This is a genomic window from Methanolobus sp., from assembly GCF_016278385.1.
Taxonomy (GTDB): domain Archaea; phylum Halobacteriota; class Methanosarcinia; order Methanosarcinales; family Methanosarcinaceae; genus Methanolobus.
Genome location: NZ_JADQBY010000001.1, coordinates 1 through 57336, shown reverse-complemented (window position 1 = coordinate 57336; position 57336 = coordinate 1). Strand labels below are relative to the sequence as shown.

General features: G+C 39.3%; 65 protein-coding genes, 2 tRNA genes and 1 pseudogene (1 of these 68 only partly in view). 45 read left to right on the top strand and 23 right to left on the bottom strand.

Annotation, left to right across the window (positions count from 1 at the left end; all coding sequences use genetic code 11):
- Window positions 1–231: part of a right-handed parallel beta-helix repeat-containing protein coding region (locus QZZ23_RS00330; RefSeq protein ID WP_292466204.1), annotated on the bottom strand (this coding region is incomplete at its 3' end). The annotated region extends 619 nt beyond the left edge of the window; the window shows 231 of its 850 annotated nt.
- Window positions 232–967: 736 nt separating this feature from the next.
- Between QZZ23_RS00330 and QZZ23_RS14635 the strand changes: the two genes are divergently transcribed.
- Both QZZ23_RS14635 and QZZ23_RS00325 read left to right on the top strand, forming a co-directional pair.
- Entirely contained in the window at window positions 968–1135 is a 168-nt protein-coding gene (locus QZZ23_RS14635; protein WP_366931279.1) for a hypothetical protein, read from the top strand.
- The gene (locus QZZ23_RS00325) at window positions 1104–1544 is read left to right on the top strand and encodes a beta-ketoacyl synthase N-terminal-like domain-containing protein (RefSeq protein ID WP_292466203.1); all 441 of its coding nucleotides are present in this window, start codon (window positions 1104–1106) and stop codon (window positions 1542–1544) included. Before QZZ23_RS14635 ends, QZZ23_RS00325 begins: the two co-directional genes overlap by 32 nt.
- Window positions 1545–1832: 288 nt before the next feature.
- Here QZZ23_RS00325 and QZZ23_RS00320 read toward each other — a convergent pair whose 3' ends face one another.
- Window positions 1833–2744, bottom strand: coding sequence for a hypothetical protein (locus QZZ23_RS00320; RefSeq protein ID WP_292466202.1), 912 nt, complete (start codon window positions 2742–2744; stop codon window positions 1833–1835).
- Between the two features lie 115 nt (window positions 2745–2859).
- On the opposite strand from QZZ23_RS00320, the gene ala reads away from it, so the two are divergent.
- Entirely contained in the window at window positions 2860–3840 is a 981-nt protein-coding gene (gene ala, locus QZZ23_RS00315) for an alanine dehydrogenase (protein WP_292466201.1), read from the top strand.
- Window positions 3841–3932: 92 nt separating this feature from the next.
- On the opposite strand, the gene QZZ23_RS00310 is transcribed toward ala, so the two are convergent.
- Window positions 3933–4121, bottom strand: coding sequence for a hypothetical protein (locus tag QZZ23_RS00310; RefSeq protein ID WP_292466200.1), 189 nt, complete (start codon window positions 4119–4121; stop codon window positions 3933–3935).
- Between the two features lie 518 nt (window positions 4122–4639).
- Between QZZ23_RS00310 and QZZ23_RS00305 the strand changes: the two genes are divergently transcribed.
- From QZZ23_RS00305 to QZZ23_RS00295, 3 genes are all read left to right on the top strand, one after another.
- Window positions 4640–5134, top strand: a complete 495-nt coding sequence (locus QZZ23_RS00305; RefSeq protein WP_292466199.1) for a PepSY domain-containing protein — start codon at window positions 4640–4642, stop codon at window positions 5132–5134.
- Window positions 5135–5243: 109 nt separating this feature from the next.
- The gene (locus tag QZZ23_RS00300) at window positions 5244–5456 is read left to right on the top strand and encodes a hypothetical protein (RefSeq protein ID WP_292466198.1); all 213 of its coding nucleotides are present in this window, start codon (window positions 5244–5246) and stop codon (window positions 5454–5456) included.
- Between the two features lie 52 nt (window positions 5457–5508).
- Entirely contained in the window at window positions 5509–5814 is a 306-nt protein-coding gene (locus QZZ23_RS00295; protein WP_292466197.1) for a winged helix-turn-helix domain-containing protein, read from the top strand.
- Here QZZ23_RS00295 and QZZ23_RS00290 read toward each other — a convergent pair.
- From QZZ23_RS00290 to QZZ23_RS00255, 8 genes are all read right to left on the bottom strand, one after another.
- A complete protein-coding gene (locus tag QZZ23_RS00290; protein WP_292466196.1) occupies window positions 5804–6418 on the bottom strand; it encodes a methyltransferase domain-containing protein in 615 nt (204 codons plus the stop codon). The two genes, QZZ23_RS00295 and QZZ23_RS00290, sit on opposite strands and share 11 nt — an antisense overlap.
- An 85-nt stretch (window positions 6419–6503) precedes the next feature.
- Window positions 6504–7019, bottom strand: a complete 516-nt coding sequence (locus QZZ23_RS00285; RefSeq protein WP_292466195.1) for a winged helix-turn-helix transcriptional regulator — start codon at window positions 7017–7019, stop codon at window positions 6504–6506.
- Window positions 7009–7296 (bottom strand): hypothetical protein, encoded by a 288-nt coding sequence (locus QZZ23_RS00280; RefSeq protein WP_292466194.1) that lies wholly within the window; start codon window positions 7294–7296, stop codon window positions 7009–7011. The genes QZZ23_RS00285 and QZZ23_RS00280 overlap by 11 nt, the downstream gene beginning before the upstream one ends.
- 280 nt (window positions 7297–7576) lie before the next feature.
- Window positions 7577–8545 carry an ABC transporter permease subunit gene (locus QZZ23_RS00275; RefSeq protein WP_292466207.1) on the bottom strand — a complete coding sequence of 323 codons (969 nt, stop codon included), beginning with the start codon at window positions 8543–8545 and terminating at the stop codon, window positions 7577–7579.
- Window positions 8538–9470 (bottom strand): ABC transporter permease subunit, encoded by a 933-nt coding sequence (locus tag QZZ23_RS00270; protein ID WP_292466193.1) that lies wholly within the window; start codon window positions 9468–9470, stop codon window positions 8538–8540. Before QZZ23_RS00270 ends, QZZ23_RS00275 begins: the two co-directional genes overlap by 8 nt.
- 2 nt (window positions 9471–9472) lie before the next feature.
- The gene (locus QZZ23_RS00265; RefSeq protein ID WP_292466192.1) at window positions 9473–10273 is read right to left on the bottom strand and encodes an ABC transporter ATP-binding protein; all 801 of its coding nucleotides are present in this window, start codon (window positions 10271–10273) and stop codon (window positions 9473–9475) included.
- A gap of 15 nt (window positions 10274–10288) precedes the next feature.
- Window positions 10289–10927 carry a hypothetical protein gene (locus tag QZZ23_RS00260; protein ID WP_292466191.1) on the bottom strand — a complete coding sequence of 213 codons (639 nt, stop codon included), beginning with the start codon at window positions 10925–10927 and terminating at the stop codon, window positions 10289–10291.
- A 201-nt stretch (window positions 10928–11128) separates the two neighbouring features.
- Complete coding sequence (locus QZZ23_RS00255; RefSeq protein WP_292466190.1) at window positions 11129–11479, bottom strand: PepSY domain-containing protein; 351 nt, start codon at window positions 11477–11479, stop codon at window positions 11129–11131.
- 469 nt (window positions 11480–11948) lie between these two features.
- Here QZZ23_RS00255 and QZZ23_RS00250 point away from each other — a divergent pair, with 469 nt between their 5' ends.
- From QZZ23_RS00250 to QZZ23_RS00205, 10 genes are all read left to right on the top strand, one after another.
- Window positions 11949–12377, top strand: coding sequence for a hypothetical protein (locus QZZ23_RS00250; RefSeq protein ID WP_292466189.1), 429 nt, complete (start codon window positions 11949–11951; stop codon window positions 12375–12377).
- An 88-nt stretch (window positions 12378–12465) separates the two neighbouring features.
- Window positions 12466–13512, top strand: coding sequence for a metal-dependent hydrolase (locus tag QZZ23_RS00245; RefSeq protein WP_292466188.1), 1047 nt, complete (start codon window positions 12466–12468; stop codon window positions 13510–13512).
- Window positions 13513–13648: 136 nt separating this feature from the next.
- Complete coding sequence (locus QZZ23_RS00240) at window positions 13649–13996, top strand: hypothetical protein (protein WP_292466187.1); 348 nt, start codon at window positions 13649–13651, stop codon at window positions 13994–13996.
- A gap of 225 nt (window positions 13997–14221) precedes the next feature.
- Entirely contained in the window at window positions 14222–14515 is a 294-nt protein-coding gene (locus QZZ23_RS00235; protein ID WP_292466186.1) for a hypothetical protein, read from the top strand.
- Window positions 14516–14533: 18 nt separating this feature from the next.
- Window positions 14534–15208 carry a molybdopterin-dependent oxidoreductase gene (locus tag QZZ23_RS00230; protein ID WP_292466185.1) on the top strand — a complete coding sequence of 225 codons (675 nt, stop codon included), beginning with the start codon at window positions 14534–14536 and terminating at the stop codon, window positions 15206–15208.
- Between the two features lie 162 nt (window positions 15209–15370).
- The gene (locus QZZ23_RS00225) at window positions 15371–16114 is read left to right on the top strand and encodes an ABC transporter ATP-binding protein (RefSeq protein WP_292466184.1); all 744 of its coding nucleotides are present in this window, start codon (window positions 15371–15373) and stop codon (window positions 16112–16114) included.
- A 19-nt stretch (window positions 16115–16133) separates the two neighbouring features.
- Window positions 16134–16808, top strand: a complete 675-nt coding sequence (locus QZZ23_RS00220) for a heme exporter protein CcmB (protein WP_292466183.1) — start codon at window positions 16134–16136, stop codon at window positions 16806–16808.
- Between the two features lie 16 nt (window positions 16809–16824).
- Entirely contained in the window at window positions 16825–17169 is a 345-nt protein-coding gene (locus QZZ23_RS00215; protein ID WP_292466182.1) for a hypothetical protein, read from the top strand.
- 134 nt (window positions 17170–17303) lie between these two features.
- Complete coding sequence (locus QZZ23_RS00210) at window positions 17304–18014, top strand: cytochrome c biogenesis protein (protein WP_292466181.1); 711 nt, start codon at window positions 17304–17306, stop codon at window positions 18012–18014.
- Between the two features lie 42 nt (window positions 18015–18056).
- Window positions 18057–19145 carry an NADH:flavin oxidoreductase gene (locus QZZ23_RS00205; protein ID WP_292466180.1) on the top strand — a complete coding sequence of 363 codons (1089 nt, stop codon included), beginning with the start codon at window positions 18057–18059 and terminating at the stop codon, window positions 19143–19145.
- On the opposite strand, the gene QZZ23_RS00200 is transcribed toward QZZ23_RS00205, so the two are convergent.
- The gene (locus tag QZZ23_RS00200; protein ID WP_292466179.1) at window positions 19130–19825 is read right to left on the bottom strand and encodes an HAD family phosphatase; all 696 of its coding nucleotides are present in this window, start codon (window positions 19823–19825) and stop codon (window positions 19130–19132) included. The genes QZZ23_RS00205 and QZZ23_RS00200 overlap by 16 nt on opposite strands.
- Before the next feature lie 11 nt (window positions 19826–19836).
- Window positions 19837–20757, bottom strand: a complete 921-nt coding sequence (locus QZZ23_RS00195) for a bile acid:sodium symporter family protein (protein ID WP_292466178.1) — start codon at window positions 20755–20757, stop codon at window positions 19837–19839.
- 96 nt (window positions 20758–20853) lie between these two features.
- Here QZZ23_RS00195 and QZZ23_RS00190 point away from each other — a divergent pair, with 96 nt between their 5' ends.
- Entirely contained in the window at window positions 20854–21528 is a 675-nt protein-coding gene (locus QZZ23_RS00190) for an SAM-dependent methyltransferase (RefSeq protein ID WP_292466177.1), read from the top strand.
- Window positions 21529–21551: 23 nt separating this feature from the next.
- Window positions 21552–22148: a DUF2119 domain-containing protein gene (locus tag QZZ23_RS00185; RefSeq protein WP_292466176.1), complete on the top strand. Its 597-nt coding sequence runs from the start codon at window positions 21552–21554 to the stop codon at window positions 22146–22148.
- 1297 nt (window positions 22149–23445) lie between these two features.
- Here the strand turns inward: QZZ23_RS00185 and thsA are convergent.
- Window positions 23446–25065 carry a thermosome subunit alpha gene (gene thsA / locus QZZ23_RS00180; RefSeq protein WP_292466175.1) on the bottom strand — a complete coding sequence of 540 codons (1620 nt, stop codon included), beginning with the start codon at window positions 25063–25065 and terminating at the stop codon, window positions 23446–23448.
- 164 nt (window positions 25066–25229) lie between these two features.
- Between thsA and dph5 the strand changes: the two genes are divergently transcribed.
- The 14 genes from dph5 to QZZ23_RS00110 all read left to right on the top strand — a co-directional run bounded on the left by dph5 (window position 25230) and on the right by QZZ23_RS00110 (window position 39037).
- The gene (dph5, locus tag QZZ23_RS00175; protein ID WP_292466174.1) at window positions 25230–26033 is read left to right on the top strand and encodes a diphthine synthase; all 804 of its coding nucleotides are present in this window, start codon (window positions 25230–25232) and stop codon (window positions 26031–26033) included.
- A gap of 62 nt (window positions 26034–26095) precedes the next feature.
- Window positions 26096–27871, top strand: a complete 1776-nt coding sequence (locus QZZ23_RS00170; RefSeq protein WP_292466173.1) for an ATP-binding protein — start codon at window positions 26096–26098, stop codon at window positions 27869–27871.
- Between the two features lie 31 nt (window positions 27872–27902).
- Complete coding sequence (locus tag QZZ23_RS00165; protein WP_292466206.1) at window positions 27903–28184, top strand: DUF357 domain-containing protein; 282 nt, start codon at window positions 27903–27905, stop codon at window positions 28182–28184.
- Between the two features lie 64 nt (window positions 28185–28248).
- Window positions 28249–28590, top strand: a complete 342-nt coding sequence (locus QZZ23_RS00160; RefSeq protein ID WP_292466172.1) for a DUF555 domain-containing protein — start codon at window positions 28249–28251, stop codon at window positions 28588–28590.
- A 14-nt stretch (window positions 28591–28604) separates the two neighbouring features.
- Window positions 28605–29504 carry a carbohydrate kinase family protein gene (locus QZZ23_RS00155; RefSeq protein WP_292466171.1) on the top strand — a complete coding sequence of 300 codons (900 nt, stop codon included), beginning with the start codon at window positions 28605–28607 and terminating at the stop codon, window positions 29502–29504.
- 137 nt (window positions 29505–29641) lie between these two features.
- Window positions 29642–31333, top strand: a complete 1692-nt coding sequence (locus QZZ23_RS00150; protein ID WP_292466170.1) for a type II/IV secretion system ATPase subunit — start codon at window positions 29642–29644, stop codon at window positions 31331–31333.
- An 11-nt stretch (window positions 31334–31344) separates the two neighbouring features.
- Entirely contained in the window at window positions 31345–33291 is a 1947-nt protein-coding gene (locus tag QZZ23_RS00145) for a type II secretion system F family protein (RefSeq protein ID WP_292466169.1), read from the top strand.
- 7 nt (window positions 33292–33298) lie between these two features.
- A complete protein-coding gene (locus QZZ23_RS00140; RefSeq protein WP_292466168.1) occupies window positions 33299–35065 on the top strand; it encodes a LamG-like jellyroll fold domain-containing protein in 1767 nt (588 codons plus the stop codon).
- Window positions 35066–35096: 31 nt separating this feature from the next.
- The gene (locus QZZ23_RS00135; protein WP_292466167.1) at window positions 35097–35987 is read left to right on the top strand and encodes a hypothetical protein; all 891 of its coding nucleotides are present in this window, start codon (window positions 35097–35099) and stop codon (window positions 35985–35987) included.
- Between the two features lie 87 nt (window positions 35988–36074).
- Window positions 36075–37091: an AmmeMemoRadiSam system radical SAM enzyme gene (gene amrS / locus QZZ23_RS00130; RefSeq protein WP_292466166.1), complete on the top strand. Its 1017-nt coding sequence runs from the start codon at window positions 36075–36077 to the stop codon at window positions 37089–37091.
- Window positions 37092–37356: 265 nt separating this feature from the next.
- A tRNA-Asn gene (locus QZZ23_RS00125) sits at window positions 37357–37429 on the top strand.
- Window positions 37430–37447: 18 nt separating this feature from the next.
- Window positions 37448–37522 (top strand) — tRNA-Ile (locus QZZ23_RS00120).
- A 944-nt stretch (window positions 37523–38466) separates the two neighbouring features.
- Window positions 38467–38697, top strand: coding sequence for a cytochrome b5 domain-containing protein (locus tag QZZ23_RS00115; RefSeq protein WP_292466165.1), 231 nt, complete (start codon window positions 38467–38469; stop codon window positions 38695–38697).
- A gap of 109 nt (window positions 38698–38806) precedes the next feature.
- Window positions 38807–39037 (top strand): ferredoxin, encoded by a 231-nt coding sequence (locus tag QZZ23_RS00110; protein ID WP_292466164.1) that lies wholly within the window; start codon window positions 38807–38809, stop codon window positions 39035–39037.
- A 190-nt stretch (window positions 39038–39227) separates the two neighbouring features.
- On the opposite strand, the pseudogene QZZ23_RS00105 reads toward QZZ23_RS00110, so the two are convergent.
- Both QZZ23_RS00105 and QZZ23_RS00100 read right to left on the bottom strand, forming a co-directional pair.
- Window positions 39228–39702: pseudogene (locus QZZ23_RS00105) on the bottom strand (hydroxylamine reductase); the annotation flags it as partial.
- Window positions 39703–39755: 53 nt separating this feature from the next.
- Window positions 39756–42665 (bottom strand): DEAD/DEAH box helicase, encoded by a 2910-nt coding sequence (locus QZZ23_RS00100; protein WP_292466163.1) that lies wholly within the window; start codon window positions 42663–42665, stop codon window positions 39756–39758.
- A gap of 323 nt (window positions 42666–42988) precedes the next feature.
- Between QZZ23_RS00100 and QZZ23_RS00095 the strand changes: the two genes are divergently transcribed.
- The 5 genes from QZZ23_RS00095 (at window position 42989) to QZZ23_RS00075 (ending at window position 46970) form a co-directional block, all read left to right on the top strand.
- Window positions 42989–43531 (top strand): arginine decarboxylase, pyruvoyl-dependent, encoded by a 543-nt coding sequence (locus QZZ23_RS00095; protein ID WP_292466162.1) that lies wholly within the window; start codon window positions 42989–42991, stop codon window positions 43529–43531.
- 297 nt (window positions 43532–43828) lie between these two features.
- On the top strand, window positions 43829–44284 hold the full coding sequence (locus QZZ23_RS00090; protein ID WP_292466161.1) for a hypothetical protein: 456 nt from the start codon (window positions 43829–43831) through the stop codon (window positions 44282–44284).
- Window positions 44285–44608: 324 nt separating this feature from the next.
- Window positions 44609–45406, top strand: coding sequence for a basic amino acid ABC transporter substrate-binding protein (locus QZZ23_RS00085; RefSeq protein ID WP_292466160.1), 798 nt, complete (start codon window positions 44609–44611; stop codon window positions 45404–45406).
- A 204-nt stretch (window positions 45407–45610) separates the two neighbouring features.
- Entirely contained in the window at window positions 45611–46261 is a 651-nt protein-coding gene (locus tag QZZ23_RS00080) for an amino acid ABC transporter permease (RefSeq protein ID WP_292466159.1), read from the top strand.
- Entirely contained in the window at window positions 46248–46970 is a 723-nt protein-coding gene (locus QZZ23_RS00075; RefSeq protein ID WP_366931282.1) for an amino acid ABC transporter ATP-binding protein, read from the top strand. Before QZZ23_RS00080 ends, QZZ23_RS00075 begins: the two co-directional genes overlap by 14 nt.
- 63 nt (window positions 46971–47033) lie before the next feature.
- Here QZZ23_RS00075 and QZZ23_RS00070 read toward each other — a convergent pair whose 3' ends face one another.
- The gene (locus QZZ23_RS00070; protein WP_292466157.1) at window positions 47034–47534 is read right to left on the bottom strand and encodes a GNAT family N-acetyltransferase; all 501 of its coding nucleotides are present in this window, start codon (window positions 47532–47534) and stop codon (window positions 47034–47036) included.
- A 137-nt stretch (window positions 47535–47671) separates the two neighbouring features.
- Between QZZ23_RS00070 and QZZ23_RS00065 the strand changes: the two genes are divergently transcribed.
- The 8 genes from QZZ23_RS00065 to QZZ23_RS00035 all read left to right on the top strand — a co-directional run bounded on the left by QZZ23_RS00065 (window position 47672) and on the right by QZZ23_RS00035 (window position 52654).
- Complete coding sequence (locus QZZ23_RS00065; RefSeq protein ID WP_292466156.1) at window positions 47672–47845, top strand: hypothetical protein; 174 nt, start codon at window positions 47672–47674, stop codon at window positions 47843–47845.
- Between the two features lie 22 nt (window positions 47846–47867).
- Window positions 47868–48665 (top strand): DUF1638 domain-containing protein, encoded by a 798-nt coding sequence (locus QZZ23_RS00060; RefSeq protein ID WP_292466155.1) that lies wholly within the window; start codon window positions 47868–47870, stop codon window positions 48663–48665.
- Window positions 48666–48877: 212 nt separating this feature from the next.
- Window positions 48878–49390, top strand: coding sequence for a peptide-methionine (S)-S-oxide reductase MsrA (gene msrA, locus QZZ23_RS00055; protein WP_292466154.1), 513 nt, complete (start codon window positions 48878–48880; stop codon window positions 49388–49390).
- A gap of 296 nt (window positions 49391–49686) precedes the next feature.
- Window positions 49687–50760 (top strand): PAS domain S-box protein, encoded by a 1074-nt coding sequence (locus tag QZZ23_RS00050; RefSeq protein ID WP_292466153.1) that lies wholly within the window; start codon window positions 49687–49689, stop codon window positions 50758–50760.
- A complete protein-coding gene (locus tag QZZ23_RS00045) occupies window positions 50733–51119 on the top strand; it encodes a histidine kinase dimerization/phospho-acceptor domain-containing protein (RefSeq protein ID WP_366931281.1) in 387 nt (128 codons plus the stop codon). The genes QZZ23_RS00050 and QZZ23_RS00045 overlap by 28 nt, the downstream gene beginning before the upstream one ends.
- Before the next feature lie 307 nt (window positions 51120–51426).
- Complete coding sequence (locus tag QZZ23_RS14630) at window positions 51427–51588, top strand: ATP-binding protein (protein ID WP_366931280.1); 162 nt, start codon at window positions 51427–51429, stop codon at window positions 51586–51588.
- Between the two features lie 124 nt (window positions 51589–51712).
- On the top strand, window positions 51713–51949 hold the full coding sequence (locus QZZ23_RS00040) for a cytochrome b5 domain-containing protein (RefSeq protein ID WP_292466152.1): 237 nt from the start codon (window positions 51713–51715) through the stop codon (window positions 51947–51949).
- A gap of 252 nt (window positions 51950–52201) precedes the next feature.
- The gene (locus QZZ23_RS00035; protein ID WP_292466151.1) at window positions 52202–52654 is read left to right on the top strand and encodes an FAD synthase; all 453 of its coding nucleotides are present in this window, start codon (window positions 52202–52204) and stop codon (window positions 52652–52654) included.
- Between the two features lie 55 nt (window positions 52655–52709).
- Here QZZ23_RS00035 and QZZ23_RS00030 read toward each other — a convergent pair whose 3' ends face one another.
- The 6 genes from QZZ23_RS00030 to QZZ23_RS00005 all read right to left on the bottom strand — a co-directional run.
- Complete coding sequence (locus QZZ23_RS00030) at window positions 52710–53852, bottom strand: pyridoxal phosphate-dependent aminotransferase (protein ID WP_292466150.1); 1143 nt, start codon at window positions 53850–53852, stop codon at window positions 52710–52712.
- Between the two features lie 40 nt (window positions 53853–53892).
- A complete protein-coding gene (gene ribH / locus QZZ23_RS00025; RefSeq protein ID WP_292466149.1) occupies window positions 53893–54297 on the bottom strand; it encodes a 6,7-dimethyl-8-ribityllumazine synthase in 405 nt (134 codons plus the stop codon).
- A 57-nt stretch (window positions 54298–54354) separates the two neighbouring features.
- Window positions 54355–54819, bottom strand: coding sequence for a riboflavin synthase (gene ribC, locus QZZ23_RS00020; protein ID WP_292466148.1), 465 nt, complete (start codon window positions 54817–54819; stop codon window positions 54355–54357).
- A gap of 16 nt (window positions 54820–54835) precedes the next feature.
- Window positions 54836–55987, bottom strand: a complete 1152-nt coding sequence (locus QZZ23_RS00015) for an alanine--glyoxylate aminotransferase family protein (protein WP_292466147.1) — start codon at window positions 55985–55987, stop codon at window positions 54836–54838.
- Window positions 55988–56154: 167 nt separating this feature from the next.
- Entirely contained in the window at window positions 56155–56712 is a 558-nt protein-coding gene (locus QZZ23_RS00010; protein WP_292466146.1) for a CBS domain-containing protein, read from the bottom strand.
- 100 nt (window positions 56713–56812) lie between these two features.
- Window positions 56813–57336, bottom strand: a 524-nt coding sequence (locus QZZ23_RS00005) for a hypothetical protein (RefSeq protein ID WP_292466145.1), incomplete at its 5' end; no start/stop codon positions are given.

The window sequence follows — 57336 nt, the reverse complement described above, 5'->3', positions numbered from 1 at the left end:
GGAATCTCCTGCACTGTAAGTACCTGATTTCAGATAGACGGTTCCACCGCCGATTGAATGAATATACGAAAGTGCCTTGTTGATCTGTACGTGATCATCTTTTCCGTCACAGTTGTAATCACCACTGCCGTCGGTAGCAACATATACAGTAGTCGCACTACTAACAGATGCATGGAATACAAGCAAACAAATAAATATGCTAAAAATGTACAGAACTCGTTTTATAGTCATCAAAAACCCTTCATATGTAACTCATACATAACATTTAAGACCTAAATAGTAAGTTACTTATATTTAATTATTTTGGCTCTATAAAAAACATCAGTTGAATAACAAATATAATTGACACACTTATCATAAATTATATACGAACCCATTTTAAAATGATTCTTGAACCTTTTTCCAACACATCATAAAACATACAATATCTAGAAGTCTTTTGAAAACCACGTTAAACCTTTCATCTCTATTTGTTATTTTTCTAACTCTCATATTCAACCATGCAAAGGATTGTTCTATTGTCCTTCTTTTATGATATGATTCATGCACAAATCTTGTAGACCTTCCTTTTTTTGGCTTTTTCAGATTCCTGATATTTAACAGGAATATTACTTTTGATCACTCTGTGTCTCAATTATTTCCTGATGACTCCATCATCATAAGCAGAATCTGCGAGTACTTCTAGATACTGTCGGAAAAGTCTACTACGATTAATAAAAATTTACAATGATAAGAATGTAACAAATTATTCGTAAGTGAATAATCAGTGTCAATAGGTGTATTTGTATTTATTTAGGACAATTATTTATAAATATTTTGATTAACCTATGAGATAAATGTATTCTGTATCTAATTCTAAGCAAACAACATTCGTATATGGGCCTGAAATATACGAAAAACTGATACTAAAGGACCACTTGCTTTATATGATCAATGAAAAGGTGGGCTTGTAATAAATACTCCCGAGATGATGCTTAGTTATGCAGTAGTCCAATACCTGTATGATTATTCCGATAGGCAGATGGAGTATGAAGCACAGGTGAACATAATAGTAAGTGTTTATCGGACTAAATTTGGTATTTTGTCAAACTCATTGATAGAATTTGCATACGAGGCTATATATAATTATCAATGATAGTTCTCTAAATATGGCTGATATTGATGCCATATATGTTTCTAATTTTTTTGGTGGTCCACTTGATGGTCAGTTGCATCTAAACTCAGCTATCACATCTTTAATTCCTGATATGAATATTCCTATTGTAAGAGTTGAAACTGCCTGTGCTTCCAGTAGTGTCGCTTTTAATCAGGCAATTCAAAGCCTGAATCAGTTCTCAAATGTTATGATCATTGGTGTGGAGAATATGCCGGATTCCACATATCTGGATCCCACTGATGCTATTGCTATGGCAGCGGACAATGCTATCGATTATCAGAATGGATTGATATTCCCTGCTTCCTATGCATTGATCACTCAACAATATATGCTTAAATATGGGATTGGTTATAATGTTCTTGAAAAAGTCTCATATCGAAACCATTAAAATTCAAGCTTGAATCCATTAGCTCATTTTTTTATATAAGCACGTAAGTATGGAAATGATAAAACAATCTCCAATTGTTACATCTCCTCTTAATCTATTTGATTGCAGTCCTATTTAAGATGGTGCTGATGCAGCTGTTATTTCTAAAAACAGACATTCATATAGGGATATTGAGATAATGAGTTCCCATATATCCACAGACTCTATCTCGCTTAGCCAAAAAAAGGATTTGACTTCTTCATCTATGACAATCTACAGATTCCGGTGCAATTTCCGTTCTCAATTAAGTCATTTTGCCATAAATTCAATCATCTCGAGAAGTAATTTTGCTATCTCTTCTATCCTGTACTTCTCTATATTCTCCCGTGTTGGAATAGTAAGGAATGAATGGGATGCAGGTTTTGTTTTTGGTTCCATTATCTCGATCATTTCAATAAGGTGGTCAAGTGCTTCCGGGTTAATATCAAAATCATCTTTTCTTTCTTTGATGACTCCTGAAAGTGCTCTTATCTCCTTGTGACTATTGTTCTGCAGGTCATAATAGAGAGATACGTTTTCAGCAGATGTAGGAGGGAACCTTTTTCTTAACATGTCCAACAGGAGATTTCGGATAAGTTCTCTTGAGAGCAAATAAGCTGAAATAGTGAACCCACGTTTAAAACTTGAATTAATCTCTGTCCTTATTGAATTATAGTGTTCATCAGGAAAGTCAATGTCTACGAATTTTTCCTGTTTCGATATTGAATATGAGGGCTGTGAGCGAATAGGATTTATTTTGACGAATTTTTCCATCTCAAAAGAAAAGTCGTTTGTTCTTGGAAGCGCATTTTGTAAAATTATATTTTGTTCCTTCAGTCTTTTGAGGGCAATACTGTCAGTATAACTTTTCGGCTTATCCTTGAAGTATATTCCATGTATATAATCCTGTATAGTATAGGTATATTCATTTGTGCCAGAGCGTTTAGTAGTATGATGTAAACTCTCAAACCTAATAGCTCCATCAGGAATCATGCTTCTTATAATAGGCAAACAACGAGCATACCACTTATTATACTCTGCAATAAACATGTTACGTTTCTTCTGATATTCACGTTCACTGGATACGGCATTATCTTCAAGTAGATCAAGAAGCTCATTCCCTATTCTTGTAAGGTCAGCTATTTCCTTTTTTACGCTATCACTGTTATTTTCTCCGGTCACAAAATTATATTATGCGTGTTATTATATATAATATTGTATATTCGGGGTGCATTCGATAAATAGAGTTTTATCCTATCAGTTTAAACATATTTTATCTTTAAAGGAGTGTGTTTAAATGGATGTTCTCTGGCTTGAACAAGCAGATGTTAAAACTGTTATAAATATGCCTTTAACTTTATCTGCAGTAGAAAATGGTTTCAGGGAGCATGGCATGAAGAAAGTGCAGATGCCCCCTAAATCATATCTTTATTTTGATAAACACAATGGAGATCTGCGCACAATGCCATCGTTTATGGAAGAGCAGGATATTGCAGGTGTTAAGATAGTTAATGTGCATCCTGATAACAGGGAAAAAGGTTTTCCAACTGTGATGGCTGTTATTGTACTCAATTCTACGGAAACCGGTGCTCCACTTGCTATAATGGATGGTACTCATATCACAGATATGAGGACCGGTGCGGCTGGTGGGATTGCTGCAAAATATCTTGCACGCCCGGATTCTCATGTTGTAGGTATGGTTGGTACAGGGGGTCAGGCCCGTACCCAGTTGCTTGCACTCGCTGAAGTTATGGATATCGAGGAAGTGAAGATCACCTGTAGGAATACTGCTCACTGTGCTTCATTTGAAACAGATATGAAGCGGTTTATGTCCTGTGATTTTACAAGGAAGGATGCTATAAAGGATGTATGTGATTGTGATGTTCTGGTGACGACCACTCCTGTAAGGGAACCTGTTGTCATGTCAGAGTGGGTCAATGAAGGCACTCATATCAATGCCATAGGCGCCGATGCCACGGGTAAACAGGAACTTGATTCCACTTTGCTCAAAAGGTCAAAGATAATTGTTGATGATATTGTTCAGGCATCGCATTCAGGAGAGATCAATATCCCTCTGTCAAAAGGAGTGATTTCACAATCCGATATTCATGCTGAACTTGGAGAGGTTGTTGCTGGAATAAAACATGGAAGGCAGTCAGATGAGGATATAACTATATTTGATTCCACAGGGCTTGCTGTTCAGGATCTGGTGACTGCCAATATAGTCTATACAAAGGCAGCTGAGATGGGTATTGGAAAGAAGATAAAGTTGTTCTGAGATTTCATGGGGATAAATTCACCGGTTTAATCCGCAATTAATCCGATTTTTGATGATCAGATTTTTTCGTAGACCTCTCCTGTATTGATTTTTTATATATGCGAAGCTTTCATTATCATTCCTAAGATGCCTATTTTTCCGCCATGGTCCATTTTGCCGTTTCTTCTGAGCATATCATTTCTGAGCACAGGGCAAATGCCGGAATAAAGTACAACAAGCCTGTGATTATTATGTTCTACTGAAAAGATGCTAACGTATTTGTTAGTAAGCCATCCAAACACAATAATAAAAGTTATTCCTAAAAAGGATGTTAATCTGTTGACGATGTTTGAGTCTGTGACTGCTTAGGCTTCAATTGCCTCTTCTTCATTTATTATTCGTGACGTCCTGATGGTATATTTTGCGTAACGAAAAGCAATCAAATACATCTGTAATAATATTTGTTATTGTGCATCATTTTGTTCAGTAGATGCATCATTTATTTTTATAGTGTCTGCATTTAGAATTTCTGGACGTTTTCAAATGTAAACAATAATTTTGATGCATTAGTCTGAAAACAACAATTCATATCCTTGAGATTGATGCAATCTTTTACCTGCTGGTATTTGAAAGCAGAAGATGCATCATGATACTGTCTTTTCTGATATAATCTGGTAAAACGCATTTTTCATGACTGCTAAAAACCAGCCATAATCAGAAGTTCAACGTAATCCTTATATATCCTGCATGCATACATATGGAGTGTTAAGACTACATATGCAGGATGCAACATTTCCTGTGATGCAGGAAGGTGTAAAAAATGAAAAGAACAACGTCAATACTCCTTGCTGGTATGCTCATTGCAGCCATTGCAGGGATAGGTATAGTAAGTGCAGCAGTCGATGAAACCGACGATTCTACATTCTTTGGTCAGATGGCCGGATTGGCAGGGCATGGTATGAGATATGCCAGTCAATATGGATATGCTAATTGTCCAGTTTACGGATCATATGCATCTGATGGAACAACAGTTGAACTTGAAGTCGAAACCATTGATGAGGCAATAGATGTCGCAGAAGAAGCAACTGGACAGGACATAGCAGAATCAGATGTTTATCAGATGGGTAGATGGTGGGTATTCAGCTACACTGAAGATGACACTATCAAGCAGGGTCGTATCGATGCATACACAGGCGATGTCATTGAGGACTTCTATGCAGGTTCCACATACCAGGGTCAGTACACTCAGGGTGGACGTGGCATGATGCGTGGAAGCGGCTATGGCGGATGCGGTGGAGCTGGCTATAGATTCTAATTATTGTCTGTCTGATACAATAAACGAGTATGGAAGGTAGAAAAGTAATAATACTTATCTTCCCATATACTCTTTATTAAAAATATAGCTTTTAAGGGTGAATACAAAAATGATGGGCAGCAGCATGTATGGTTATGGAATATGGGGCCTTCTTTTGAACATACTACTTGTTCTGGTTATAGTCTGGGTAACAGTCACACTTCTTAATAGATCCAGTTCCGGAAGCTCTGGAGACAATGAACGCTTGGCAAGGGTTGAGAAGGATGTGGAAGATATCAAAAAGATGGTAGAGGATATCAAAGAAAAACTTGATGAAATTTAAATCGGGCGTTACCTGAAACTGAAAAACAGAACTAAAAACAGCAGGTTCTCAAATGACAAAGACACTTCAACAGATAATCACTATCGGCGAAGCTATTTCCCATCCAGTTAGATTAAAACTCCTGTATCTGCTTTCGGAAAGAGAGAGATATATATATGATCTGGCCAAGGATCTTAATCTTTCCCGACAGGTTGTCCAGCTGCACCTGAAAAGGCTGGAAAATGCGGGATTTGTTGAAAGTGACCTGAGGCTTGAAGACAATGATAACCGGGCAAAGAAATTCTTCAGGCTGAAGGAATTCGATGTTGAACTGGGAATTGATGAGCTGACTGAAATATTTGAAGAAATCAAGGCTTAGACCGTATCATCCTGAAAACGTCCCATAGGGCCACATTCTTTACATCAATAATATTAAGGCCTGCTTTTTTAACATTCTCGACTGTCTCACGGTTTATATTCACGCCAGTTAATGCTGTTGTGATGGGATTGAAAAGATTTTCCATAAAAGCAATGATACCGATTTCACTTTTCATGTGCTCAAGGTTTATGACGATACCTTCAGGTTTGCAGACACGTTTCATCTCTTCAAGCGCAATAACGGGTCTCGGAATGGAACATAGCACAAAGGTTGTGACTACATAATCAAAACGACCATCCTTAAATCCCAAATTTTCTGCATCCATCTGAAACAGAGATACTTTTTTATTTTTCCGTGATCTTTTCTTTGCATATGAGAGCATTTTATTGCTGATATCCATCCCGACAACCTCGCAGGATTTTGGATAGTACCTTATATTTTTGCCAGTTCCGATACCCACCTCAAGTACTCTCCCGGATAAACCGGAAAACATCTTTTTTCTCCATTTACGGTACCATAAAAACTCAATAGGGATTTCCATGAGATCATACACATAGGAGAAACGATTGTATTTGGAAATTATTGACATAATATTTCTTTTCATACTACTTGCTTAAACAATTATGGTATCTGCGAATCAAATAATAATCTCAAAGTTGAATTGAAGCCACTTTATTTAGTAGTATGGATTATCCGATTTCCCACATTTCAATGAAATTATCCAGCAGATTATCAAGAAACCCCTCTCTATAGAATATTAGTAATTCTGCAACAATTTCAGGATTTACAATGGTGAAGTTACTAATTCTTCCAGCTTTTTCTTTTTTGATAATATCTGCTTTAACAAGCTTGTTCAAGTTCCATGAAACAGTTGAAGGAGAAAGCTTGATAGCAGTTGAGAGTTCTTTATTGTTCAGGCTGGTGTGCTGAAGAAGATTAATGAGAATATGTCTGCATGCTTTCCTCCTCAAAAAAGACAGAATATTTCTCTCGTTTGCTTCTAATTTCCTGTCCTTCACGAAATAACGTACATAATCTTCATCTTTAATGGAATATATCAGGTTCTTCTTCTCCATATAATGAAGGTTATACTGTAAACTGCCTATTACTATATTCAGACGTCTTTTAAGTTCTCTTAGGTGGACTCCAGGCGAATCTCTGATTACTTCATAGATCCGTTTTCTTGTTTCCAGTTCAAATTCCATCTTCAATCTGCTCTTTAGTTAATAAAGCGAGGGAAAACAAAAGTAAAACTATAAAATTGAGGAAACTACCCCATAACTCTAAATAATCACCTGCTCCGGGTAAAAAAAGATCAGAAGCATTCAAAAATCCCATAACTGCATAGAAAAAAAATGCAGCAGACACAAAAAACATCTTTTTTCTACGATCTCGAAGATACGCTAGAAATGAGATCACAAAAAGAAGCAGTGCCAGCAGACTAGATATTAATCTTATAACTTGGTCAGGTTCAGAGATCATATTTTCACATTGGTTTAATAATATATAAAGCACTTATTGAACGATTCTTTGTTTTTGGAGATGATGTTCCATATGTCAATTTTTGATAGGCATCTCCATGAATTATGTTGTCAAATTTATAGCAAGTTATTAATTCTGTAGTAATACTTACACTTGAAGATTCATAGCTAGTGAAACAAATATCATAAATTATAGATGCACAGATAAAACCGCTTATCTGCGTTCATCTGTGTGATCTTTTGTACTCACTAATATAGGTTCTAACCTTTCGACATTTATATCAACTTGATATGAATTGCTTGTCTTTGTATAGTATATACACATCTGAAAAGATGCCAATTATGAACAAAGTGAACAAAAATACGATATCAAACCATTTCTCTTTCAGAATCTCTAAAAGCATCATATCATTATATGTCTTCTTAATTCCAAACAGAGCAAATCCTGTTCTTTCATAATGTTTTGTTACCGAGAGTTGTTCAATGTGATCTCGTGTAGTTTCATAATTGCTGAATTTTGCCATTACTGCTTCTTCCTGTGGTTTGTCAAAACCCATACTTTTAAAAAATCCTCCTGGAACCTGATTGTCTGGATCCATTGTATCTCCTATCTGAGGAAGGACCAAGACAAAGACAAGCCATATGACAAAACATATCGTTAAAGCATTGGACAGGCTTTTTTGTTGTACTGAAAGGAAGAACGATAACGTAAAGAAAACCATAATGTAAAGGATGGATAGCATCACAAATATTGCTAATTTATAATATTCTACTGTAGTTAGCGTGATTCCGCCGATGGCCAGAAAGCTTGCAAGAATAATTGCAGCCACAGACAATATCATTATGCTGACAAACAGAAAATGACCCATTATTTTTCCAATGGTTATATCCATTTTTGTTATTGGTCTTGATAATAGCAATTTTAGAGTTTTTGTCTTCTTCTCTTTCGCAATACTTAAATAACCTAACAATATACCAATTATTGCTCCAATTATCTCTATATAATCAACAACGCCCCGCAAAAGATTTAGGGGGAATAGTTGTGGTGCTGCTTCAGTTGGCATTTTACCAATTGATTGTAGCAATGCCAGTGAACTTTCATATTGGCTCACTTGACTTTTAAAGATAAATGTCGAGACTAGAATGGATGTTGCAGTCAAAGTCAATAATAGTACCAATATAGTGCTAAATATTTTACTGCGAAAAATATCCTGAAATTCTTTTTTAGCAATGATTAAACGATTATTCATATACATCGCCTCGGGAGATATCAAACTTAGACATTGCATAAATTGAAACTGCAAGTGTGAGGATCAACCAAATTGTTAGTATAAACATATTCATGATGGGTGAATATGTAACCGAAACAACACTTTCTGTTCCCTGTAAAGCTAGTATTGCTGAAGAAAGTAGTTTATAATGTTCTGATATTGAAAATGGGTACAGGATATTGTGAATGGTTGATAATACAGGGCTATCCAGAATATTTGTTTGAGGCAAGATCGGATTCAATGAACTTGTCGGATAAAGAGCAGAACCCATTTCAGGCAAAGCAAAAGTTATTACGATCCAGATGATGACCGGAATAAGGAGTGCTGTCGCACTCTCACGTTTCATCAATCCAAAAGCCAACCCCAATAATCCGAACCCCAGTATATAGAGGAATGAGATTCCATAGAAACCAATCAATTGCAAGAACATAGCGGAATGTATCTCTGATAACATTGCTATAGATGCAATGCTTATACCTAAAGAAACTATCATGATTGCAAAGAGAACCAACATTAAGGAAGTTACCTTACCAATCAGTACATCTTTTTTAGTTACTGGCTTTGAGAACAGTATTCTTACGACCCCTGCTTTTTGATCTTTTGTTCCAATACTATGACCTACAGTAATCGCCAGAAGGGATCCTATAAGGACTATGTATATTATCATGTTCTTGACAATATCCAATGTTGGAAGATTACTGAATGGAGATGGAGGTACATTTTGTCCGGCTGCTGTTAACAGTATCGCAGATTCCTGATACACACTTTCAATAGTGTGCTGGGATGACCAGCCAATATAAGTTGAAGCAAGTGTTATCAATATGAATACGGAAAGAATTAGAAAGAATGTCCTTTCCCTCAAGAGGTGTCTAATCTCATTTTTTGCTATAGAAAAAGAAAGCATCTTTATTCCTCTTCGTTGTTTTCAATGTTGAGGTAGATATCTTCTAGGGAGCCTTCATCTTTGAATCTCTTCATGGTGTTTGAAAGTGAGTCCAGATATATCAGACTTCCATGGTTCAGGACCCCAATAGTTGAACAGGTTTTTGTTACTTCCTGCAACAGATGGGTATTCATAAAGATGGTAATTCCTTTTTGTGAATTCAGGCGCAATATAATATCTCTTAGTTGTTTGACCCCGAACGGGTCAAGGCCTGTTGTCGGTTCATCAAGGAACAGTATCTCAGGCTCGTGGATAATTGCCTGTGCAATACCAATCCTTTGTCGCATACCTTTTGAGAGAGCACTTATTTTTTTATCAGCATAGCTCCGAGCATCAAGGAAATCTAACACTTCCCATATTTGACTGTCTGGCTTTTTTATTCCTGACAATTTTGCAAAATACTCTAGATTCTCATAAGCTGTCATCGAATCATAGAACTGGACATTTTCGGGCAAATAACCGATTCTTCTCCGAACTTCCAGAGATTCGTTGATAATATCATACCCTGCAACTTTTCCGGATCCTGAACTTGGTTCAAGAAGAGTTGTCAGCATGTTGATGGTTGTGGTTTTTCCTGCCCCGTTATGTCCCAGAAAACCAAATATCTCTCCTTTTTTTACCTGGAGGGTCAAATCATTGACTGCTGCAAAATCACCGTATCTTTTTGCAAGATTGCGGACATCAACAACAAAAGAAGAAAAAGAAGTTTCCTCCTTTGAAGGACTTTCTTTCATAATCTCGTTCATACTTGCTTTTTCTATCATGCTGCCAGATCCCATTCAATCAGCTAATTCTTCTCCGCCTGCATCTTTTATTACGCTTGACGTCTGGCTCTGATAAGCAGGTGTACTCACCATTACATTGAATTCTAACTCATTCATAGATTTATAATAGAGACTGTTAGGATTTGCACGGTAATGATTCAAACCTTGTTCAATATCGATATGTACTGCTTTTGTTTCACCCAGTTGTAAATTAAAACCATCCAGCGGAAGTTCATATGACTGCTTAGCACTTGCATTAATATCAGTGATTGTGTAATAAACCGTGAAATTATTTATTTCAGTGTCAGCAAGATTCTCAAGAGAAATTTCCAGATGGTCAGAAGCATCTTTCTTAGCTATTTCATCGTAATTATTCTCGACTAAGACTTCTTTTATAGCAAAGCCTTTCGGACCGGATAATGCCTCAGGAATAGTATATACCAGATTGGGATTGCTGTCTTCTTTATCGTAAATCCCATCGCCATCAGTATCTGGATTTAATGGGTCTGTTCCCAATAAGCCTTCAGCGTTATCTGGAATACCGTCGCCATCGGAATCAACATTCTGATTTATTGAATTTTGCTCATTATTCGCTACAGGGGCGGAATCCGGTGATGTACTGCTTGTGCACCCCGAAATTGCTACGATTGACATTAGCAGTAATCCTATTATCAATATAGTATATTTTTTCATATCCTCACTCCATACTTTCAATTCAATCCATCAATTTTAATCATCAAAGAATACACTTTGACAAATATTCAAATAAACTTAGACTAATTTGGCCAATTAATCTGAAATCTTTGCATAAAACAAAATGTGGTCGTTGATACCACATTTAAGCAACATAGTAACTTAACTGTCTTCGAATTCGACATCATCAGAATCTATTTCATCTGTTTCATCCTGATCGTCATTTTCTATGAAAAGTACATTTCCGTTCCCTGCATCTACTTTTACATCTTTGACTCCTTCTGAAGTTGCGATCTCTACAGAGTACACCAGATTTCCATTTTCGTTATCCAGTTCAACTTCACCAAGCTCACCTGTAACTTCGTTAAGTGCAGCGGTTTCAGCTACTGTTTGTGAAATTACTGGATACTTTGTCAAGTCCTGTGTTTCCTGTGCTTCGTCCGATGAATCATCTGGAACAACAACAGATGAAGTGTAGGCTGGTTCTTGAATATCCTGTCCATCATCTCCCAAATTGGAATTTTGTTCATCAAAATTATTCAGATTAAATGCACCAGCTGTTCCAATTGCTCCAATAATAAGGGATACTGAAAGTAATGCACAAAAGATTAAAGTCCATTTTTTGTGGTTTTGCTCTATTTTTTCACCTCCTTTACATTGGACATATAAGATTGTGGCTTATAATATCAATTCTGGTACAGTACTCGAATATTAATACAGTATTCGAATTATCAAAATATCGTTCTTTTCTTCAAGCTTGATGGCCGGTTTTTTGGAATGATTTATATCATTCCAGTAAACTCACTAAAAAAAGGTGAATGGACGATAATTCATCAAAGTCTTGATATTTTTGTTTTGTATCATTGTCCCTATAAATGCTTTAGGACTGCTCACAAATTTGATTTTTACGTCCGTATTTTTAAAAGCCCTCATATATGATGAGATATTAATTTCCTTAAGGAAGTGCAAAAGGAAGGATATCATGGTCTTAAAACAGGAAGAATTCTGGGAAAGAGATAATTTCCTGGTTGTGACAGATGGCACAAAACCTGCCATAAAATGGACAATAAATGAACTCCGGAAAAGAGGAAAAGCACTTACTGTGCTTGACTACTCAGATAAACCGTTTGAAGGCTCAATTCAGGACATATCATCTGTGCCGGATAGTTTAAGGAATGTTGTGATAGGTATCACAAAAAAAGAACCTGCCAGAATCATTGAAAATTTGGCTGAAAGAGGCATAAGTGATTTCTGGGTTCATTGGAAGACCGACACATGTGATGTCAATCATCTTGAATATAAACCCGGACTGAACATAATCACCGGAAGATGTCCTATGATGTATCTGGGCAGTGGTGCAAGCATGCATGGTTTTCACAGGCTTGTTTCAAAGGTCTTTGGAAAATACTGATAATTAACTTACAGCTAGCTGCATTTCGCATCCTGCAAAAATATAATAAGAATGATAACATCCTTTCTAATGGTGTGAGGATGAAGGAATGGTAAACACCCTGTCTCATTTGGGAATTGGGTTACTGATAGCGTCGGTTGTGGGTTTAAGCAACAGGCAGATCAAGATAGTTGCTTTGATGGCAATACTTCCAGATCTTGATTTCACATTAAATGTTTTGCTGCTGGCAATTGACCAGAATCTGAGTCATCAGACATACAATAATATGTATTATTTGATGGGTCATCGGGAGTTCATGCATTCCATTATTTTTGTATCTCTTGTTGTTGTATATATATGGTTCAAAGAGAGAAACAGAGTATTAACCATAGCTTCGGGTGCAGCAATATTCAGTCACATATATCTTGACTATGTTACAAGCTGGAAGATGAGGCCTTTTTTTCCTTTTATAACAGATGCTTCAACAATAGGTGCCCTTGATTTCTTTGACCCGGTGGTTACTGTCATCTCTTTTGTACCCATTTTCTATATTTTAGCAGGACGTGCAAAAAATAATGGGGTCGAAAAAGACAGAAATAACTGGTTCCAGTCCCTCACAACAGGCAGACATGAGAAATTGTACCGGCACCTTCTCATAGTTATTACTATATGGTGCCTGCTTAATCCTGTTACAAAAGTATTTCTTGTGGCTAATATTGAGGAAACAGAAGGCCATAATATAAGTTATCAGGATTCTTATCCTATAGCGCCTGGCAGATTCCTGTCTGCATACATATACAATGATACTCATTACAGGATATTCACTTCAAGTTACTTGTCAGGAATCGAAAAAAGCAGACTTGTGCGGATATATCCGAATAATGAAAGTACATCTATATCCTACATGACAAGAGCAAAGACGCTGTATGATTCAAGTCTACCGGGAGAAGTGGACTATCCTGTATACAATATATCCGTTTCTAATACAAATGTGACGGTAACAATAAGTGATGCCAGGAATCCTTATGTTGATTATTGGGCTTACTTTAAGGCCGAATATGTTTTTGTATTTGATACTGAAACTGAAAATTATCAGGTTTACCTTAAAAGGAATGATCAATTTGGTAAATCGCTACCTGTGAGCCATTTTGAGTGAATCTGTGGCCACAGTACTCCATATTAAGTACATGTTAATTTGATTCATGTACATCTTTCTAAAAATACCTACAAACTGCTTTTATACGAGTTCATGCAAACTATGGATTGTAGTCAATTGCAAGGAGATTGTGATTTTGAGGGAAAATGAAAGTAATATGGTTATGGATATTAAAGTTCATGAATTTGTTAACAAGGATACATGGCATCTGCATCTTGCACTTCACGTAAACGACGTTCTGCTTGGTGTAGCAGCTGCAAACCTTGGTAGCACAGAGTGCGATAATGAAACCGTGGTAGCTGCAATGCAGAGCCTGAAAAACGAATATTACGATGCTATTGGTTCTCCGATGAGATATAAGGATGGAAAACTAATATTTCTGCCTGCAGACCAGGGTTTATTAGCTAAAAAGTCACAAAAGACTTCTGTATTGGGGATACAACATGTTTCCAACGCAGAAAAAAGAGTGGCTATATCACATTAATATAAATGCTGGCGCCAATGATTCCCTCAGATAATGCACCCATTTGCATTAATAATTTGTTTGCTTTCAACAAAATGCCAGCATTTATATTTCTTAAAACAAAGCAAACATCTGAATTATCTTCGTTTCTATTTATTGTTTATATACTTGTTTTACCCTACAGTTTAATCTGGCACAATGCTTATTATAAGATACCTCATAGTTGTTTTCAGGAGGAGTAGGAAAATGCTGGATGATAATCTGGATGATTTGCTAGATGCAAGACCATCTGAAAGAGAACGCGTAAAAGTAGAGCATGAGGTAATACATAAAGCAGCTTCTCATCCGGTTAGAAGGCAGCTTCTCAGGGAAATCGATGCTTTTGGAGCCACAAAGGCTGAACTTCTCGAAAAAACGGAACTCGACGAGAACGTGTTCAAGTACCATACTGAATTCCTTATCAACGGGGATTTTTTAGATATAAGTGAAGGCAGGTATTTCCTGAGCGATAAAGGGCTTGATCTTCTGGCTAATATCTGATAGGCAGGGTTTTTGTAAATGATCAATAGAAAGCAGGACAGGATTGTATTTATTGCAGTCATTTCTATTTTCCTCTTATTGGTGCTTATATCCGGTTGTGTGGAGGACTCGCAGGAGAAAACCAATACTTCCGGAGAAGCAACTGTATTTGAGGGACATCAGCTCACACCTATCTCAAAACAACGTAACAATGCTATCCAGGGTACTCAGTACATCGATAAGAATACCTACGAACTTCATGTCTATGGACTGGTCGATAATCCCGTTAACCTGAGTTATGAACAGATCCTTGCCTACCCATCGGTAACAAGATTCGTGCGTCTGGATTGTGTTGAAGGCTGGGGTTTTGATGGAAAATGGACAGGTGTAAGTCTGAATACGATATTCAATGAAACAGGTATCAACAGTAGCGCAACCACCGTTATATTTCATTCTGCTGATGGCTATTCCACAGCACTTGAACTTGATTACCTTGTGGAGAACGATATCATGCTTGCCTATGAGATCAACGATGTAACATTGCCTGCAGACAGGGGATTTCCCCTTCAGCTTGTTGCAGAAGTAAAATATGGTTACAAGTGGGCCAAATGGATTACTTCAATAGAGGTCACCGATGAATCTTATAAAGGATACTGGGAAAGCGTAGGTTACAGCAATAATGCAGATGTTGGCGGACCTGCTTTTGAGAGATGATTATTGTACTTTTTGATTTTATCATGTCTTTTTTACTCTGGAGAGATCGTATCTGAAAATTAGTAATAGAGGTAGAATGCTTCAATGCAATACTCTACATTAGAATCTACTTTCAAGACAAAACGTTAATTTATATATTCTGAAAATGTAAATATAGCTTCAATGGACAGTATCATCTCAGTAAGAAGTCTTTCTAAGAGCTTCGGGCGCAGGAATGCATTGAACAACATCGACCTTGAAATTAAAAAAGGTGAGATCGTTGCTATATTCGGTCCAAACGGAGCCGGAAAGACCACGCTTCTTAAGATTATGTCCACGATCATCAATCCTTCCAAGGGAACTGTACTTGTAAACGGAATTGCCGCCAAAGAACACCCCGAAAAAATAAGGGGCATGATAGGTGCAATCTCCCACGAGACATACCTTTATGACGAGTTAACAGCAAGGGAGAACCTTGTTTTTTTTGCACGCATGTATGGAATTGAGAATGATATCGATAAAAGGGTTGATTCCATACTCAAAAGTGTCAATCTCCTCAAGCGTGCAGATGAGCGTGCCATTTCATTTTCAAGAGGAATGAAGCAGCGGCTTTCAATTGCAAGGGCGTTGCTGCACCAGCCTGAGATACTTCTTATGGATGAACCCTATACAGGACTTGATCAGCATGCTGCTGCTAATTTCGAGCGTGTGCTCATGAGTACCGGAGATTCTGATGTTACAAGGATCATGATAACCCATAACATTGAGCGTGCTTTTGAAATATGCGACCGTATGCTCATTATGGACAGGGGAGAAATACGCTTCGATAAACTAAAAACTGAAATTGAAAGCGTGGAACATTTCAGGGAACAGTACCTTTCCATAGTGGAAAAGGATACGGATGCAGAGGGTATAAGTAACTTCTAAGTTGCATGGCGGTGAGATTATGAAGAAAAGCCTCTACATTGCAGCAAAGGATCTGAAATCGGAGTTCCGCACAAAACAGATGCTCAATTCCATGCTCATCTTCTCGCTTATCGTCATAGTTATTTTCAGCATCTCATTTGGTGATCTGCTTGGCCAGCCCGACATGATGGCAAAACTTGCTCCGGGTGTGCTTTGGGTGGCTTTCACCTTTGCGGGAACCCTGGGACTTTCACGCTCATTTGCAGGTGAGATGGAGAATGGCTGTCTTGAAGGCCTGAAGCTCTCACCTATCGACAGAAGCTCTATCTATATCGGGAAGACCATATCCAACGCAGTACTGATGTTCATCGTGGAACTGCTCACGATTCCTATCTTCATTGTACTATTCAACTACAACATCAGTAACATTCCCGGAATTGCACTAGTCATCTTTCTGGGAACATTCGGTTTTGTCAGTGTTGGAACTCTGCTTTCAGCACTTTCGGCCAGCACAAGGGCAAGGGAGATCATGCTTCCGGTGCTTTTGCTTCCGCTGATAATTCCTGTGATAATTCCAGCTGTCATGGCAACCGGAACGATACTCACAGATGGTGGAATTGGCAGCATTTCCTCAGAAATCAGGTTGCTGATTGTGTATGACCTGATTTTCTTCGTAGTGGGACAACTTGTGTTTGAATATACTGTGATGGATTAAGAGTCATTGAGGAAATATGGAAAACTATCTGATATATTCCGATAAGCTTTTAGACGTAGACGATAAAGGCATACGTATTAAGAACTACTATTTTCCCTTAGGACAGGCAAAGTTCGTGAAGTTCCAGGACATTTTTAAGATGGAGAAAAGACAACCAACTTTAACAACCGGTAAATGGCGAATTTGGGGCTCCAGCAATCTTATAACATGGTTTCCTCTGGACTGGAGCAGGCCAAAGAGAGAATTCATATTCTTTATCCAGATGGCAACTCAAAGTACACGAATTGGTTTTACTGTGGAGGATTCAAAGGCTTTTATCGAAGCCATTGATTCAAAGGGTATAAGGATAGAAAATTCATAACAACTTAATCCTTCAGACAGTCAGTGGTGCTGTTCTCATATTCTTTCTGAGTGTTTTTTGTAAATTGAAGTACCTGGAATTTGATGTATGAAAAGCATTTAAACAAGGAGTTTTAATAAGGCAGAAGAACAATCATGCTCATTGACAGGAAAAAAGAAAGGATACTTGCAATCGTCACGGCTCCTGTTATGCTAATTGCTATTGGGATGATACTTTTCTACGTGCCCCAGATGAAAGGCAATGCCGGTGAGGTACTTGACAGCAGCTTTAAGATATTCTATTTCCACCTGCCGATTGCAATGGTCTCATATCTGGCGTTCATCGTTGTTTTTATCGCAAGTATCATGCAGCTGAAAGGAAACAGCAGTAAATGGGACATCGTTGCTCATTCTGCTGCTGAGGTTGGAGTCATCTTTGCATTCCTCGTACTTGTTACAGGGTCAATATGGGCAAAAGCAACATGGGGATGGTACTGGATATGGGAGCCAAGGCTTACTACATCCCTTGCACTTTTCCTTGTCTATCTTGCCTACCTGATGCTACGTCAGGCACTTGAAGAACCTGAGAAGAGAGCACGGATTGCGGCCGTCTTTGGAATTGTTGGATTTATGTCGGTTCCGCTGAGTTTCTTATCCATCAGGCTGTGGCGCTCAGCCCACCCGCTGATGTTCGGAAGTTCTTCATACGGAAGCAGTGGCGGTGGACTTGAAGGTAGTTCACTTCAGTTGACACTTGCTGTCAATATGCTGGCTTTTGCATTGCTTTTTGTTTCAATGCTTATTTACAGAATTAACAACGAAATTCTGAAGGAAGAACTGGAAGAAGCGAAGTATAACTGTGCATGATGCTAAGAAAAGCATATAAGCCACTGGTATCAATATTCCTGTATGTTGTTCGAACCGATAGCATTTGGGAACATGAAGGTTCCAAACCGTTTTGTACGCTCGGCCACCCATGAGTGGATGGCAGAGCCTGATGGCACACCAACCGACAGGATAGGTGACATGTACGAAGAGCTTGCACGTGGTGAAGTGGGGCTTATCATCACCGGATATGCATGCGTCAATCCGAACGGAAAAAGTGACAATCTTCAGCAGGGTATCTACGATGATAAATTCATAGACCCTTACAGGAAGATCGTTTCCAGAGTTCATGAACACGGTAGCAGGATCGTTGTCCAGATTGTCCACGGTGGCAGGCAGACCATGATGACCGCTGAGAATCCTATATTGCTTGCACCTTCTGCTGTGACAAATAAAAGGAACGGAGTTACGCCTGAGGAAATGACCGAAGAAGAGGTGCTTCAGATAATCGAGGACTTTGCCAACGCTGCCAGAAGGGCAAAAGAAGCGGGTTTTGATGGTGTTCAGCTCCATGTTGCCCATGGTTTTCTGTTAAGCAACTTCATTTCCCCATATACCAACAGGCGAAAGGACAGATGGGGTGGTTCAACTGAGAAGAGGGCTCAGATCATTCTTGATATCATTGAAAGGATACATGAGATGATCGGAGACGGGTTCCCGATACTTGTCAAGCTCAATGCCACCGATGGGTTCCCTGAAGGCACGAAGAACACCCTTGATGCGCCGGAGTGTGTTGAGATCGCAAAGATACTTGCTGCAAATAGTGTCTGTGCAATAGAGGTCAGCGGTGGAATTGTTGAGGCCGGACAGGAGATGTTCAGAAGCAAAATAAAGACTGCTGATGATGAGGCATATTACAGGGATTATTCTAAAATGATAAAGGAAGCAGTGGATGTGCCTGTCATACTGGTAGGTGGCATACGCTCAAAGGCTGTTATGGAACAGATGCTTGAGGGAGGATATGCTGATATGATATCCCTGTGCAGGCCGCTCATATGTGAACCTGATCTTGTGGAAAAGATAAGAAAAGGTGAGACAGAGGTCGCAAAATGTGTCTCATGTAATTTGTGTTCCGATGAGAGTGGAATCAAGTGCAATTACGATTTTGACTGAGGACAGTCGTAGGAAGGTTCGAGCTTCATCAGGAATTCAACAAGCTGTATGTGGTCTTTCATAACCATGTCTGCCTGATGGAACTTTCCGGGGTCAAGGTAGGTCGGGACTGCAACACAGCAGAGACCTGCCCTTTTTGCAGCCTCAACACCCATAGGAGCATTCTCTATTACAATACCTTCATGTTTTTTGATCCCGAGCATTTTCATAGCTTGAAGGTATGGGTCAGGTTCAGGCTTACCGCGCTGCACATCATCTGCGGTAACGAGTTCCCTGAATACTCCGGGATACTGAGAATTAATTATATAATTGACGATCGGCCTGTCAGAACCCGATACAACAGCAAGGTCAAATCTTTCCTTCAGGACGTTCAGGCACTCCTGCATCCCATCAAAGACCTTCATTTCAGCTATCCGGTTAAATTCAGCAATGTATCTCTCAACAATATCTGATATGTCGTATTCCGATGCATTTTCTGTACCTTTCTCAAGCAGGAACTCAACGATATCCACTGTTCTCTCCCCTTCCCGCTCGAAGATGTCCTGTTTGTCCATATCAACACCTATCTCATCAAATATGTGCTGGACCGCTTCTGCATGATATGACATTGAATCAACAAGCACACCGTCCATATCAAATATTACTGCCTTTAACAAATCATCACCATTAGGAGGAAGCATCAGTCAGCATTCTATAAACCTGTTTTGTCATCATCGGATGACCAGTATGCTGCAAGGGCAGAGCCCATTATGTTATGCCAGATACTGAACAGGGCACCCGGCAGGGCTGCAAGGGGTGAGAAGTACTTCACTGCGAGGGCAACGCTTAAACCTGAATTCTGCATGCCGACTTCAATTGCAATTGTTCTTGCATCCTTCTCATTAAGTCCTAGTGTCTTTGACAGAAAATAACCACTGGTAAATCCAAGACCGTTGTGCAGGATGACCGCAACTATCACCAGTTTTCCGGCAACAAGGATGTTCTCCCTGTTCAGAGCAATGATTATGGCGATGATAAATACAATGGTGGCTACGGATAGCGCAGGGAATGCGTGCCTGAACCGTTCAATGTGTTTATCAAAGAGTGTGTTCATTATTATTCCAAGAGCTACCGGCACAAGTACGATTTTCATGATGCTCAACATCATGCTACTTACTTCCACCGGCACTGCCTGCCCTATGTAAAACCAGGTAAGTGCAGGAGTAAGGATAAAGGCCATAATTGTGGAAACTGATGTAAGTGTAATGGAAAGTGCCACGTCTCCCTTTGCAAGGTAGCATATGACGTTTGAAGCAGTTCCACCGGGGCAGGCTCCCAGCAGTACCATTCCTGCCATAATCTCTACAGGAAGATTAAGGGCATAAGACAGGATAAAGGCAATGAGTGGCATTAGTATGTATTGCAGTGCTGTCCCAATGACAATAACTCCCGGTCTTTTGAGCACAAGCAGGAAATCGCTTGCTGTAAGGGTTATCCCCATGCCGAACATTACAACTCCCAGTAAGGGGGTAATTGCATCTTTATATGGGGAAAAAGTAGAAGGGTACGCGAAGGCTATGATGGAGAATAAGATTGCCCAGAGGGGAAAAAGTGAGGTTAATTTCTTAATCATTTTCTGTTCCTGGAAGCCAGTTTTGAAATAACTGCAACTTTTCCATATAGTTTGGAACTGATAATATAAATAGTACAGTTCCTTATTATCTGAATCATGAGATTGGATGCATACCTTGTTGAAATGGATTATTTCAAGTCAAGAGGGAGGGCAAAGACAGCCATACTTAATGGCAATGTCAAAGTTGACGGTACCATTGTCAAAAAGCCTTCCAAAGATGTCAGTGGAGATGTTGAAGTTGATGTTGAAGAGGGACTTGATATGCCCAGAGGCTATTTCAAACTCAAGAATATACAGGATTCAACAGGTATCATCGCTGAAAACGACAGAGTCCTTGACCTCGGTTCAAGCGCAGGTGGATTCCTGATGCTGGCATCTGAGATCGCTTCTGATGTAAAAGGTGTGGAGTATAGCAGAGATTTCAGGACTGAACTTGGGAAGGTAGTTCATGAGAAGGAAAATGTATCCGTCATGTTTGGCAATGTATTCCAGATACCATTAAAGGAAATGTCTCCAGAGCAAGTTGATGTGATACTCAGTGATATGACACTTGAGCCTATGGATTCTCTCTCAGCTCTAGAGAGGGTGTTACCATTACTGCGGGATAACGGCAAATTGCTTCAGGTAATCAAGATTGAGAAACAAGAGAATCGCAAACCCATTCTTGCAAAGGTTGAATCTATGGGTATGAGGATCCTGGAGGTTATGGAATCTGAAAAGCAGGAGATATATATCATTGCACAGAAAGTTGTTTCAGATGATTCTAATTAACAATTCTAGTAATTAAGATTAGCATGTCGTACAGGATACTTGGAGAGGGAAATCCCATCAGGTTGTTTGTAGCAGGCCTGCATGGCGATGAATGGAGGGATACTTCAGACATCCTTGAGAATATAGAAGCTCCTCTTAAGGGAACTCTTGCAGTTATTCCTCTTGTGAGCAGAGGTCATTATATTTCAACTCTTGATGACAGTTATTTTACAGAAATAGGGGCATCTATTATAGAGGCTGTGGAAGAACTGAACCCTGACGTTTATATTGAAATTCATTCATATTCTGTGGAAAACCTTGAAAAGCTGACCGGTGCCGAAAGACTTAATCGTATAGGTGTGCCGGCATTCAGCAAACTTGATCATGATGTGCTTCTGGGATCAGTGGCACCATATATTCGCAGGAAGTATTTTTCACAGGCTGCACTCTGCCTGACGTTTGAGATACAGAAAGAGAATGTTCTTTCAAAAGAGTATGCAACAAAGCTCATCAACAAAATGAAGGAGTTTACTTCAAGGGATGAGTTTCTTAGCTGTATGCTTGAAAAGTATCCAAAACAGGCCAGAAAGGCAATTGAAGATTACAAGAATTTCTACGGCTTGTCGGACGATGAACTCTGATTATATATGCATTTGAGATAGAGAACAGGAAAAAGCAGGATTGTGGGTAAAGAATAATTAAAATTGTTTCATGGCAGATAATATATCATGTCATAATCGAATAAAATACCAACATTGTAGTAGCAAGTGCAGTCAGCATTTGGGCAAATTTACTAAGATCTATGATGTTCTTATAGTATTGTTCTGTCATGATTTATCGTGATATACAATACATCAATAGTATATAACCGGTTTGTACATTTATCATGATTAATCATTTGTAATAACTTCTCTTCTTTTACTCTAGAAGGGATTCAAATTGAGGTCAAAGACCGAACGGTCTTCAAGTCTCTTTGTGTACCTATCTAATAAAAAGAAAAGTCTTGTGACTATTCAGAACGAATTGCAGAGAATAAATTACAGAAAAAAGCAGGATTGGAAGAAAAAGAATAATAATTAAAATAGTCTCATGGCAGATAACAAATCATGCCATGATCGAATGGAATACCATCGTGGCAGCAGCAAGGGCAGTCAATATTCCGGCAAATTTACTGAGATCTATGTTGTTGTTGTAGTAATGTTCTGTCATGATTTATCATGATATACAAGTAATACATACTATATATACATTTTGTTTATTTATCATGATTAATCATCGTGTATATGGTATATTATGGATGATGATTTCTCCGCATATTTAATCACTTTTATGTTATCAGGGCAAAATACAAATTACAAGTACAAATGTGAAAAAACTAATTAGAGCAAATGTAAAAAATACAAAAAAGAAGTGATTAAAGAGGTTTAATACTCTTTGAAGATATTCGAAGCAGGCTTGAAAAGCTATTGACGACTATAAGAACTTCTATGGCTTATCAGATGGTGAACTCTGATGATTTAAATAATCTCAAAAATAAAAAATAGTAGTATGATTGGAGGAAAAGAACAATTAAAAACTTCTCATGGCAGAGTTTCAGATCATGCCATGAGGGAGTAATATACCATCGTGGCAGCAGTAAGGACAGTCAACATTCCGGCAAATTTACTGAGATCTATGTTATTGTTGTAGTAGTGTTCTGTCATGATTTATCATGATATAAAAGTAACACATACTATATATACGTTTTGTTTATTTGTCATGATTAATCATCTTAAACATGTGCATATCTATAAACTAGGCTCATGTTAGAATATAACCTCACAAATTAGACTATCAGAATCAATGATCCACTTAAGTCATGCTTTGAAAACAGCAATTCAAATAAATGATTATTAAAAAAAAAGAAATGATAAAGAGGATCTAACCTCTTTACATCATTTAGTCCACATCGTAATTGTTGGGGTTGTACTCGGGCTTTACGTCCATCATGGACTGTTCCCTTGCACGAAGCATATCGTCAACACGAAGAACTACAACCGCTGCTTCTGATGCCGATTTGATTGCCTGTGTCTTGACTATGAGAGGGTCAACAATACCTCTTTCAAGCATGTCTACGATATCTCCCGTCTCAACATCTAGGCCTGCATTCTTTACAGTTCCGTGTTTTGCACGCAGGTTAATAATTGTGTCAATTGTATCGAAACCGCAGTTTCCGGCAATAGCTTTTGGAAGCTCTTCAATAGCTTCTGCAAATGCAATAATTGCGAGCTGTTCACGGCCTTCAACTGATGACGCATAGTTTCTCAGTTCCTGTGAAACTTCTATCTCGGATGCCCCGCCTCCTGGCACTATTTTTCCATCTTCGAAGACTGATTTTACAACATGAAGTGCATCATCGAAAACACGTTCAATATTATCGGTGACATGCTCTGACCCGCCCTTTATTATGATGGTCATGGTTTTTGCACTCTTGAAGCCCTTAATATAGGTCTTCTCTTCATGTTCATCTTCCTGCTCTACAAGTTCTGCATATCCGAGGTCACTAGCTGTAATCTCGTTTACATTTCTTACAAGAGCTGCACCAGTAGAGTATGAAAGGACTTCCATGTCCTCATCTTTGACACGTCTTGTAGCATACATGTTTGCTTCTTTGAAGAAATGGAGTGCATAGTCATCTATTTTCTTGGAACAGAATACTACATTAGCGCCTGTATCAATTATCTTCTGGATGGCTTTCCTGAAGTTTGCTTTCTCTTGCTCTTTAAAGTCAGCCAATTGTTCCGCGCGGTCGACATGAAGCTTGGATTTTGTGCTTGTCTGGGCGAAAGTAAGCTCTGTGTCGATAAGTGCTATCTTTGCATTCTCGATACGGCGTGGCATTTCATTGTGAAGTGCTTCCTTTCTGATAGAGATACCGTTTATAAGTTCAGTATCATGAATAGTTCCGCCTACTTCCTTTGCCAGTACGATGTCTTTGTCAACGTCAACCTGTCCCTCATGTTCAATTCCGTATATTGCATCCACACAGATCTTTGCAAGCTGTTCCCCTGCCATTTCTGATGCTTTTCCGGTGATGGAGGTGTTTGCAATATTTTCAAGCATTTTCCTGTCGGTCTTGTCCACAGTGACTGCATAATCGTTGAGAACTTTCAGAGCTTTCTCTGTTGCCATCGTGTAGCCTTTTACAAGGACAGTTGGATGAATACCATTTTCTATGAGTTTTTGTGCTTTCTCAAGCAATGCACCTGCTAAAACCACTGCGCTGGTTGTTCCGTCACCTGCAATCTTTTCCTGGGTTTTAGCAATCTCTACAATCATTCTTGCAGTGGGGTGTTCAATATCCATTTCATCAAGAATTGTTGCACCGTCATTTGTAAGGGTTATGTCTCCCATGATGTTAACAAGCATCTTGTCCATACCTTTTGGACCAAGGGTTGTTTTCACAATACCTGCAACTGCTTGTGCAGAAGCTATATTCATTGACAATGCATCTTTTCCTGTAGTGCGCTGTTTGCTTGGATCAACGATGATTAAGGGTTGATTACCATATCCTGCCATGACTTTGAACCTCCAATAGTATAGTAATGTAATTTATCAGTATAATATATGAGTGAAACTAACTGTGTGTGGTTCTATAAAAACATTACGAGTCTGATCTCCTCTTAGTATCACACTGTTTTCATTCTCAAAGCATTTAAGCCATAAAGACATATGTGCGGATTATGCTCACTTTCATAGGACTTGGCCTTTTCGATGAGAATGATATCTCTTTGAAAGGACTTGAAGCTATAAAAAATGCTGATATGGTATTTGCTGAATTCTACACATCCAGATTGATGGGTAGTACTGTAGAAGAACTTGAAAAGCTCTATGGCAAAACAGTTCATATACTTTCCAGGGAATATGTAGAAATATCTCCCGACTGGCTTGCTGAGGCAAAGGAAAAAAATGTAGCTTTCCTGACAGGCGGAGACACCATGGTTTCCACAACCCATGTTGACCTTCGACTTCGTGCAAAAGACCTAGGCATTGAAACAAAGCTCATACACGGGGCTTCCATTGCTTCAGCCATCTGTGGACTTTCAGGACTTCAGAACTATCGTTTTGGAAAAGCATCAACTGTTCCCCACCCTTACACCAGCAGTCGTGGGAATACTATAATCTCCGAAACACCTTATGATACTATTAAGCTTAACAAGGAACACAATATGCATACCCTTATTTTCTTGGACATCGACAAGGAAAAGGGATACATGACCGTTAACCAAGCACTCCGTCTCCTTCTGGAGATTGAGGACCGGCGGGGAGAAGGTATCATGGACAATGCCATTGTTGTAGGGATTGCCAGGGCGGGGTCGGATGAACCTGTGGTAAAAGCCGGGTATGCACATATTTTGCTGGAAGAGAATTTTGGTGAACCTTTACACATACTGGTGGTTCCGGCAACATTACATTTTATTGAAGCAGAGGCTCTTGTCAAGTTGTTAGGTGCGCCTCAGCAAATTCTTGATGAACTTGATGACTGAGGGAAGATATAATAATACATAATAAACATAATACTAAAGAATATGTATTTGAGGGATGAAAAATGGTAAGAGGTTCAGTAGGTGTAATTTTTGGAGAAACAGGAACCTTTGAATTTAAGGTAATGGTTTTTGATAGTTCCAAAGTGTATAGGGGTGCATATGTCAAAGTCTGGCATGATGCGTCCACAGAAGAAAAAGATCACACATGGGTTCTTGGCCAGGTAATGGCAATTAAGAGGTACAGCGATTCGTTTTCCATTGAAGAAGCGATGAAAGGTCAACGTGTTGATAAAAGTGATGATAAGATAGTTGCCGAGATTATGATAATTGGTTCAAGGGATGAAATCGGAATGCTCAGGGCACCTGTTATCCCGTTCAGTCCGGGAAGTCCTATATTTGCAGCGGATGAAGGACTAATAAGGACAGTACTTGGACTTACAGGCAACGAAATGAACATCGGTCTGCTTGAAGGTACGGGTATTAAAGTACAGCTCAGTGTTAACAGTCTTGTGCAGAAGCACTGCAGTATACTTGCAAAGACAGGTAGTGGTAAATCTTATACAGCTTCTGTTCTGCTTGAAGAATTGCTTGATCAGAATATTCCACTTCTTATTATAGACCCACATAGTGAGTACTCATCTTTAAAAGTTGAAGGAGAGGGAAGTGCAGAAGATTTCTCACGTTTCGGAGTAAAAGCAAAAGGTTATGGGGCCAGTGTAAAGGTCTACACACCTGCAAGCAAGTCACTAAATCCGGATGCAGATGAACTTTTCAGATTGAATGGAATGAATCTCACGGTTAAGGATCTGACATCTATTTTCCCTGATAACTTCTCTACAACACATACCGGAATATTGTACGAGGCTATACAGAAAGTGCGTACTGAGATGGAGACATACACCATCGAGGACATAATATTTGAAGTCGGTAACGATAAAAGCAAAGCCAAATGGAATGTGATCAATGTCCTTGAACAGATAAGGGATACAGGTATTCTGTCTCCAAATCCTACATCCATCGAGGAATTGTTCCAGAAAGGAAAGGCATCTGTAATTGATTTTAAAGGAGTGGCACCTGATCTGCAAAGTATGATCGTTGCAAGCCTGTGTTCAAGTCTTTTTGAGGCACGTAAGCTTAACCGCATTCCTCCGGGTATGCTGGTTGTAGAAGAGGCCCACAACTATGCACCAGAAAAAGGATTCAGTAAGACCACAAGTACTGATATTCTCAGGACCATAGCATCTGAAGGGAGAAAGTTCGGTCTTGGTATGATGGTGATTTCCCAGAGACCTGCAAGGATAGATAAGAACGTACTTTCACAATGTGGCACTCAGGTCATCATGAAAGTCACAAATCCAAATGACCTTAAGGCTATAAGCAAGGGTCTTGAAGGCGTGACGTCCTATGTGGAAGAGGAGCTCATGCGCCTTCCACCTGGTGTTGCAATGCTGGTAAGCAATGAAATTGAAAGGCCAGTACTTGTAGATGTCAGGGTAAGAAAGTCCAAACACGGCGGTGAATCTGTGAATGTTCTTAAAGCTGCAAGGACCGTAACAGTTCCACCACCACCTGTGATGGTGACCGAGGAGCATGAACCATCAGTTCCTATTCCTGTTCGAAGGGAAGTGCCACTGGTTATTGCGTCTGATATTGTTCAGGAACACGATGTCATGGTAGATGTACCAGTTATGGATGTACCAGTTATGGATGTACCCGGTGCTGGCCCAGGTCTTACTCCTCCTCCAAAGAGAAAACCTTCAAGAGTACCTCGAAATGAAGGTGAAAGTGAAGGTGGCGGTAAGCTTTTCAAGAAGTTATTTGGTAGAACAAACGATTAAGCATGTGTACTTTGAGGTAAATGAGGGTATTATGGCTGCTGACCTGAATGAAAAAGTTAAGAGATATGAGCGACTATTAAGAGAAGCCCTCGAAAAAGCTAAATATGCTCCTATCCCTCAATCACATATGTACACAGTCGCCGGTGACTATCATAATATGGCAAGTTCGTACTATAATGATGGTCTTCACTTCATTGAAACGGATGATCCTGTCAATGCACTTGTCTGTTTCAGTTACGGACATGCGTGGCTTGATGCAGGAGCAAGACTTGGCCTTTTTGATGTTGATGACGATGTGTTATTTACTATATAGGCAGACTATAGACAAATTCACTTAAAAATTGAAGAAGAAATGAAGTATAAATCGGAGAGATCTAATGTCAAATTATCATGTTACACTTGAAGCCGCCTGGTTGGTAAGAGACGTAAAAACAGCAGATGACGCAATAGGCGTTGCAATTTCAGAGGCTGGAAAGCGCCTCAATCCCAAACTCGATTACGTTGAAGTTGATGTAGGATCAACATTCTGTCCTGCATGTGAAGAACCTTTCAGCAGTGTATTCATTGCTGCAAACACTGCAATTGTAGGTCTTGTCCTTGAGATGAAGGTATTTGATGCAGAAAGTTCGGAACATGCAGCCAGAATTGCAAAATCCGTAATTGGAAGAGCATTAAGGGATGTTCCTCTTGCTGTTGTAGATGTTGATGAATTCGAGTAAAGGATGTATCGGACATGGATAGGACGATCACTGTTGTAGGACATGCCGCTATAGACCTGCTCTTTGATGTGGAGAATATTGCGGTTCACAATGAGTCGCACCCTATTATCGACTATAACCAGTATTACGGGGGGGGAGCTGCAAATATTGCCATTGCTATTGCCATACTTGGCGGCAATGCCCAGCTTATATCGGCGGTAGGTGGAGATTTTGCCTCATCAGGTTATGAGGCAGAACTTGAAAAGTACAGTGTAGACCTTTCCTTGCTTTACAGTTTCTCTGGGGAGAAGAGTACCAGAGCCTTTGTGTTCACTGATAGGGACCACCAGCAGAGTACCTATTTTCACTGGGGTGCATCTGCAAAGTTAAAGGAACTGGAACCTCCAGAAGTGGATTTTGTGCATCTTGCAACTTCAGACTCAACTTATAATGCAAGAATAGCTAAAAAGGCAAAATTCGTTTCTTTTGATCCAGGACAAGATCTTGTGACATACTCTAAGGAAAACCTTGAGAGCATCCTTGAGAACACCAATATTCTTTTTACAAACAAACATGAGATACAGCGTGTTTGTGACATGACAGGTAAGTCACTCGATGATATACTGGATATGATCGAGACAGTTGTTGTTACATATGATGCCAGTGGCAGCAAGGTTTACAACAATGGAAATGAGATTATGATCCCTGTGGTTCCTGTAAAAGCACTCGATCCTACAGGTGCGGGTGATGCTTACAGAGCAGGTTTCCTGCTAGCATACACACGCAATTATCCTCTGGATGCCTGTGGTAAAATAGGATCTACAGTTGCATCATTTGCTGTTCAGAACATTGGTTGTCAGACAGATCTTCCTGTCTGGGATGTTATGATGGCAAGGTATGAAAAGAATTTTGGTAAGTTTCCTGTGATCGGCTGATTTTGGGATTCTGCTTTCTCATTCTTATTTTTTTGATTATTTTAATTTCAGACAATGATTATCGGTGTCTGGTTATTGTTTATTATAATAATGTAATATCAAAGGTTTTTTATATACATAGGATTATATATTAGTCGATGATGGAATCTGGTTCAGTTATTAAAAATGCAGAAAAAACAACAACTAGTGAACTATCTGCTAATGATGGCAAAGAGCTATCAAAATTATCTGTCCTTATTGATAGTATCAAACACGGAATTCACCACATAAGGCATCCACGTACAAAGCTTCCTGAGTATGATCTGGAGTTACATGGTCCTCTTGTTGAATTTGAAATTCCTGAAGGTTTCAGGGAAGTCGAGCGTTATTGGGTAAATGAGCCTTATTCATTTATTTCCATCCTTGAGAGAGGTAATATATACCAATATTATGTTGCTGAACCGATGCTAACACTATATGAGAAAGATATTCTTGAAAGAGTATATGATGATCTGCAGGATATACTGAGCCTTGGTGGTGTGACTACAACAAGGGATAAGGAAATAGTCCTGATGGAAAATGCACTTACGCTTTTTAACAGGTATCATGCAAGTCTTGAAATGCCTTCCACTTTCCGTATTCTTTATTACCTGAAGCGCAATTACCTGGGGCATGATCGTATTAATTCACTCATGCTTGATCCCAATATAGAGGATATTTCATGTGATGGTATAAATGTCCCTGTTTTCATGTATCATAATAAATACCGTAATATAAAAACAAACATTTCCTTTGCGGAAGAAAAACTTAATTCTCTTGTAATAAAACTCTGTCAGAAAAGTGGAAAACATATTTCTATAGGTGAGCCGATGGTGGATGCCACTCTTCCAGATGGTTCCCGTTTGCAGGCAACCCTTGGAACAGAGATAACTACAAGGGGGAGTTCGTTCACAATCAGGAAGTTCAGGGGAGATCCTATCACTCCTATAGATCTTATCAATTTCAATACATGCAACGTTGAAATGATGGCATATTTCTGGTTGGCTATTGAAAACGGAGATTGTGCCATATTTGCAGGAGGTACGGCATCAGGTAAAACTTCACTTCTTAATGCTGTATCGCTTTTTATTCCACCGCTATCCAAGGTTGTATCTATCGAGGATACACGGGAATTGACATTGCACCATGATAACTGGATAGCAGGTGTCACCCGTAAACCTCTTAATATTAATGCAATCGGGGAAATATCCATGTATGACTTATTGCGTTCAGCTTTAAGACAAAGACCTGAATACATACTTGTGGGAGAGGTCAGGGGTGAAGAGGCACTGACTCTTTTCCAGGCAATCTCCACCGGCCATGCAACTTACTCTACCATGCATGCAGGTGATGTGCAGACAGTTATTAACAGGCTTGACAGTCCTCCATTGAATGTACCTCATGTCATGCTTCAGTCGCTGGATATACTCAGCATACAAGTGCAGACAATTGTGGACAATAAGAGAGTGCGCAGAACCCATAGTCTTGTGGAATTCACGGGAATAGACACAAAGACAGGATTCATACGTATTAATGAACTCTACAGGTGGGACCCACTTATAGACAGTTATGTTCGCAATGGGGATTCATATACTCTCAATAAGGTCATGACTGCAAGAGGCTGGGACAGGAAAAGACTCTCGGATGAGCTGAATCAAAGAGAGCGTGTTCTTCAGTACCTCTGTGAAAAGGACATGCGAGACTATGTGCGGATATCTCTGGTAGTCCAGGCATATGATGCAAACCCGGAAAATGTTCTTGAAGCTGTCGAAAACGACACTCTGGAAATAATGATAGGACAGAACTTGTAGGTGTACGTCAAATGGATATCATCGATTCTGCTGCGCATCTTATCTTTGGTAAATATGTAAGGAAACATATTAGCAGATATGAAAACCAGAGATCAATGATAAGAAAGGCAGGTATGGGTATCCTGATCGAACAATACATTGCCCAGATCTACTTTCTTTCCCTTTTAATGGCTTTTTTGGCTGGCATTACGGGATTATTTGCAGGATATTTCTTTTTAGGTGATATAAGGCCTTATATGCTGGGTTTTGACTATGTTTATCCCTTTATTGAAGCCCATTTTCATCTGTTTGTAAGTGCTTTTTTGGCTTTTATTTTTTCCATAATAGCGGCGTATCTTACCTACTACATATTTATGTCAATACCTGAAGTGCAGGCTAATGTCAAAGGCACTCTCATAAATCATTCTCTTCCACATGCTACTGCATATCTTTATGCAATGAGTCGTGGTGGGGGAATGAATCTCATTGACATAATGAAATCATTGTCGGATAACTACTATATTTATGGTGCATCTGCAGAAGAAATAGGATTCATTGTAAAAGACATGGAGTACTACGGAACCGATCTTTTAGATGCAATTAACAGGGCAGGACAAAGGACCCCCTCCAAAAAATTCAAGGATTTTCTTGACGGGCTTACATCTATTGTTACCAGCGGTGGAGATATTAGTTCTTATCTCAAGGCAAAAAATGATCAATATCGACTGACAGCTACTAAAGAACAGAAGATATTCTTTGAAACACTTGGAGTGCTGGCTGAAGTATATATTTCAGCATTTGTTGCAGGTCCTCTTTTTCTTATTACAATACTTGTGGTGCTTGGACTTGTAAATCCGAGTTCTGCAAGTATTCTTGACTTTATAGTATACATTGCGATTCCCATAGGAACAGTCATTTTCCTAATACTTCTTAATTCACTGACTAATGATAATCCTAAAATACCTGACTATTATATGGTGGAGAAAAAACTGGATACTTTTTCCCATGTGCCCATAAAGGAAGGGGATAAAAATGAAGAACAGAAAAGGAAATACGTAAGATATTATGCAATCATCATTAAAACAATGGACAAAGTCCTGCATCCCTTAAGTCTGTTTATAGGTCATCCTTCATATGTATTTTTTATTACGATTCCTCTGGCAGCATTTTATGCTATTTTTACAATAGGAGATTACCTAAGTATTACAGATCTTCTTTACTTTAACAATTTTAATGCAGTGACGGCGAATGCTATTGATGATCATATATTTATTATTCTGCTGATCCTGTTGGTCCCTTTTATTATATTCGATGAACTGCGAACTTACAGAGTAAAGCAGATTGAATCAAATATTCCAGATTTCCTTAATAATCTTGCAAGTATAAATGAGGCCGGAATTCTTCTTGTTGACGCAATTGTCATGAGTATGCAGTTAAGGATTGGAGTACTTCATTCCGAGGTAAAACGTCTTGTGAATGATATCTCGTGGGGATCTAAACTGGACGATGCATTGAAGAAATTCGAATATAGAATTCGTACTGAGATGACAAGGCGAATTATCACTCTTATTATTAAAGCTAATGAAGCAACCAGTGACATTAAAACTGTTCTGACAATAGCAGCACATGATGCTGATATACAGAGGCAGCTTAAGAAAGAACGTAATGCAGAGATGTTTGTTTATGTTTTCATCATCTACATTTCGTATATGGTCTTCCTTTTCATTGTTTATATACTCGCGGCTTATTTTCTTCCGGCAATGCCGGAATCCACAGAAAATGCATTTGCAGGGGCATCTTTAATGATTGATTTTGATCTTGATGCGTATATATTGTTATTTTTCCATGCTGCTATGATACAGGGATTCTGTTCCGGCCTGGTTGCAGGCAAAATGGGAAGCGGGACAATCCAGTCAGGGCTCAAACATTCTGTTATGATGATGTCTATATCTTATCTGTTATTCACGGTATTAATTTGAGGCAAAAATGAAAACACGAACCTCTGCATTCATTCAAGACAACAATGCGGTTTCCGATCTTATAGGGGAGGTCTTGATGACAGCTATAGCTGTACTTGCATTTTCAGTAATTGCTGTGTTTGTGTTCTCTTACATTGGAACAGATGAAAAAGTGCATGCAAACATCGATGGCTGGGTGGATGTTGGCTCTGATACAATCTACCTGAGGCATTCCGGCGGGGAAAATATTGATCTCAACAATATGCAAATACTTCTTAACCTGAATGGTACGCGCAGGGAACTATCATCATCCCAGTTGATGCAGATATTCGGAGACAATAGCTGGCATCTGGGGGAAGCGATGAGAATTGATACGGATATCATGTGGAACACAACGATCAATGAAAATGATTATGTAGGTATGATACTTTTGGAGACTGATTCCAGGATTATTGTTGAAAGCGTTTCACTTCTTGGAGATGAATTTGGAATGACTTCTTGTACCGGATACGGTTCTGGTGAATACTCCACGGACGGAAATCTCTCATGGTGGAAATTCAATGAGAACTCAGGCAATACTGCCATAGATTCTATTGGCGGATATGATGGGAATATTTTCCAGGCAGGATGGACAACGGGGATCAATGGAAGTGCACTGGAATTTGATGGTACTAATGATTATGTTATGGTCAATGAGCAAATTATCAATGACTATCCATTCACTATTAGTGCATGGATAAAAACGAAATCTTCTGGTTCTAACAAGGCTATAGTTAACCTTGCAGATCCGAGTCTGCCAAACTCATATTATGGAATCGATATGCGTTCGAATGGAAAGGTTAGGCTGATAGCGAGAAACACTAACAACAGAGTTATAACAGGAGATAGTATCAACGATGGTGAATGGCATAATCTTGTTGCGGTATTCAATTCCTCCATTGACAGGAAACTCTATTTAGATGGTATCATAAATGGAACTCATACTACTGCGGTCACATTCAATAACGGTACTGATAGATGGTCTGTGGGAAGGTGGGGGGACAGTTCTCCGTCTGCGTACTTTGACGGGGCTATTGATGAGGTAAGGCTTTGGGACAGTGCACTTGATGCTTCCGAAATCTTGCAGTTTTATGAGGCTTATGTTATAGGGCCAGAACCACCAGCAACAGATGTTCAGATCCCTGTTTCAAGATGGAAGTTTAATGAGAATTTCGGTTCAGTTGCTTATGATAGCGTCGGAACGAACGATGCACAGTTAGTCAATGCACAGTGGAGTAATACCGCTATAAACGGAACTGCAATTATGTTTGATGGCAACAGTGACTACCTTAGAGTCAGTGATGACAATTCACTTGACTTTGATCAGAATATGAGTATTTTGTTCTGGCTGAGGCTGACTACAAATAATGATGCTACAGTAATTGGAAAAGGACTTAATGACCTGGATAATTTCGAACTTTTTGTCAGTGGAGGAGAACTCTATTTTGAATGGGCTAACAGTGCTTCAAATTTTGTACAGACGACTGGAATGGGCCTGCAGACCAATACTTGGTACCAGATAGGTGTGGCTGTTGACGAAACGAATGTACATTTCTATAAGGACGGCACGTTCGTAGAATTTCACTCTATGACTGGTGTCCCTTTGATTTCGAACAACAATGAACTCTGGATGGGCAGGCAGAACGACGGCAGCAATAATTTTTATATGCAAGGATACCTTGACGAGGTAGAAATATACAATGTCACCCTGTCAGGATCAGACATTGCAGACTACTACACACGGACAAATCCGTAAAGCAGGTATAAAATAAGGGTGGATTATGAAAATGATGACTAAAAGGCTGTTGTCTTCTGAAAGTGCGATTTCAACTGTAGTTTCTGCTGTGCTTGCCCTTGGTATACTTGTATCTATCATCACTGTTGTAAACGTGCAGTATATTCCGGAGTGGAAAACCGCCGCTGAACAATCCCACATGGATGATGTTTTTTATGATATGGCAGAGATGAAAAATGAGGTGGATATACTCTCGGCGTATGCAAGGATAGAACCTTCCACAAGTCTTTCAGTAGGCATACCCATAAAAATGGGCGGCGGAAGTTTACCTGTATTCAGTCTGGGAAAGTCCGGAGGAAGGTTGGCAATAAATGAAGGTACTTTTAATATGCATATTCTAGCAACAACTCCGGGCCTTAACTACAATAGTGATTCTGCACTTCTTAATCTGGGAACTGTCAGTTATATGTCTAACAACAATTATTTCGTCGACCAGAAATACGTGTATGAGGGTGGATCCATAATCATTTCACAAAGCAATTATTCACTTATGCGTCTTACACCCCCGATAGATATGGAAATAACTGATAGTGGTACCAATATTACCATGAATATTAATGCCATAGATATAAATGGTCCTAAAAAAAGTATCAGTAGTAATGATGTGGAAGAACTGAATCTAAGGACTAACGGATCTGATTCCTTGTATTGGGAGAGCATACTTTTCACAGATATGACAATGACTCTAGAAACGTCGTATCCGTCTTCGTGGGCATCATTTTTGGAGACAATAGCAAATGATGCAGGTATTGATTCTGCGGATTATTCAGTAACTTCAAATGAGACGGCAGTTGTATTTTACCTTGAAGGGAATGCTGGGGAAGATATAAAGCTCAATGTGGCAAAGACTCTTTTTGATGCAAGATTGAACTTGTTGGTCTGAGCACCGGTTCAGGCCTCGTATTTTGAACAGCCTCTTTTTAGGCTTAAGTTCATCAATGATGAAGTTACATTTTTATTGGGGCTTTTAATGATAAGGGAAGCGATGCTTTATGAACGACTTGATGATGGAAAGGTGCAGTGTAAACTTTGCAGTCACAGGTGCAGGATATCTCTTGGAAAAAGAGGCTTTTGTGCTGTGAGGGAAAACAGGAATGGGATTCTTTATACTCTTAACTACAATGTTGTTTCCAGCGAGGCACTTGATCCTATAGAGAAAAAGCCACTATTTCATTTTTATCCCGGTTCGCTTGTTTATTCACTCGGGACGATAGGCTGTAATTTCAGATGTAGGCATTGCCAGAATTGGACTATATCTCAAATTGATATTGATCAGGCCAGTGCCATTGAGATGAGTGCAGAAAGAGCTGTTCAAAAGGCTTTGGCTTCAGGAGCAAGATCCATTGCGTGGACCTATAATGAGCCAACAATATGGTTTGAGTATACTTACGACTGTGCCAGACTGGCAAAGGAAGCCGGGCTGGGGACTGTATATGTGACCAATGGGTACATCACCAGAGAAGGATTGGAGCTGATAGCTCCGTACCTGGATGCTTTCAGGGTTGATATTAAGGCGTTTACGGATGAGTTCTACAGGGAAATTACGGGTGCAAAGCTGACTCCTGTCCTTGAGTCTGCAAAGTTTGCACGGAAATTGGGTATACATGTTGAAGTTGTGAATCTCATTATACCAACTCTTAATGATTCTCCTGATGAAATTCGGGAAATGTCAGTTTGGATACGTGATAATCTTGGTGCTGATACTCCTGTTCATTTTACTCGGTTCCATCCATATTATAAACTGCAGGATATTTCATCCACACCATTGGTAACTCTTGAAAAGGCATATGAGATCGCAAAAGAAGAGGGTCTGAAATATGTTTACCTGGGAAACGTTCCGGGAACTGAGTATGAGAATACATTCTGTCCTCAATGTGGGGAGCTACTTATTAAAAGAGGAATGTTCAGCATTGAGCTGGATAAAGTGTCTGACAGACATGCCTGCCCGCGCTGTGGGGAGCATATTAGCATTATATCCGGGCAATAATGTTGAGTATGCGGAAGGTCTGATGCATTCGATACTATTCAAAATATTAGCTATGTAACTATCCCTGGTTACTGTATATATACGTGTGGTGTATTTGCACCCCTATGTTTCTACTGGAACGTATATATCAAAGCATATATAATACTCATAATTATGATGTGAGTTTTGAACATGTCTGAAAATGGGGGTGAACGGTCGTTACAATCAAAAGGTTTAAAAGCAATAACTGCATTAGAGGAATTCGCGCCTAAGCGCCACGCCGAGAGCCGCAATAACTCAGTTGGTAGAGTGTCTGGCTGTTAACCAGAATGTCACAGGTTCGAGCCCTGTTTGCGGCGCTTCATATTTTTCGCGTTGGGCCTGTAGCTTAGCCAGGTTAGAGCGCTCGGCTCATAACCGAGCGGCCACCGGTTCGAATCCGGTTAGGCCCACTTTAAAACTTTAGATTTTTATCTTCTAATAACGATTTTTGAGCATTACTTACAAAAAAGTCACACATGTTTCAGTCATTTTACTTTCAACTCAAAGGATGAACTTTCAACTTAGTTTTCATTAGTTTTGACTAAATGTTGTGATAATGATTGATATTAATCTATTTTGAGATAACCTATCTCACCAGGTGATGAAGGAGTATGATTGTAACAAGAGCCAATCGGTGGTTTTCATTGCAGTGTATTACTTAAAAATGCAAAACAATTTCAGGAAGAAACACGTTGAGGAGACTGCTGGATTTGTAATCGAGAAACAGAAGCTGAAGAAGCTGGTTTAAAGGTTCGGATTAGATGCTTTGCGCTTTAATGAGGGATTATAGTTATCTCCAAAAAAACAAATCCTTTAAAAATTTTCACAACATTGAAACCAAAAATGTTTAATAGTATATAAAGTAAGTTTTACCTACACAGGCGAATTGTCTTTCTATCCGACAAAAATAGTAATTATATAGACTCTGTAGAATACCTCTCAAAATCACAATCAATTGGATAAAATTGCCGAATCTGATCGACATTGACCAGTACATAGTAAATTATTGTTAATGTTGATGTTCTTCTTAATATCGAGGATTTCTACAGAGTCTAAGTAATACCAACTGAAATGATAGTGGTTAAAACAGTTTTACTAATATTCTTTGTAAACGTGGACACGGCAAATTCTAACCATAAAGTTTACAGAACTATTAGATGAATATAAAATGGTTCTGACAATATTGAAAGAATATATTTAATATATGAAAATGGGCATAGAAATGATCAATTATTGTTTTCGATATGGTGTATGACCATCATGTATTGAAAGGTATATGGTGAAATATATATCTGTTCAACCCCTTAATCATTAATCAGAAAAAATACAAGATGAACAAACGGGTGTGATATTTGTGAGAAAATTCAACAGAGAGGAACTTTTAAAGTATGATGGCAAACAGAACAAAGAAATATATATTGCCTGTTTTGGGAAAGTGTATGATGTAACTGAGAGTGGTTCATGGGCAGACGGAGAACACTATGACCATGAGGGTGGTCTTGATCTTACCGAGCTAATGGATGAATCTCCACATGGAGAAGAGGTTTTTGAAGGCTATGAAATCGTTGGATCTCTTGTTGATTAAAACGTTTAGTTGTTTATTGTTATGTAACATATATATATTCATAAATAAAGACTAATCGTTGATTTATTATGCCTGTTGTATGGCAAATAGTGAAAATAGGAGTTTAATTATGGCAGATAAAACAAACAAAATTTCTGAAAATGTTTCAGGATTATTTTATGTAGATGATCAATGTATTGGATGTCGCCTATGCACAACTGCAGCACCAAACAATTTTAAGATGAATGATAACGAATCAACTGCATATGTCTACAAACAGCCGGAAAATAATGAAGAAACGCACGACTGTGAAAGTGCACTAGATGAATGTCCTGTTGATGCAATTGGTAATGATGGCTAACATATTCTCGATTTTTTGTTGGTTTGAAAGGTTTTATAGAGCCGGTCTTTAATTCTTATTTTATTCTATTTCTTACGACTCTGGAACCAGAATGTAAACCCAATTATCGCAGCAATCGGAAGAGCAATTGCTGGGGTCGATACTTTTATTTGAAACGTCTTCAATATTCCCTCGTGTCCATTTTTTATGGTTATTTCAAGAGCCTCTCCATATCCTCTTCTGCAGTTGTATTCGGTGTTATGTTGAACTTATTCACCAACACATTGAGAACATTGGGTGAAATAAATGCCAGCAGCTTTGGACCAAGGGTAATATCCTGTATTCCAAGCCTTAGGAGGGTAAGCAACACAAGGACTGTTTTTTGTTCGTACCATGCGATATTGTACGAGATTGGTGCTTCGTTAACATCTATAAATCCAAGTCTGATCACAAGTCCTCGTGCAGTGATGATCAATGAAAATGAATCATTGCACTGTCCTGCATCAAGCACCCTTGGAAATTCATCAATGTCCTCCAGATTGAGTTTATTGTAGCGATATTTTGCACATGTCGGTAAGCATGACGATATCTTTAGGTAATGACTCTGCGAAATCTGTGTAATACTGCCTGTCTTTGTGACGTCCGTCACAGCCTGCCATGACAATAAACTTCTTAATCTTGCCTGAATATTGATAGATTCTACAAGTCATTTTTAATTAGAGTATTGATATGATCACTTTTATTGATCTGATTTGCCATTTGTTACGTCATGAGAAATTCCTATCATCACGTCCTGCCCCTTCCATTTACTTCTCGTGAACCTTATAGCTACTGAAATTAGCGATTTATCTTTAGCTATTAGTGGAAAGGTAAAATATGAAAACATTCCTTCTATTATATCAAAAAAAGTTTTTGCAGCTTTTAAATATAGTTTATAAGGTATGATTGAAATTATGTTAGTCCCCAAAAGCTCTTCTTTCGAATATCCCAATCTTGTTGGAACTGCTGAGTTGTAATTGATAATGCAGCCTTCTAGATCAACTATAAATAAGAAATCTTCTAGTGACTCAAAAATACCCAGGAGATCATTATTATTATTTTTAAGTTCTATTTCGAAAATCGTACGATTAATGAATCCCCCAATTTGGGAAGCAATATTTTCAAGAGAGTTTTGAGAATCAGTTGAAACCTCATTTTGGTTGTGAGACATGAGTTTAAGCAGAGCAATAACTTCGTCTCCACGTTTTACCGGGACAAGTGCTGTAACATTTAATTTTTCATTTGCTGACTCTGTAGCAGTCATAGCACATATTTCTGAATGGTTTTTGTAGACAGGCTTACCAATCATGACCATTTTTGTTAACAAAGAGTTTGCACCGTAATGTGATACCTTCGCTACATATTCAGAAGATAATCCCTTATGCACTACAATATCCAGATTGCCTGTAGATGTATCAACAATATACAGACAACCAGAATCGAATGGATCTATCTGGAGAGTCAGTTCCAGCATCTCAACTATTTTACCATAACCACTTTCAGCATAGCCAACTCCACCGGGATGTCCGTCATACACGAATATTCCGCTGTTCCCTGAGAGGTCATCGTGCTCCGGTGTGGAAACACCACCTACGTCGTTTCTGTCAGCCAGCAGGTGTAGTGGGTACATTGCTATCATGGCATGTTCAATGGCGTGGATACCGCCTGCAAAATCACGTTCATGTTCATTTACCATTTCGGTGAACAAGTAAGGTAATTCGAGCCAGAGGGCTTCTGTCTCCAGCCTGAACTCTGGCATATCTAAAGATAACTGTCCAAGTTCAGTATCTGTCCGCTGCTGGAATTTTTTATATCCGGTAACCTGCTGGGTAACGTCCACATCCCCAAAGCCCACTTTCACATCGGGGAATGTTGGCAGAGCCTTTGTTTCGACAACTTCTTTGATGACTATGTCCGACGATACCAGAGACTTTGTGTAATAACCATCCCTTGCTACCTCAACATGTATCTCCTTCTTTTCATGGTTTTGTTTTGTAACACAGTAAGGAGTACCTTTGTTGATGTAAACCGCACCTTCGAAAGCTTCTCTGTAGGCACGAAGCTTTTCTATATCCTTTTCAAGTGGTTTCCTGCTTGTCTTCTCAATTATTGTGTAGTTATCATTGTCAATACTGCGAATAGATACCTTCATATGTGGATTAGGGTCCAATGATCTCTTTTCATTAAGTCCTTCCAGTAAGCCTTCTTCTTCAAGTACTTTTACTATGGTCTCAAACTCAAAACCAAAATGCTCGCTGTCCTCAGTTCTCAATGGTAGTTCTTTTGCAGCACATAACAAATGAACTGCCTGTATGTAGCGGTTAGAGACATTGATCACCGCTTCCTCACATTTTCTCCTGAAGAAGTCTTCGGGATTTCTCATGTAGTATTGGTCAAGTGCATTGGAATCTGCAACGAGGGTGACTATACTTTCCCGTCTTCCGCGGCCTGCCCTTCCTGCCTGTTGCCTTGCACTCATGATAGTTCCCGGAAAACCATCCATAATACATGCATCAAGTCCTCCGATATCTATTCCAAGTTCAAGTGCATTGGTGGAGATTACACCATCGATATTCCCCTGTGAAAGGTCTTTCTCAATTGCTTCACGTTCATTACCATGATATCCTCCACGGTAAGGGCTTATTTTTTTATCCACCCCCCTGCTGGCAAGTGTGTTCTTTGCCTGGACATACATCCTCTCCACCTTCTGTCTTGACCTTGCAAAAACAATGGTTTGAAGGTCGTTTTGCACAAAGGTGGTGAAAAGGTCTACAGTCTCCCCGAAACTGGCTTTTCTCTGAGTGAATTTCCTTGAATTGGCATAAAGCGGAGGATTCCAGAAAACGAATTTTTGTGCACTCTGGCCCGAACTGTCATTGTCGATTAGGGTGACATCTTTTCCTGTAAGTGAAGAACTATGTTCTACCGGATTTCCGATGGTTGCAGTACAGCAAATGTATTGTGGATTTGAACCATAATGCTCACAAACGCGGTTCAATCTTCTGAGGAGGTTTGCCATGTGACTTCCCATAACGCCGGTATATGAATGGCTCTCGTCTAATATTATAAAATTGAGATTTGAAAGGAAATGTTTCCATTGATGCTTCCATTGCAGGAAACTTAAATGAAGCATTTCCGGATTTGTAAAAATTATCTTGGTATTTCCGTATTTCACAGCATCTTTTTCAGCCTTGCTCATGGAACCAACAAATCTGTCGATGTTCACATTTAGTCCCATTGTCTGGCTCAGTTTTCTGAAGGTCTCAAGCTGGTCATTAACAAGAGCATTGAGGGGAGAGATGTAAAGTGCTGTTGCATGTGGTTCTTCAAGAAGTCGCTCAAAGACAGGCAGCATGTAGCACATAGATTTACCACTTGCAGTGCTGGTGGAAAGCACGATATTCTTCTTTTCCCTTGCGATTTCAACAGCATCAGCCTGGTGGATGTAGAGTTGCTCAATTCCGTTTTCCCTTAAAGCATATCTGATAAGAGGGTTCAGCTCTATATCCTTGTATCCTGCTTCCCTTGTGGGCACGTCCTCAATATGGGTAATCTGCCCTTCATATTTTCTCGAAGATTTTATTTTATCGATCAGCTGGGGAATTTCCATTTTTCGCTAGCTCCGCTGGCTATTACGTAGCTCATCCTTTAAAGACTATATTCTGGCTTCAAATCCGATTGTTGCTATGGGCCGACAACAGTTTCAATTAGAAGTAAGCCCGTAATTCTTCTTAAATATCCATGCTGACTACGAGCTTCCTTTTTTAAAATCATTTGACTGGCTATGGAATTTGATCTGCGCATAATGTTCTTATATGAGGATGCAATTTTCTGTCATGTCGTGAAATAGAGTGATCAGTTTATGTGCAAAATCACGGAAAACGATAAATTTATGGAAATTCCGATAATATAACAAATAAAGTGATGATAAAAATGGTTCCAAAAAGTTGTTTTTTGACTAAAGGTGTTGGTATACACAAGGACAGGTTGGCATCTTTTGAATTGGCATTGCGCGAGGCGCAAATTGAGAAATACAACCTTGTTACTGTTTCCAGCATACTTCCGCCTAATTGCAAACTTGTGCCCAGGGAAGAGGGGATCAAGCAACTACCAGCGGGAGAGATCGTACATTGTGTTCTTGCAAAGAATGATACAAATGAACCGCACAGACTTGTATCGGCAGCTGTTGGAACAGCAGTTCCTGTTAATGAGAGCAACTATGGTTACATCTCTGAACACCATACTTATGGTGAGGATGAATTCACAGCAGGAGAATATGCTGAAGATCTGGCGGCAACAATGCTTGCAACTACCCTGGGAATCGAGTTTGATGCAGATTGTGCATGGCATGAGAGGGAACAGGTCTACAAAACAAGCGGGCACATAATAGACACAACCCATTATTGTCAGACGGCATATGGTGATAAAGAAGGTAAGTGGACAACCGTTATAGCCGCAATGGTTTTCGTTGAGTGAAATAAATGAAGGTTTATTTTTATTTTATTTTTTGATATTATCTGCAGTAGTTTGATTCATCCTTTTTTTTTATTATTATATAATTCTGCTTATTGTTTTACATAAACGGTATATTGTGCACTATTTATTGTAACATTTCAAGCTTCGGATTATTATTATTATATTTGTTTTACTAATTGTATTTTTATTTAAAAAAAGCTATCCTGCTCCGCATTGAATCGACATATTTAAGTAATAACCCGTCTATCAATAGCCGTCTATACTAATATATAGCAAGGTAGTAATCGGAGTCAAAAAATGAAGAAATTTTTAAGCATATTAATGGTTTTCCTGATGGTCGGACTTGTAGCCGTATCAGGTTGTGCGGACACAGCTGAAGAACCAGCTGTTGACGAAGTTGTTGAAGAACCAACTGTTGCAGATGTAGAAGCAGTAGATGAAGTAGTAGTAGATGCAACAGTAGATGCAGAAGCAGATGTAGTAGATATGGTAGATGCAGAAGCAGTAGATGCAGAAGCAGTAGATGCAGAAGCAGTAGATGCAGAAGCAGTAGATGCAGATGAAGAAGCAGTAGATGCAGATGAAGAAGCAGTAGATGCAGATGAAGAAGCAGTAGATGCAGAAGCAGTAGATGCAGATGAAGAAGCAGTAGATGCAGATGCAACAGCAGATGAAGAAGCAGTAGATGCAGATGCAACAGTAGATGAAGAAGCAGTAGATGAAGAAGCAGTAGATGAAGAAGCAGATATTTAATAATTTGCTAACGAAACTGCAACATAATAATTTATTGTAACTAAATAACCATACTATGGCAGTCTTTTTGAACAGAGGTTCGGAAGACTGCCAAAACGTATAATCGAGTTCTCATTTTCTTTCTTGTATTCATTATTTCTTATTGTTTCACTGACTCTTTTTCATGCGATTCCACATTCATTTATCCCTAAATGAAAAATGTTTCTATACTCTTTGTTTTCAGAACCCCTTTCTAAAATTTAAAATAGAAAGCCTTAAGTCTATTGCAAATTTACGCATATTGGTCTATAGTCTATATAGAAGATGTTTCAGGGAGGATTAAAAATGAAAAAATCATTTAGTTTTTTGCTAATAGGAATATTAATGATTGGACTTGTTGCAGTTTCCGGATGTGCTGACAGCACGGGGGAAACCAATAAGGTTGAAGATGTGACAGAAGAAGTGGTACCAACTTACGTAGTAGGAACAGAACCTTATTTCCCGCCATTTGAATATGCAGATGAGAACAACAGTAATGATATCATAGGTTTTGACGTGGATCTTATTAATGCAATTGCAGCAGACCAGGGCTTTAATGTAGAATGGAAAGACCTTGAATTCGATGCACTTATCCCTGCACTTCAGTCCGGACAGATTGATATTATTGTTTCCGGTATGACAATCACTGAAGAAAGGGAAGGGTCTGTGGATTTCAGTGACCCATACATCAATGCAGGCCTTTCACTTGCAGTTGCCGCTGATAATGAAGATATCAAGAGCATGGCTGACATTCAGGGCAAAGTTGCTGTAGTCCAACAGGGTTCAACAGGGGCTTTAAAAGCTGATGAGCTCAAGGAAGAAGGCATAATAAGTGAGGTCATTTATCTTGCGCATGTAAGTGACATTGTCATGAGCATACAGAACGGACGTGGTGACTTCATGATCAATGATCTGCCAGTTACAAAATCCTTTATGGTTCAGAACCCAGGTGTAATCAAAATAGTTGATGATCAGGTACAGAGTGACTCCTATGGATTTGCTGTAAAGACCGGAAATACTGAACTTCTTGATATGCTCAATACAGGTCTTGCCAACGTCCAGGCAGATGGTACATACGATCAGATAATGGAGACATATTTCTAACTTTTTACATCGTGAATATGCAAGTTCCTTGCATATCCACCATTATCATATTTTTAGGCTGAAGCACGAATAGATATGTATCGATATATTTATATGTCGTTCCGGTATGCCTACTTTAGTTGAAATATACAGAACCATTGCGAAAAAAACGGAGGAATATCCCTGTCCCTTTTATCCTCATATCTGGAACATATCATCAAAGTCTTGCCTGACCTGATAGCCGGGTCAATGATAACGATAGAGATAACATCTTTTTCCCTGTTTTTCGGATTGATACTTGGTACGATATCGGGTCTTGGGAAGTTATCCCGGAAAACAATATTCAGGTATCCATGTATCGTTTACATTGATTTCATAAGGGGAACCCCTTTGTTGGTCCAGATTTTACTGTTCTACTACGGAATTCCAGGTCTGTATTCCAATGCAACCGGTAATTCATTGCAGATAGATCCGATACTTGCCGGTATCATTGTATGCAGTATAAACAGTGGGGCTTATATTGCAGAGATAGTACGTGGCGGCATTCAATCCATTGATAAGGGGCAGATGGAAGCTGCACGTTCGCTTGGTATGAATGAAAGGCTGGCAATGAGGGAGATTATCCTTCCGCAGGCATTCAGGAGAATAATTCCTCCTCTTGGAAATGAGTTCATTGCGCTTTTAAAGGATTCGTCACTTCTTGCTGTAATTGGTGTGCATGAACTGCTGAAGTCAGGACAGTTATATATTTCCAGAACATTCGCAGCATTTCCGGTGTATATTGCTGTTGCATTGATGTACCTGGTACTGACAATTGTAATATCACGCATAGTTGCATATTCTGAAAGGAGGCTTGGTGTCAGTGATAGAAGTTAAAGACCTTTACAAGAGATTCGGTGAACTAGAAGTACTAAAAGGTATTTCGGTTGATATAAAAGAAAGTGAAGTTGTATGCGTAATAGGTCCTTCCGGCTCAGGCAAAAGCACTTTTCTCAGGTGTCTTAATCTTCTAGAAATGCCAACATCCGGTGATATAATAATTGATGGGGAAAAGGTAACTGACAAAGGTACCAATATTAACAAGATACGTGAAGAAGCTGGTATGGTGTTCCAGCATTTCAATTTGTTTCCCCATAAAACAACACTTCAGAATGTTGCCCTGGCTCCTATAAAGGTCAGGAAGCTCACAAACGAGGAGGCTGAAAAACGTGCACATGACCTGCTGAAAAAAGTGGGACTTGAAGACAAGGCAAATGTTTATCCTTCTGCACTTTCAGGCGGGCAGAAGCAAAGGGTTGCAATTGCAAGGGCACTTGCCATGCATCCAAAGGTTATGCTTTTTGATGAACCAACATCAGCACTTGATCCGGAAATGGTGGGGGATGTTCTTGATGTTATGAAAGACCTGGCACAGGCAGGTATGACCATGGTAGTTGTTACCCATGAAATGGGATTTGCAAGGGAAGTGGGTGATAGGGTGCTTTTCATGGATGATGGTGTCATAGTTGAACAGGGAACTCCTGAAGATATATTCTCCAATGCCAAACATGAGAGAACAAGATCTTTCCTCAGCAAAATACTGTGAATCAGATGGTAAAAATCAATAGCTGAAATTGAATACAGATGCTTTGATGCTTAAATCATCAGTTCACTTCTTTTCTGCAAGGTCTTTTATGCCTTTCTCATCCAGTCTGTATATTACCCATTCTTTCTGGGCTTCACTGCCAAAGTGCTCATAGAATTCTTTTGCAGGATTCCAGTCAAGCATACTCCATTCCATTCTTCCGCAGTTTCGTTCTTCCGCAATCTGTCCGCAACGGACCATAAGCGATTTCCCGACACCCATTCCACGGAATTGTGGATGGACAAATATGTCTTCGATATACAAGCCGGGTTTGCCGACAAAGGAAGAGAAGTTATGGAAGAATATTATAAAGCCCGCCGGTATGCCGCTAATCTCAGCTATTATTGTCTCTGCATATGGCTTTTTCCCAAAGAGGGCTTCTCTAAGACTTTCTTCTGTTGAAAGGACATGGTCACTAAGCCCTTCAAATTCGGCCAGTGAGCGTACAAAGTCCATAATAAGGGGGATGTCCTGTTCACCTGTCTCCCGGATAGTTATTTCACTTTTCCCTGAATCGTTTTTCATAATCTCACCTTTGAGCTGTTGCAAATCAATTAATCGATTAATCAATAATGCAGATTTAAAGAGCGTCAGCTTCTCATCCTATTAGAATACTAGTATTTTTAATAAACCAGTGAAAACTGCTGATATGGGATAAAGAGATGCAAATTGGAAAAATCGTGATAATAAGTATTGTTGCTTTTATACTGGTAACTGTACTTGTTACTCAGATCCTGCAGGATAAGATCTTCTTTTCGCTGTTTGTTGGCATCCCTTCCGGAATAGTGGCTTTTGTGATAAGCTTTGTTTACCTGTACATGCAAAAGAGTGAATAAGAATTAGTGAATATGTACTAATATGCCACTACTGACAATATTATCTTGCAAAATTCTCCAGGACGAGGTTGTTCATATTCTGGAAAATGACCCATCACTAGATGAGATACTGGTTGTTGCTAACGGGCAGGAGGCGGATTTCACCTCCAAACTTCAAAAGGCAGGTCTCAGTTATCAGCTGTTATCTCCTGACAAACTCTCTGTAGATACTGAAAGTTACAAGAGTGATCCTAATCGTTATTCTGTTATGGTGTACATGGTTGAGCTTGCATTGCATGAGTTTCCCAAGATCCTCAAAACAGAAGTGTACAAGTTACTGGAAGGACTGATTCAGTATTCCAGTGGTATCCTGCTCTTTTACGGACTTTGCGGAAATGTGTTTGACAAGATAGAAACTGACTTTGAACATCTTGGAACATCATGTCCTGTGAGAATACTAAGAGATGATACACGAACAGTTGATGATTGTGTAGGTGCTACTCTTGGTGGCTGTGGTGAATACCTTTCGACTCTCAAGAAGTTCAGTGATCAGGGTACATTCCTTTTTACCCCTATGTTTGCACATGCCTGGCGCGAGATTATGAGAGTTGATCCTGATAATCCCGAAAAAACGATAAAAATGTTAAGAAAGGTCAATGAAATTACCGGATACAAGCGGGTTGCCAAGATCAGGACTGGATTGAATCATACTGATGATTTTGATGAAAAAGTAGCTGAGTTTGCAGAGATATTTGATTTTGAGGTTCTGGAAATAAAAGGTTGCCAGAATATATTTGAGAACTGTTACACTTCTATCAAAAAAGAGATAGTCGGTCATTAGTGGGAATTTTCTGCGTTTAAATGAGTACTCTACGGTAGAAAGATTTATACCGTATGGATTCACAGTTTTTAACGGGGGCAGGTCTTTATCGCTAATGCAGGATCTAAGAACCAGAACTATATTCATATTGTTTTTACTGGCCATTGCTTATGTAGGCATATATATCATGTGAACCGCCAAAGATAGTGTCAACCAGTTCTATAGGTGATGAGATGAGATCAAGGGAAGAATTACTTAATGAAGGCTATGAAATAGCAATGTTTGCAGCAGGTTGTTTCTGGGGTGTGGAATCAACATTTAGAAAAGTAAAGGGTGTGGAATTCACTCAGGTAGGGTATACAGGGGGAACACAGGAAAATCCAACGTATAAAGAAGTATGCACCGAGAACACCGGGCATGCAGAAGCTGTAGAAATTATTTTTAATCCTGCGGTTGTACCTTACGAAAAATTATTGGAACTTTTCTGGGCGCTACATGATCCTACTACTCTTAATAAACAGGGACCGGATATTGGGACTCAATATCGTTCTGCTATATTTTATCATAATGCTGAACAGAGGAATGTTGCTATTGCATCAAAGATTAATCTGGAAAAGTCCAGGGGATATAATGGGAAGATAGTAACCCAGATACTGCCTGCAGGAGCGTTCTATCGTGCAGAGGAATACCATCAACAGTATTTCGATAAAATGGGTACCGATGGAGGATGTATTATAAAACGTTGATTAAATTACCAGGGTGAGTATGTGTTTCTCGTACTCCCTCACTCAAACAAGTGACTGCTTTTTTCAATATCCTGTCTTTAAAAGTACAGTCATCGGGACTCATAAAAACTTGATATTCTCATGTTTACAAGTAGTTGTGATTTTGAATAAAAATAAAAGGCTATTTATAGAAATCATAATTAATTTAGATTTGGCCCAAAAATGACAACACATTCGAAAAACATCAGTTTTTTTCAAAAAAGAAACTTTATATTTATCAGATAAAAGATACTATTCAGGAAAACCGCTCATTTTCAATGGGGGATGGAACTGATAGGAACTACGTCAAGTGCAATTATGGTATGCGCAGTCTGAATGATACAGAAAATAAAAAAGTATCTCGGGGTGACAAACCGGAAGAAAACAGTGCTGAACAAAAAAAGCGTAGCGATAAAGAAAGATACAGGTTGTTTTTTGAAAATTTATCTTATGCTGTTCTTATTCATAGAAAAGGACAGATAATGGATGCCAATCCCGAAGCGTATCAGTTGTTAGGCTACACCAGAGAGCAATTGATTACAAAGAATCTGCTTTCATTTGTTGTGGGGCGAGACAATAATACTGAGAAAAGTATCAATGGTGAATTCGCCCAATTTGAACTGAAGCTTAGAAGAACTGATGGAACAGTAATGGATGTGGAAATTACTTCATCTCCAGTAGATGAAGAAGATAATTCAATTCAGGGAATTATAATATGTGACATTACAGAACACAAAAATGCTGATAATAACCTGAAAAATCAGCTTTATTTTATGGAAACACTATTGGATATCATTCCAAGTCCTATCTATTATAAAAATAAAAAGAACGTCTACATTGGTTGCAATAAGGCATTTTCAAAAGAAATAATATGCGCAGCTAAAGCCGAGATACTTGGAAAAACGCTGTTCTATTTCCCTTATTCAATACCCTATGAGACGACCTCCGTGTACCACAAGTACGACATGGAACTAATGTTACATGGAGGGACGCAGACATATGAAGGGATTGTCAGGAAGACTGACGGAACATTAGGTAATTTCATTTTCAACAAAGCTGCTTTTACTGATTCAAGCGGAAAAATAAGTGGAATAGTAGGAGCTATGCTTGAGATTACTGAATACAAAAAGGCAGCTAATTCTCTTCTTGAAAAGACAACATTACTTGAGGGATTACTCAAATCCTTACCTGATATGGTATTTTTCAAAGTTCTGGATGGCATATATCTTGGTTGTAACCCTATTTTTTCAGAATACATCGGTCTTTCTGTGGATGAGATCGTTGGAAATAATGATTTTGACCTTCTGGATGAAGAAACAGCAAGATTTTCCGCGAAAAAGATAGAATTGTAATCGAATCCGATAGCTCCCATAAAAACGAAGAATGGGTGGATTATCCGGATGGCAGAAAAGTACTCCTTGAGACATTCAAGGCTCCTCTTAAAACACCGGATGGAAAACTTATCGGTTCTCTGGGAGTTAGTCGTGATATCACTTCCAGAAAACATGCTGAGCGGTTACTGCTGGAAGCAAAAATAGCAGCAGAGATAGCAAACCGGACAAAGACGGAATTCATAGCGAATATGAGTCATGAACTTCGTACACCATTGAATTCAATTATAGGCTTTTCTGATGTCCTGCTTGAACAAATGTTCGGGGAATTGAATAATAAACAGAAAAAAATACCTGGGACATATATCAGGCAGTGGTAAGCAGCTATTAGACACAATCAACAGCATTCTTGATATTTCTAAGATAGAAAATGGACAAATTGAACTTTATTATGAAACCATAAATATTGTAGGTCTTGCTCATGGAATCATTAGAATACTCAAACCGCTTGCAAATCAGAAGAATATCAGTATAGATGTACAGGATATGTTTATCAAAGGAACATGTGAAATTGGTAAAAATCATATATCACAGGTTCTTTATAATCTTGTTGGGGATGCAATAAAGTTCACTCCCCAAAACGGATCGATATCTGTTTCGATCGTAGAAAATGAAGACACTTTCTAGATATCAGTAAGTGACAATGGGATTGGTATTCCTGAAGATCGCATGGATGAAATATTCTTGTCATTCAGGCAACTTGAATCTCATGCGAGCAGACGATACGGAGGAACTGGGATTGGTCTTGTTCTAGTGAAGGAGTTCATAGAAATGCACGGTGGGGTATAAATGTGAAAGTGAATCCGAAAAAGGAAGTAGTTTTTTATTTACAATCCCTAAGAAAGCAAGTGGAAAATGAAATCAAGACCCAAAAGCCTATAAGCCTAAAATTAAATGTATGATTGGTGAGGATATGCAGGAATTCACAATAGAAGAAGTTGCAAAATACAATGGTAAAGATGAAGAAAAGGTATATGTTATCTATGACGGTAACGTCTATGATGTAAGTGACAGTGATTTTTGGGGAGGTGGCGAACACATGGGATTACATGAAGCTGGCACGGATCTTACTGAAGCTCTGAATCTGGAAGCTCCGCATGAGGTCGATGCACTGGAAAGCTATCCTGTGGTGGGTACAATTAAAAAATAAGTTAATTGGTGCTTTTGGCACACTTCAGGATTAGTATGTTTTACATAGTTAATCCTGAACCTTCATAGTTTCAGTTCGGTGCTGAGTCTATCTGCAAGAACTTTCAGCAGCAATAATTACTTCAATAAACTTTTTTCATCAATCGTACGCAATTGCGTGTTTCGATATGGTTTAAATTCAATATAATACTGCATATTTTGAAACATCGTGATTTGAAGGATTCAATATCGGAGCTATCTTTATAATGTATGCTTGTTTATAGGGGGGCAGCACACAGGTGATGTTTTGGTAAGAGTACTTGCAACAGGAACATTTGATCTGCTTCATCCGGGACACATACTCTATCTTAGTGAAGCAAAAAATATGGGTGATGAACTCTATGTGATAGTTGCCAGGGGATCTATGATCAGGCATAAACCAAAGCCTATAATTCCTGATGAACAGAGACTGGAAATGGTAAGTTCCCTGAAAATTGTCGATAAGGCAATTCTTGGAAGCGATTCTGATATTTTTATACCTATAAAGCAAATACAACCTGACATAATTGCGCTTGGATATGATCAGGGTTTTGATATTCAGCAACTTGAAAAAGATTTGCAAGATAAAGGTTTTGCCTGCAAGGTAGTGAGGGTCCGCCATTCATTGTCATGTCCACTTTGCAGTAGTGGAAAGATCATTAAAAAAATACTTGAACGCTACAAGTAAGTAAAAGTAAAACCTGAAACCATTTTAAAAATAAAATAAAATAAAAAAGAACAGATCAGACAAGTGCTGCTTTGATCCTTTCTAATCCTTCCTGTATTCTTTCAAGTGATGTTGCATAAGATATTCTTATGAAATCCTTGCCGCTTTCACCGAAGGCAGAGCCCGGAGTGACTGCAACATGTGCATTCTTCAGTAGCTTTTCTGTAACGGTATCGCCATTTCCATACTCGCTTACATCTGCAAAGGCATAGAAGGCACCACCTGGTTTCTGGCACTTTATGCCAATGGCATTAAGACCGTCTACAAGAAGGTCACGTCTTATCTTAAACCTGTCAACCATTTCGGCTACTGGTTCCTGTGGTCCTTCAAGAGCTGCAACACCGCCGTACTGGACAAAGCTTGTTGCACTGCTTACGGAGTGAGATTGTATCTTCAACATACCTTTGATGATGTCTGATCTTGCGTGGACGTAACCAAGTCTCCAGCCGGTCATTGCGTATGCTTTGGAAAAACCGTTGACTGTGATGGTTCTGTCCTGCATACCTTCCAGGGAGCCTATACTGACATGTTCCTGGTCATAGATGATTTTCTCATATATCTCATCAGAGAGTACAAGAATATCGTTGTCGATAGCTATGTCTGCGATATTTTTAAGGGTCTGTTTATCATAAACAGCTCCAGTTGGATTTCCAGGGCTGTTAACAACTATGAGCTTTGTTTTGTCAGTGATGTATTCTTCAGGATTTTGAGGCTTAAAACCATCTTCCGCATCAGTTGGTACCCATACAGTGTTGGCACCTGCGAACTTGATGGCCGGATCATATGAGACCCAAGCAGGGTCAAAAAGTATGGCCTCATCACCATCATCGAGCACTGACATCATGATCTCAAAAATGGCTTGCTTTGCACCGGGTGTGACAATTATGTCCGATGCTTTTGCATCCAGTTTGTTCTCTGTACAAAGTTTTAGGGCAATAGCATCCTTAAGTTCCGGAATTCCGGCAGAAGGTGTGTAATGCGTTTCACCCCTGTACATTGCATCTGCAGCTGCATCGCATATATGTTTAGGAGTGTCAAAATCAGGTTCACCCAGAGTGAAACTGATTATATCTGTGCCTTCCTGTCGCATTTTATTGGCAACATTTGCAGCTTTTATAGTTGCCGATTCTTCCACACGCTTTAATCTTGATGATGCCATCAATTACACAACCATTTTTCAGTTTTTATAGTATAAAACATCAGAGGCGCTGCACAAGCTTAACTGCTGCTTCAACGGCACGCTTTGCATAGTCTACGCGCTGGTGGGCTTCCATCCTGGTCATTCCAGGTCCGGCAATTCCCAGTGTAACAGGTTTGTTATACTCTAGGGAAAGATCGGTTATTTTCCTTGCAGCATGCTGTACTACTATTTCATCATGCTTAGTTGCACCCTCAATAACAATTCCTATTGTAACCACTGCATCGATGTCATCTCGCTCGCAGAGTTTCTTGATAGCCAGAGGCATGTCGTATACTCCTGGAACCAGGATCTTTTCAACTACCTCTACTCCAAGGAATTTTGCATGCTCTTCACCGAGCAATTCCATCTGGAATGTAAGGTCTCTGTTAAATTCAGCTATTACAAATCCCAATTTTATGGTCATGATAATCACTTAAGATTTTTATATTAATTTATAATTTCATCGTTTCTTTATACAACATCATATCCTTGCAGGTCCGACATCTTCAAATCCCTGCCTTTGACCGGTGCCGGCTTCCTTTATTAGTTTTTCAGGTATGGACAGCATTTTAACAACATTCAGCGCGTGTTCCCTTGATCTTTGTTCCATGAGGAAGACAAGTTCTTTTTCATCCTTTGCTTCATCCTCGTGAACAAAAACCTCTATAATATGGGTGTTCGTCATAAGCTGTGCCTGGATAATTCCAGTGGATGCTTCATGTGCGCATATCTTATCCTGTTCTTTACTGCCTGGCATGCCAAGAGCTATGACAATGTCGCACTTTTCTTCATCGATGAGTTTTTTGGCTGCCACCGGAAGATCCTTAATTCCCGGAACTGTTCTGCGTATTATTTTGGCAGAGATGTTCATCTGAATCTCATCGATTGCAGCTTTTCCCATATTAAAGCGTGCAAATGTAGTGTCTACAACTCCTATTGTTGGCATACTCACCTGATACTTATTAAAGGAGGGTGTCCAGTACGTCGCTAGCAGCTTCCGTACCTGCTCCAATATGTGATATGATTCCTCTCTTGCGAAGGACGATCTCAAGTTCCTGTATTGTCAGCATGATGTCCTTTGGCTGAACATTACCCATGCTCCCTATCCTGAAGATCTTACCGCTAAGGTGATCCTGTCCTCCGGCAATGGTGATGCCCCTTCCCATCATATCTTTCTTTATATCGTTGCCTGTAACTCCCTCCGGAGCTTTCATGGCTGTGACTGTGTTGGAATAGTGGCTGAATTCATCATTAAGCTGCGGAAACATCTCAATACCCATTGCACCGGCTGCTGCACGGACGGCTTCGGCACATGTTGCATGGCGCTTTATCCTGGCATCCATACCTTCTTCCTTTACAATATGGAGTGCTTCCTGAAGGCCAAAAAACAGAGGAACTGCCGGAGTATAAGGTGTCTGTGACTTGTCACCGCTCTTCTTGTATGCTTTAAGATCCAGGTAATATGGCAGTGATTCCTTTTCGTCCATAGCTTCGAAGGCACGCTTGCTAACTGAGATCATGGAAAGTCCTGGTGGTGCAGCGAGGCATTTCTGAGAACCCACAACTGCGATGTCAATGCCCCAGTCATCGGTCAGCACGGTATCTCCTCCAAGGGTTGTCACACCGTCCATTATGAAGAGTGCATCGTGTTTCTTTGCAAGCTTACCGATCTCCTTTGCAGGATTCTGTATTCCGGTTGAGGTTTCGTTGTGAACAAGGGTGATTGCTTTTGCACCTTCTTCAAGTTTCTTTTCGATTTCGCCCTGATCAAAGGAGCAACCCCATTCATTTTCCAGAGGATTCACCTTTCCGTACCTTACGGCAATCTTCTTGAATCTCTCGCCGAATTTACCATTTTCAAGGGTAACTACAACATCATCTTTGCCTGTTGTGCATCCAACGGCTGCTTCCATTGCAGCAGTACCTGAACCACTTAAAATGAAAATATCATTTTTTGTCTGGAATACATCAGCCAGAATTTCACAGCAGTCATCATACATTGCTGAGAACTCTGCTCCCCTGTGGTTTATCATAGGTTTTGACATTGCCCTGAGGACGCGAGGTGCAACAGGAACCGGTCCTGGCATCATAAGAAGTGTATCTTCAAGATCCATATTAATCTCCTGATTATCTTTGACCTGTAATTGTAATTTAATTAGTTTGATTTTGTGCATGATCATTTGAGCAGACTCGCATGAAGTACACAGTTACCCATAAAAAGGCAACTTTGCCTGATATGCAACCTTATTATTTAACCTTAGCCAGACACATTCCTGAAAGACTATTCACTCAGCAATTTAAGTATGTCGTACTTTGTCACAACACCTGCAACATGGCCCTTTTCTAGCACTAAAACTGCTGGATTTTTCTCAAGCATGTAGGATGCGGTTTTGACATCGGTGCTTGGGGAAAGTGTCGGGAAGGAGTCACCCATTATATCTCCTATCTTCATGTGAGATACGACTGAAGTTTTCTTATCTGCCATTGACCTGACGATCATATCTTCGGATATGCTGCCAACGGAAATGCCGTTCTGTATGACAGGTATCTGTGATATGTTAAACTTTTCCATAATATTGACCGCAGCATCAATACTTTCATCAGGGGATACGGATATCAGCTCCTTATTCATGATATCTCTGAGGTAGATATCCTCTTTTTCTATATCATTGAACACATTGATTATCTTCTTGAGGGTTGATAGCCTGGGGTCTACATCCCCGGCTTCTATCCTAGCTATCAGTGGCTGGCTGACACCTGCCCTTTTTGCAAGATCACTCTGTGTAAGCCCAAGTTCGTTCCTTTTTTGTTTTAGTTCATCAGGCGATGGAAGTTGCATGGATATTACTGATGGTAATTATCCTATTTAAATCCAATTAGAGAAGTCAGAATTTAACCCGAAAATCAATTTAGAAAAAAAGATTGAAGAAGATGAAACATCATTCATCTTCCGGAATATCTACTTCCATGACAATGTTACCTTCATCATCCATCATGGTCATTTTGCCGTTAATGATTTTTGTTTCAGACAGGACATTGTTGTCCTTATCATAATATGTCATGATGAAACTTTCATCGTTCTCATCAATAGGAGTGTACATCTCCATTCTGGCAACATCCTCATCTGCAGCTACATTTATTTCGGTGACTGTATGGCACATTTCTATTCCTTCAATAGTTTCAGTACCTACAATTTCCATTACAAGAGTTTCTCCGGTGCTAGGATCTCTCATTGTCATGGTTGTACCTACCGGACAAACTTCATCCTCTGCTCCTTCCGTATAGGTTATATCGACTTCTTCTCCATCTTCTCCATCTTCTCCATCTTCTCCATTTACGGTAATGGTTTCTTCTTTATCGCTACACCCGGATACTGCCAGAGACAATACCAATAATACTAGAAATATTAGAGGATTTCGATATACCTTCATTTTAGATTCACTTAAGTATTCAAACTCAATTT

Excerpts from the sequence above, each read along its gene's own strand:
- ribH (WP_292466149.1), bottom strand. The coding sequence starts at position 54,297 with ATGACCATAAAATTGGGATTTGTAATAGCTGAATTTAACAGAGACCTT.
- QZZ23_RS00265 (WP_292466192.1), bottom strand. The coding sequence starts at position 10,273 with ATGATAGAAAAAGCAAGTATGAACGAGATTATGAAAGAAAGTCCTTCA.
- QZZ23_RS00030 (WP_292466150.1), bottom strand. The coding sequence starts at position 53,852 with ATGGCATCATCAAGATTAAAGCGTGTGGAAGAATCGGCAACTATAAAA.
- QZZ23_RS00090 (WP_292466161.1), top strand. The coding sequence starts at position 43,829 with ATGAAGAAATTTTTAAGCATATTAATGGTTTTCCTGATGGTCGGACTT.
- QZZ23_RS00100 (WP_292466163.1), bottom strand. The coding sequence starts at position 42,665 with ATGGAAATTCCCCAGCTGATCGATAAAATAAAATCTTCGAGAAAATAT.
- QZZ23_RS00050 (WP_292466153.1), top strand. The coding sequence starts at position 49,687 with ATGGGGGATGGAACTGATAGGAACTACGTCAAGTGCAATTATGGTATG.
- ribC (WP_292466148.1), bottom strand. The coding sequence starts at position 54,819 with ATGCCAACAATAGGAGTTGTAGACACTACATTTGCACGCTTTAATATG.
- QZZ23_RS00250 (WP_292466189.1), top strand. The coding sequence starts at position 11,949 with ATGGTCTTAAAACAGGAAGAATTCTGGGAAAGAGATAATTTCCTGGTT.
- QZZ23_RS00155 (WP_292466171.1), top strand. The coding sequence starts at position 28,605 with ATGGATAGGACGATCACTGTTGTAGGACATGCCGCTATAGACCTGCTC.
- QZZ23_RS00135 (WP_292466167.1), top strand. The coding sequence starts at position 35,097 with ATGATGACTAAAAGGCTGTTGTCTTCTGAAAGTGCGATTTCAACTGTA.
- amrS (WP_292466166.1), top strand. The coding sequence starts at position 36,075 with ATGATAAGGGAAGCGATGCTTTATGAACGACTTGATGATGGAAAGGTG.
- QZZ23_RS00190 (WP_292466177.1), top strand. The coding sequence starts at position 20,854 with ATGAGATTGGATGCATACCTTGTTGAAATGGATTATTTCAAGTCAAGA.
- QZZ23_RS00060 (WP_292466155.1), top strand. The coding sequence starts at position 47,868 with ATGCCACTACTGACAATATTATCTTGCAAAATTCTCCAGGACGAGGTT.
- QZZ23_RS00305 (WP_292466199.1), top strand. The coding sequence starts at position 4,640 with ATGAAAAGAACAACGTCAATACTCCTTGCTGGTATGCTCATTGCAGCC.
- QZZ23_RS00110 (WP_292466164.1), top strand. The coding sequence starts at position 38,807 with ATGGCAGATAAAACAAACAAAATTTCTGAAAATGTTTCAGGATTATTT.
- QZZ23_RS00200 (WP_292466179.1), bottom strand. The coding sequence starts at position 19,825 with ATGCTTCCTCCTAATGGTGATGATTTGTTAAAGGCAGTAATATTTGAT.
- QZZ23_RS00270 (WP_292466193.1), bottom strand. The coding sequence starts at position 9,470 with ATGCTTTCTTTTTCTATAGCAAAAAATGAGATTAGACACCTCTTGAGG.
- QZZ23_RS00095 (WP_292466162.1), top strand. The coding sequence starts at position 42,989 with ATGGTTCCAAAAAGTTGTTTTTTGACTAAAGGTGTTGGTATACACAAG.
- QZZ23_RS00295 (WP_292466197.1), top strand. The coding sequence starts at position 5,509 with ATGACAAAGACACTTCAACAGATAATCACTATCGGCGAAGCTATTTCC.
- QZZ23_RS00230 (WP_292466185.1), top strand. The coding sequence starts at position 14,534 with ATGATCAATAGAAAGCAGGACAGGATTGTATTTATTGCAGTCATTTCT.
- QZZ23_RS00170 (WP_292466173.1), top strand. The coding sequence starts at position 26,096 with ATGGTAAGAGGTTCAGTAGGTGTAATTTTTGGAGAAACAGGAACCTTT.
- QZZ23_RS00280 (WP_292466194.1), bottom strand. The coding sequence starts at position 7,296 with ATGATCTCTGAACCTGACCAAGTTATAAGATTAATATCTAGTCTGCTG.
- QZZ23_RS00210 (WP_292466181.1), top strand. The coding sequence starts at position 17,304 with ATGCTCATTGACAGGAAAAAAGAAAGGATACTTGCAATCGTCACGGCT.
- QZZ23_RS14635 (WP_366931279.1), top strand. The coding sequence starts at position 968 with ATGATGCTTAGTTATGCAGTAGTCCAATACCTGTATGATTATTCCGAT.
- QZZ23_RS00205 (WP_292466180.1), top strand. The coding sequence starts at position 18,057 with ATGTTGTTCGAACCGATAGCATTTGGGAACATGAAGGTTCCAAACCGT.
- QZZ23_RS00015 (WP_292466147.1), bottom strand. The coding sequence starts at position 55,987 with ATGGATCTTGAAGATACACTTCTTATGATGCCAGGACCGGTTCCTGTT.
- QZZ23_RS00195 (WP_292466178.1), bottom strand. The coding sequence starts at position 20,757 with ATGATTAAGAAATTAACCTCACTTTTTCCCCTCTGGGCAATCTTATTC.
- QZZ23_RS00085 (WP_292466160.1), top strand. The coding sequence starts at position 44,609 with ATGAAAAAATCATTTAGTTTTTTGCTAATAGGAATATTAATGATTGGA.
- QZZ23_RS00225 (WP_292466184.1), top strand. The coding sequence starts at position 15,371 with ATGGACAGTATCATCTCAGTAAGAAGTCTTTCTAAGAGCTTCGGGCGC.
- QZZ23_RS00040 (WP_292466152.1), top strand. The coding sequence starts at position 51,713 with ATGCAGGAATTCACAATAGAAGAAGTTGCAAAATACAATGGTAAAGAT.
- QZZ23_RS00285 (WP_292466195.1), bottom strand. The coding sequence starts at position 7,019 with ATGGAATTTGAACTGGAAACAAGAAAACGGATCTATGAAGTAATCAGA.
- QZZ23_RS00220 (WP_292466183.1), top strand. The coding sequence starts at position 16,134 with ATGAAGAAAAGCCTCTACATTGCAGCAAAGGATCTGAAATCGGAGTTC.
- QZZ23_RS00165 (WP_292466206.1), top strand. The coding sequence starts at position 27,903 with ATGGCTGCTGACCTGAATGAAAAAGTTAAGAGATATGAGCGACTATTA.
- msrA (WP_292466154.1), top strand. The coding sequence starts at position 48,878 with ATGAGATCAAGGGAAGAATTACTTAATGAAGGCTATGAAATAGCAATG.
- QZZ23_RS00215 (WP_292466182.1), top strand. The coding sequence starts at position 16,825 with ATGGAAAACTATCTGATATATTCCGATAAGCTTTTAGACGTAGACGAT.
- QZZ23_RS00070 (WP_292466157.1), bottom strand. The coding sequence starts at position 47,534 with ATGAAAAACGATTCAGGGAAAAGTGAAATAACTATCCGGGAGACAGGT.
- QZZ23_RS00150 (WP_292466170.1), top strand. The coding sequence starts at position 29,642 with ATGATGGAATCTGGTTCAGTTATTAAAAATGCAGAAAAAACAACAACT.
- QZZ23_RS00145 (WP_292466169.1), top strand. The coding sequence starts at position 31,345 with ATGGATATCATCGATTCTGCTGCGCATCTTATCTTTGGTAAATATGTA.
- QZZ23_RS00275 (WP_292466207.1), bottom strand. The coding sequence starts at position 8,545 with ATGAATAATCGTTTAATCATTGCTAAAAAAGAATTTCAGGATATTTTT.
- QZZ23_RS00300 (WP_292466198.1), top strand. The coding sequence starts at position 5,244 with ATGATGGGCAGCAGCATGTATGGTTATGGAATATGGGGCCTTCTTTTG.
- QZZ23_RS00290 (WP_292466196.1), bottom strand. The coding sequence starts at position 6,418 with ATGAAAAGAAATATTATGTCAATAATTTCCAAATACAATCGTTTCTCC.
- QZZ23_RS00245 (WP_292466188.1), top strand. The coding sequence starts at position 12,466 with ATGGTAAACACCCTGTCTCATTTGGGAATTGGGTTACTGATAGCGTCG.
- QZZ23_RS00140 (WP_292466168.1), top strand. The coding sequence starts at position 33,299 with ATGAAAACACGAACCTCTGCATTCATTCAAGACAACAATGCGGTTTCC.
- QZZ23_RS00260 (WP_292466191.1), bottom strand. The coding sequence starts at position 10,927 with ATGTCAATCGTAGCAATTTCGGGGTGCACAAGCAGTACATCACCGGAT.
- QZZ23_RS00010 (WP_292466146.1), bottom strand. The coding sequence starts at position 56,712 with ATGCAACTTCCATCGCCTGATGAACTAAAACAAAAAAGGAACGAACTT.
- QZZ23_RS00160 (WP_292466172.1), top strand. The coding sequence starts at position 28,249 with ATGTCAAATTATCATGTTACACTTGAAGCCGCCTGGTTGGTAAGAGAC.
- ala (WP_292466201.1), top strand. The coding sequence starts at position 2,860 with ATGGATGTTCTCTGGCTTGAACAAGCAGATGTTAAAACTGTTATAAAT.
- QZZ23_RS00185 (WP_292466176.1), top strand. The coding sequence starts at position 21,552 with ATGTCGTACAGGATACTTGGAGAGGGAAATCCCATCAGGTTGTTTGTA.
- thsA (WP_292466175.1), bottom strand. The coding sequence starts at position 25,065 with ATGGCAGGATATGGTAATCAACCCTTAATCATCGTTGATCCAAGCAAA.
- QZZ23_RS00065 (WP_292466156.1), top strand. The coding sequence starts at position 47,672 with ATGCAAATTGGAAAAATCGTGATAATAAGTATTGTTGCTTTTATACTG.
- QZZ23_RS00235 (WP_292466186.1), top strand. The coding sequence starts at position 14,222 with ATGCTGGATGATAATCTGGATGATTTGCTAGATGCAAGACCATCTGAA.
- dph5 (WP_292466174.1), top strand. The coding sequence starts at position 25,230 with ATGCTCACTTTCATAGGACTTGGCCTTTTCGATGAGAATGATATCTCT.